39 protein-coding genes and 3 pseudogenes (1 of these 42 cut by a window edge) are annotated in these 50,856 nt (G+C 61.1%); 17 read left to right on the forward strand and 25 right to left on the reverse strand.

Annotation, left to right across the window (positions count from 1 at the left end):
• Together ftsZ and lpxC are read left to right on the forward strand one after the other, a co-directional pair.
• Position 1, forward strand: partial view of a cell division protein FtsZ gene (ftsZ, locus tag K0H47_RS08220; RefSeq protein ID WP_010170471.1) — a 1-nt sliver only. It extends 1,196 nt beyond the left edge of the window; just 1 of its 1,197 coding nucleotides falls inside the window; the start codon falls outside the window, past its left edge; only part of the stop codon is in view: it crosses the left edge, with 1 base visible at position 1.
• Between the two features lie 112 nt (positions 2–113).
• Positions 114–1,025 carry a UDP-3-O-acyl-N-acetylglucosamine deacetylase gene (lpxC, locus tag K0H47_RS08225; protein WP_003171886.1) on the forward strand — a complete coding sequence of 304 codons (912 nt, stop codon included), beginning with the start codon at positions 114–116 and terminating at the stop codon, positions 1,023–1,025.
• Positions 1,026–1,134: 109 nt separating this feature from the next.
• Here lpxC and K0H47_RS08230 read toward each other — a convergent pair whose 3' ends face one another.
• From K0H47_RS08230 to K0H47_RS08240, 3 genes are all read right to left on the reverse strand, one after another.
• Entirely contained in the window at positions 1,135–2,640 is a 1,506-nt protein-coding gene (locus K0H47_RS08230) for a diguanylate cyclase (RefSeq protein WP_219272347.1), read from the reverse strand.
• A gap of 51 nt (positions 2,641–2,691) precedes the next feature.
• Positions 2,692–4,185 (reverse strand): sensor domain-containing diguanylate cyclase, encoded by a 1,494-nt coding sequence (locus K0H47_RS08235; protein WP_219272348.1) that lies wholly within the window; start codon positions 4,183–4,185, stop codon positions 2,692–2,694.
• A gap of 86 nt (positions 4,186–4,271) precedes the next feature.
• Positions 4,272–5,594, reverse strand: a complete 1,323-nt coding sequence (locus K0H47_RS08240; protein ID WP_063027218.1) for an OprD family porin — start codon at positions 5,592–5,594, stop codon at positions 4,272–4,274.
• Positions 5,595–5,944: 350 nt separating this feature from the next.
• Here K0H47_RS08240 and K0H47_RS08245 point away from each other — a divergent pair, with 350 nt between their 5' ends.
• From K0H47_RS08245 to K0H47_RS08260, 5 genes and pseudogenes are all read left to right on the forward strand, one after another.
• Positions 5,945–6,919, forward strand: a complete 975-nt coding sequence (locus tag K0H47_RS08245; RefSeq protein ID WP_177070289.1) for a D-glycerate dehydrogenase — start codon at positions 5,945–5,947, stop codon at positions 6,917–6,919.
• 24 nt (positions 6,920–6,943) lie between these two features.
• Positions 6,944–7,042, forward strand: a pseudogene (locus K0H47_RS31000) (outer membrane lipoprotein carrier protein LolA); the annotation flags it as partial.
• Positions 7,043–7,093: 51 nt separating this feature from the next.
• Positions 7,094–7,996, forward strand: coding sequence for a chemotaxis protein CheV (locus K0H47_RS08250; protein WP_063027220.1), 903 nt, complete (start codon positions 7,094–7,096; stop codon positions 7,994–7,996).
• A gap of 3 nt (positions 7,997–7,999) precedes the next feature.
• A complete protein-coding gene (locus K0H47_RS08255; RefSeq protein WP_177026150.1) occupies positions 8,000–8,482 on the forward strand; it encodes an N-acetyltransferase in 483 nt (160 codons plus the stop codon).
• 108 nt (positions 8,483–8,590) lie between these two features.
• Positions 8,591–9,334, forward strand: a complete 744-nt coding sequence (locus tag K0H47_RS08260) for a YkgJ family cysteine cluster protein (protein WP_093205294.1) — start codon at positions 8,591–8,593, stop codon at positions 9,332–9,334.
• Positions 9,335–9,393: 59 nt separating this feature from the next.
• Here the strand turns inward: K0H47_RS08260 and K0H47_RS31390 are convergent.
• The 4 genes and pseudogenes from K0H47_RS31390 to K0H47_RS08275 form a co-directional block, all read right to left on the reverse strand.
• Positions 9,394–10,386: pseudogene (locus K0H47_RS31390) on the reverse strand (methyl-accepting chemotaxis protein); the annotation flags it as partial.
• 303 nt (positions 10,387–10,689) lie between these two features.
• Positions 10,690–10,971: pseudogene (locus tag K0H47_RS31395) on the reverse strand (PAS domain-containing protein); the annotation flags it as partial.
• Positions 10,972–11,078: 107 nt separating this feature from the next.
• Positions 11,079–11,867 (reverse strand): transporter substrate-binding domain-containing protein, encoded by a 789-nt coding sequence (locus K0H47_RS08270; RefSeq protein ID WP_219272350.1) that lies wholly within the window; start codon positions 11,865–11,867, stop codon positions 11,079–11,081.
• Between the two features lie 168 nt (positions 11,868–12,035).
• Entirely contained in the window at positions 12,036–12,278 is a 243-nt protein-coding gene (locus K0H47_RS08275) for a hypothetical protein (RefSeq protein WP_003216247.1), read from the reverse strand.
• 215 nt (positions 12,279–12,493) lie between these two features.
• Here K0H47_RS08275 and K0H47_RS08280 point away from each other — a divergent pair, with 215 nt between their 5' ends.
• Genes K0H47_RS08280 through K0H47_RS08295 form a run of 4 tightly spaced genes read left to right on the forward strand, consistent with a single transcriptional unit; the run spans position 12,494 to position 18,815 of the window.
• Positions 12,494–13,660 carry an efflux RND transporter periplasmic adaptor subunit gene (locus K0H47_RS08280; protein ID WP_063027230.1) on the forward strand — a complete coding sequence of 389 codons (1,167 nt, stop codon included), beginning with the start codon at positions 12,494–12,496 and terminating at the stop codon, positions 13,658–13,660.
• Positions 13,657–16,752: a multidrug efflux RND transporter permease subunit gene (locus tag K0H47_RS08285; protein ID WP_063027232.1), complete on the forward strand. Its 3,096-nt coding sequence runs from the start codon at positions 13,657–13,659 to the stop codon at positions 16,750–16,752. Before K0H47_RS08280 ends, K0H47_RS08285 begins: the two co-directional genes overlap by 4 nt.
• A gap of 31 nt (positions 16,753–16,783) precedes the next feature.
• A complete protein-coding gene (locus K0H47_RS08290) occupies positions 16,784–17,461 on the forward strand; it encodes a heavy metal response regulator transcription factor (RefSeq protein WP_063027234.1) in 678 nt (225 codons plus the stop codon).
• Positions 17,451–18,815 (forward strand): heavy metal sensor histidine kinase, encoded by a 1,365-nt coding sequence (locus K0H47_RS08295; protein ID WP_177070297.1) that lies wholly within the window; start codon positions 17,451–17,453, stop codon positions 18,813–18,815. The genes K0H47_RS08290 and K0H47_RS08295 overlap by 11 nt, the downstream gene beginning before the upstream one ends.
• Positions 18,816–18,827: 12 nt before the next feature.
• Here K0H47_RS08295 and K0H47_RS08300 read toward each other — a convergent pair whose 3' ends face one another.
• Positions 18,828–19,796: a LysR family transcriptional regulator gene (locus K0H47_RS08300; RefSeq protein WP_003216257.1), complete on the reverse strand. Its 969-nt coding sequence runs from the start codon at positions 19,794–19,796 to the stop codon at positions 18,828–18,830.
• 182 nt (positions 19,797–19,978) lie between these two features.
• Between K0H47_RS08300 and K0H47_RS08305 the strand changes: the two genes are divergently transcribed.
• Genes K0H47_RS08305 through K0H47_RS08320 form a run of 4 tightly spaced genes read left to right on the forward strand, consistent with a single transcriptional unit; the run spans position 19,979 to position 24,745 of the window.
• The gene (locus tag K0H47_RS08305; RefSeq protein WP_219272351.1) at positions 19,979–21,490 is read left to right on the forward strand and encodes an efflux transporter outer membrane subunit; all 1,512 of its coding nucleotides are present in this window, start codon (positions 19,979–19,981) and stop codon (positions 21,488–21,490) included.
• Between the two features lie 10 nt (positions 21,491–21,500).
• On the forward strand, positions 21,501–23,684 hold the full coding sequence (locus tag K0H47_RS08310; RefSeq protein WP_219272352.1) for an FUSC family protein: 2,184 nt from the start codon (positions 21,501–21,503) through the stop codon (positions 23,682–23,684).
• On the forward strand, positions 23,674–23,874 hold the full coding sequence (locus tag K0H47_RS08315) for a DUF1656 domain-containing protein (protein ID WP_063027242.1): 201 nt from the start codon (positions 23,674–23,676) through the stop codon (positions 23,872–23,874). Before K0H47_RS08310 ends, K0H47_RS08315 begins: the two co-directional genes overlap by 11 nt.
• A 10-nt stretch (positions 23,875–23,884) precedes the next feature.
• Positions 23,885–24,745: an HlyD family secretion protein gene (locus K0H47_RS08320; RefSeq protein WP_017477666.1), complete on the forward strand. Its 861-nt coding sequence runs from the start codon at positions 23,885–23,887 to the stop codon at positions 24,743–24,745.
• A gap of 102 nt (positions 24,746–24,847) precedes the next feature.
• Here the strand turns inward: K0H47_RS08320 and K0H47_RS08325 are convergent, their stop codons facing one another.
• Positions 24,848–25,246: a hypothetical protein gene (locus tag K0H47_RS08325; protein ID WP_063027246.1), complete on the reverse strand. Its 399-nt coding sequence runs from the start codon at positions 25,244–25,246 to the stop codon at positions 24,848–24,850.
• Positions 25,243–26,433, reverse strand: a complete 1,191-nt coding sequence (locus tag K0H47_RS08330) for an MFS transporter (RefSeq protein WP_093205327.1) — start codon at positions 26,431–26,433, stop codon at positions 25,243–25,245. Before K0H47_RS08330 ends, K0H47_RS08325 begins: the two co-directional genes overlap by 4 nt.
• Before the next feature lie 111 nt (positions 26,434–26,544).
• Between K0H47_RS08330 and K0H47_RS08335 the strand changes: the two genes are divergently transcribed.
• Positions 26,545–27,408, forward strand: coding sequence for a LysR family transcriptional regulator (locus K0H47_RS08335; RefSeq protein WP_063027250.1), 864 nt, complete (start codon positions 26,545–26,547; stop codon positions 27,406–27,408).
• Positions 27,409–27,438: 30 nt separating this feature from the next.
• Here K0H47_RS08335 and K0H47_RS08340 read toward each other — a convergent pair whose 3' ends face one another.
• Positions 27,439–28,251 (reverse strand): SDR family oxidoreductase, encoded by an 813-nt coding sequence (locus K0H47_RS08340; RefSeq protein ID WP_093205332.1) that lies wholly within the window; start codon positions 28,249–28,251, stop codon positions 27,439–27,441.
• Between the two features lie 20 nt (positions 28,252–28,271).
• Complete coding sequence (locus K0H47_RS08345; protein WP_063033898.1) at positions 28,272–28,736, reverse strand: hypothetical protein; 465 nt, start codon at positions 28,734–28,736, stop codon at positions 28,272–28,274.
• 197 nt (positions 28,737–28,933) lie between these two features.
• Here K0H47_RS08345 and K0H47_RS08350 point away from each other — a divergent pair, with 197 nt between their 5' ends.
• A complete protein-coding gene (locus tag K0H47_RS08350) occupies positions 28,934–32,317 on the forward strand; it encodes a dermonecrotic toxin domain-containing protein (protein ID WP_219272354.1) in 3,384 nt (1,127 codons plus the stop codon).
• A gap of 104 nt (positions 32,318–32,421) precedes the next feature.
• On the opposite strand, the gene K0H47_RS08355 is transcribed toward K0H47_RS08350, so the two are convergent.
• The 13 genes from K0H47_RS08355 to yaaA form a co-directional block, all read right to left on the reverse strand.
• On the reverse strand, positions 32,422–33,873 hold the full coding sequence (locus K0H47_RS08355; protein ID WP_219272355.1) for a mannose-1-phosphate guanylyltransferase/mannose-6-phosphate isomerase: 1,452 nt from the start codon (positions 33,871–33,873) through the stop codon (positions 32,422–32,424).
• Between the two features lie 149 nt (positions 33,874–34,022).
• Complete coding sequence (locus K0H47_RS08360; RefSeq protein ID WP_026077992.1) at positions 34,023–34,679, reverse strand: alginate O-acetyltransferase AlgF; 657 nt, start codon at positions 34,677–34,679, stop codon at positions 34,023–34,025.
• A gap of 16 nt (positions 34,680–34,695) precedes the next feature.
• A complete protein-coding gene (locus tag K0H47_RS08365) occupies positions 34,696–35,883 on the reverse strand; it encodes an alginate O-acetyltransferase (RefSeq protein ID WP_219272357.1) in 1,188 nt (395 codons plus the stop codon).
• 11 nt (positions 35,884–35,894) lie between these two features.
• On the reverse strand, positions 35,895–37,460 hold the full coding sequence (locus K0H47_RS08370; protein WP_063027259.1) for an MBOAT family protein: 1,566 nt from the start codon (positions 37,458–37,460) through the stop codon (positions 35,895–35,897).
• Positions 37,461–37,677: 217 nt separating this feature from the next.
• Positions 37,678–38,787, reverse strand: coding sequence for a mannuronate-specific alginate lyase (locus K0H47_RS08375; RefSeq protein ID WP_219272358.1), 1,110 nt, complete (start codon positions 38,785–38,787; stop codon positions 37,678–37,680).
• Positions 38,788–38,795: 8 nt separating this feature from the next.
• Positions 38,796–40,244, reverse strand: a complete 1,449-nt coding sequence (locus K0H47_RS08380; RefSeq protein ID WP_219272363.1) for an alginate O-acetyltransferase — start codon at positions 40,242–40,244, stop codon at positions 38,796–38,798.
• Between the two features lie 11 nt (positions 40,245–40,255).
• The gene (algG, locus tag K0H47_RS08385; protein WP_063027261.1) at positions 40,256–41,848 is read right to left on the reverse strand and encodes a mannuronan 5-epimerase AlgG; all 1,593 of its coding nucleotides are present in this window, start codon (positions 41,846–41,848) and stop codon (positions 40,256–40,258) included.
• On the reverse strand, positions 41,848–43,335 hold the full coding sequence (locus K0H47_RS08390) for an alginate export family protein (protein WP_003216288.1): 1,488 nt from the start codon (positions 43,333–43,335) through the stop codon (positions 41,848–41,850). Before K0H47_RS08390 ends, algG begins: the two co-directional genes overlap by 1 nt.
• Complete coding sequence (algK, locus tag K0H47_RS08395; RefSeq protein WP_063033900.1) at positions 43,332–44,753, reverse strand: alginate biosynthesis TPR repeat lipoprotein AlgK; 1,422 nt, start codon at positions 44,751–44,753, stop codon at positions 43,332–43,334. Before algK ends, K0H47_RS08390 begins: the two co-directional genes overlap by 4 nt.
• A gap of 95 nt (positions 44,754–44,848) precedes the next feature.
• The gene (locus tag K0H47_RS08400) at positions 44,849–46,018 is read right to left on the reverse strand and encodes an alginate biosynthesis protein Alg44 (RefSeq protein WP_063027263.1); all 1,170 of its coding nucleotides are present in this window, start codon (positions 46,016–46,018) and stop codon (positions 44,849–44,851) included.
• A gap of 36 nt (positions 46,019–46,054) precedes the next feature.
• Complete coding sequence (gene alg8 / locus K0H47_RS08405; protein ID WP_017477650.1) at positions 46,055–47,536, reverse strand: mannuronan synthase; 1,482 nt, start codon at positions 47,534–47,536, stop codon at positions 46,055–46,057.
• An 83-nt stretch (positions 47,537–47,619) separates the two neighbouring features.
• Complete coding sequence (locus K0H47_RS08410; protein ID WP_063027265.1) at positions 47,620–48,936, reverse strand: nucleotide sugar dehydrogenase; 1,317 nt, start codon at positions 48,934–48,936, stop codon at positions 47,620–47,622.
• 868 nt (positions 48,937–49,804) lie between these two features.
• Positions 49,805–50,584 (reverse strand): peroxide stress protein YaaA, encoded by a 780-nt coding sequence (yaaA, locus tag K0H47_RS08415; RefSeq protein WP_017477648.1) that lies wholly within the window; start codon positions 50,582–50,584, stop codon positions 49,805–49,807.
• Positions 50,585–50,856 lie beyond the last annotated feature (272 nt).

Below are 50,856 nucleotides of genomic sequence, written 5' to 3' on the forward strand. Positions count from 1 at the left end.
ATGGAATGTATCAGGGCTATGAAGGTGATTGGTGTTCAGCAAAGGTCTGGTCTGCTATTATCGCCAGCCTTTGTTGATACCAGTTCGCAATTTGCGCTGAAGCGGTCCAAGCCATGATTAAACAACGCACCCTGAAGAATATTATCCGTGCCACAGGTGTAGGTCTGCACTCCGGGGAGAAGGTATACCTGACCCTCAAGCCCGCACCTGTCGACACCGGCATCGTGTTTGTTCGTGCCGACCTGGACCCTGTGGTGCAGATTCCTGCTCGCGCGGAAAATGTTGGCGAAACCACGATGTCGACCACGTTGGTCAACGGTGACGTCAAAGTGGACACGGTGGAGCACTTGCTCTCGGCCATGGCCGGTCTGGGCATCGATAACGCCTACGTCGAGCTCTCCGCGTCCGAAGTCCCAATCATGGATGGCAGCGCCGGACCCTTCGTATTCTTGATTCAATCTGCCGGCCTGGAAGAACAGGACGCAGCCAAGAAGTTCATTCGCATTCTGCGGGAAGTGACAGTAGAAGACGGCGACAAGCGCGCCACCTTCGTCCCGTTCGAAGGCTTTAAAGTGAGCTTTGAGATCGATTTCGATCACCCGGTATTCCGTGACCGCACACAAAGTGCAAGCGTGGATTTTTCCAGCACTTCGTTCGTAAAAGAAGTCAGCCGCGCCCGTACCTTTGGTTTCATGAGTGACATCGAGTACCTGCGCAAGCACAACCTCGCACTCGGCGGCAGCGTTGAAAACGCCATTGTGGTCGACGCGGATGGTGTACTGAACGAAGACGGCCTTCGCTATGAAGACGAATTTGTGAAGCACAAGATCCTCGATGCAATCGGTGACCTCTACCTGCTGGGCAATAGCCTGATAGGCGAGTTCAAAGGCTTCAAGTCGGGCCACGCCCTTAACAACCAGCTGCTGCGCAAGTTGATTGAGCAGACAGATGCTTGGGAAGTCGTGACCTTCGAAGATGCCAGCACCGCACCGATCTCTTACATGCGTCCCGTCGCGGCGGTGTAAGTAACAACTCTCTTTCCTTTTGTTTTTAAAGGCTGCCTTCGGGTGGCCTTTTTTTATGCCTGATCGTTCCCTACGCTCTGCGTGGGAACGCCTCCTGTGACGCTCCGCGTCACGGCTTTAACGCGCAGGCATCAACAACGCGATTACGCCCGGTATGCTTGGCCTCATACAGCGCCTGGTCGGCGTTGAGCAGTAATTCCTCCAGCGTGGTGCGGCTGTTTTTGGTCCAGGTACTGAGGCCAATGCTGACGGTAATCGGCACCGTATCCCCGCCCACCCGCGGCAGGTGTTCGACACTGCTGCGGATATGTTCAGCAATCACCAGCGCCCCCTGGCTGTCGGTATGCGGCAGCACCACCGCAAATTCCTCGCCGCCATATCGGGCCGCGAGATCGGCAGGGCGGCGGATATTGCCCTCGATCACCTGCGCCACCGCACGCAATGCCTCGTCGCCACCTTGATGGCCATGTCGGTCGTTGAACGCCTTGAAGTGGTCCACATCAATCATCAGCACCGTCAACGGTTCGGCTGAACGCTGGGCACGGTCCCATTCCAGGCGCAGGCGCTGGTCCAGGGTGCGGCGGTTGGCCAGGCCGGTGAGCGCATCGGTGGCTGCCAGTTCTGACAGCACCTGCTCGGCGCGGTGGCGCCTGCGCAGTTCCATGCAAAGCATCCCGGTCAGCCACAGCAGGCCAATGCACAAAACCCCGGTGGCCCCGCTGATCAATAGCGCCGCACGCTGCCAGGGTGCGAATATGTCATCCGTGGACAGGCCCACCACGACGATCAGCGGTAAATTCCCCACCGTGGAGAAGGTATAGAGGCGGTTCTCCTCATCCACACTGGACGTGCCACGAAAGTTGCCATCGCGCTCTTTCAGTATGCGCGCGACGTTGGGGCGTTGGCTGAGGTCCTTGTCGATCATGTCCCGTTCCAGCAACGGCTGTTGGGCCAGCAGGATGCCTTGCTGGTTGATCAGGTTGATGGTGCTGTCGTTGCCGATATTCAGGCTGCGGAACAGTTGCTGGAAATACGACAGGCGCATGGAGGCCACGGCCACCCCGAGGAATCGCCCGTCGGGTCCGGAGACCCTGCGGCTGAATGCGATGCGCCATTGGTCGTCACACACGCAGCGCGCCATGAAGGGCCGGCTGATGAACAGGCCCAGGTCGGGATTCTGCCGGTGGGCCTGAAAGTAATCACGGTCGGCGAAGTTGGCAGCCTTGGGCGTCAGCAGCGAGGAGTCGGCAATCACCTCGCCGTTCTTGTCCAGCAGCAGGATGTCACCCTTGTACGGCGCCGCTTCCGATCGATCAAACAGCACCAGGTGGCGGATGCTGGCCGATACTCCGGCCAAATCACTGCGTTCGGTGGCCGCGATCAGGCCTTTGATCGACAAGTCGTACAGCTCGACGTTGCGCAGCACGTCGGCATCGATCAGTTGGGTGATGTTATTGGCCGTGCGCTGGGCCGCCTGCAAGGTGTTGGCGTGCTCGCGGGTCAGCAACACCGCGACTACCAACATGATCAGCAGCACCGTGACGCAACTGCCGATGATCAGCAGCAGCTCCGGACGGTGGGTCGGGCGGGGCGGGCGGGTGGTGCTTGGGCTCATCGGGCGTACTTCTGCTTCGAGGATGCCCTTAGCGTAGTTGCTGATAACGGCTCATGTGGCCTGGCTGTGAACCGTGCGGTTGCGCCCGGAGTGCTTGGCGTCATACAGCGCCCGGTCGGCACTCAGCAGCAGCTCTTCCAGTGAACCACGGCGGCGTTTGTCCCAGGTACTGAGGCCGATGCTGACAGTGATCGACAACGCGTCTCCGTCCGCTGGTGGCAAGTGCTCCACCGCGCTGCGGATATGCTCGGCGATGGTGCTCGCTCCGTCGCGGTCGGTATCCGGCAGGATCACTGCGAACTCTTCGCCGCCGTAACGGGCCGCCAGGTCGGCGGGGCGACGAATATTGCTGCCGATGACCCGGGCGACGTTGCGTAGCGCCTCGTCACCGCCTTGGTGGCCATGGCGGTCGTTGAAGGCCTTGAAGTGGTCGACGTCGATCATCAGCAAGGCCACCGGCTCGCCCGAGCGTTGTGCGCGCTCCCATTCCAGGCGCAGGCGCTGGTCGAGGGTGCGGCGGTTGGCCAAGCCGGTGAGGGCGTCGGTGGCCGCCAGTTCCGACAACACCTTCTCGGCGCGATAGCGGCGGCGCAGTTCCCGGCGCAGCATCCAGGTCAGCCACAGCAGGCCTATACACAGCACACCGGTGGCGCCACTGATCAGCACGGTGGCACGTCTCCAGGCGGCAAACACGTCATCGTTGGACAGCGCCACCACCACAATCAGCGGCAGCGCACCGACGCTGGTGAAGGTGTACAGCCGTTGCTTGCCACTGATGGAGGAGAGACCGCTGAAACTGCCGCTGCCTTCGCGCAGCATTCTTTTGAAGTTTGGCCGCATGCTCAGGTCTTTGTTGATCATGTCGCTTTCGAGCGGAGGCTGCTGGGCCAGCAGAATGCCGTCGTTGTTCAGCAGGTTGATGCTGCTGCCGCTGCCGATGGTCAGGCTATTGAACAGCTGGTCGAAATACGCCAGGCGCATGGTCGCCACCGCCACACCGGCAAACTCGCCATTGGGCCCGGGCACCCGACGGCTGAACGCAATACGCCAGACCTGATCGCACTCGCAACGAATCTTGAAGGGCCGGCTGATGAACAAGCCCGCGTTGGGGTTCTGCTGGTGGATCTGGAAATAGTCGCGATTGGCGAAATTGCGTGGCGTGGGCTTCAGCGTAGAGGAGTCGGCGGTGACCGCGCCGACCTTGTCCAGCAGCAGGACCTCGCCTTTGAAAGGGGCGGCCGTGGACTGGTCGAACTGCACCATATGCAGGATGTCGGCCGAGACCTGGGGTAAGTCGTGGCGGGTGGTCGCGACAATCAGGCCGTTCAGGGCCAGGTCGTAGAGTTCGACGTTGCGTAACACATCGGCGTTGATTAACTGGGTGATATTGGTGGTGGAGCGCTGGGCCGTCAGCAGGGCGCTGGTGTGTTCGCGAGTCAGCAGTACGGCAACGATGATCACGATCAGGATGACGGTAAGGCCGCTACCCAGAATCAGCAAAAGCTCCGGGCGTGCAGGCGGGGTGAAGGTGCGGCGTTGACTCATGGGACTGACTTCGGCACTCGAGATACTGGCAGTTTAGTTCCATGTTGTGAAAAATAAGTCGTCGCCGCTAAAAGAATGCCTGAAGGTTAAAAAACGTCGATCGGGTAGTCGACGATCACCCGGTATTCATCCACGTCCCGGTCCACTGCCGCGTAGCCATTGCCGCCGCGATTGGTTGCCCACTGCAGGCGTACGGCCAGGTCCTTGGCCTTGCCGCCTTGCACCACGTACTTGAGGTCGATGTCCCGTTCCCAGTGCTTGGCGTTCTTGCCGTCGGCGCTGTACCAGGATGAGTAGCCACGGCTGTCCGGGTCGACGGTGGTCAGGTCGGTCTTGCCGCTGATGTACGACACCGCCGAGGTCAGGCCAGGCAGGCCCAGCCCGATGAAGTCATAGGCGTACTTGAGCTTCCACGAGCGTTCGTTGGGGCCGTTGAAGTCCGAGTATTGCTGGGAGTTATCCAGGTAGATGCTGTCACCCTGGCTGATGTAGTCGAACGGTGTGTTGCCGTTGACCCGCTGGTAGGCGGCGGTGACGCTGTGATTGCCTACGCCGACGGTGAAATGCAGGCTGTAGGTGTTGTTGTCGATGTTACCCAGCAGGGCTTTGCCGGTGTCCTGGGTGTGATAGTAGTGCAGACCCGGGTTCAAACTGACCAGTTCGTTCAGTTGCCAGGTGTAGTCCAGGTCGTAGTAGTACTGGTTCCAGATGTCCTTGAGTTCGGACGCGTACAGGTTGCTGGTCAGCCCCGGCAGGCCGCTGAAGGACACACCGGCCCAGTCCAGGTGCTGGCTGTCTTCACCGTTGGGCAAGGCGCCGTAGCTGGTGCCGATGCGCCGGTGGCCACTCTGGTTGTAGAGCTTGGTGAAGCTGGCCTGGCCGCCTTCGAACATCCAGCCGTCCAGGCTGTGGTTGGTCAGGCTCACGCCGCGGAAGGTCTGGGGCAGCATGCGGGTCATGCCGCCGGCAATTACCGGGTTGTTGAGGAACAGGTCGCCGGCTTTCAGCTCGGTGTCGAAGGCGCGCATTTTCAGGGTCGCGCCGGCGGTGGAGAACGAGCTTGGGGCTTTACCGTTGCCGGAGCTCACCGGCAGGATGCTGGAACCGTCGGTGCCGCCACCGCCGTCGAGCTTGAGACCGAGCATGGCGTTGGCGTCCAGGCCAAAGCCGACGGTGCCTGGGGTGTAGCCGGATTCGAAAATGCCGATGATGCCCTGGCCCCATTCCTTGCTGTCATCGGTGTGAATGTCGCGACGGTCGCGGTTCATGTAGTAGTTGCGGGTGTTGATCTTGAAGCTGGAACCTTCGACGAATCCGTCGGTGGTCGGGGTGTCTGCCGCGTGGGCAAGGGGAACGATCGTTGCAGCAATCGCGAGGAATAACGGGGTGAACGTCAGCGAGGTTTTCACCGGTGGAGCTCCTTTGGGTCAATCGAAACCGGCCAGTGTTGTTAGGGTTCCTGGCCTTTTTTCAGCGCAAAAAAAAGCCGCTGAACTCAGCGGCTTTAAGACAGATTCCCAGTGTAGAGCCCTGGAAATAAGTCGAGGGAAATCGGGGGAGAGCGGGTCGGTCTTAACCGCTGCGCTCATCGATGCGACAAATTAGCGCAGGTGAGCGATGCGATACAGAGTGTAACAAGATAATGACTGTTGCCCAAATCGCAACAGTCTGGCTTTGCGGGTGTGGGGCGTCCTGACAACCCCTACCCAAGAATGTTAGCGTGCTTGCCATTCCCACGTAGTCGATGAGCCCGCCTTCCATGAAAAAGACTGTCCTCGCCTTCAGCCGCGTCACCCCGGAAATGATCGAACGCCTGCAACAGGATTTCGATGTCATCGCGCCTAACCCAAAGCTGGGCGACATCAATGCCCAGTTCAACGAGGCTTTGCCGCACGCCCACGGGCTGATCGGCGTAGGCCGCAAATTGGGCCGTGCGCAACTGGAAGGCGCAAGCAAACTGGAAGTGGTTTCCAGCGTGTCGGTGGGCTACGACAACTACGACCTGGCGTACTTCAATGAGCGCGGGATCATGCTTACCAACACTCCGGACGTGCTCACCGAAAGCACCGCCGACCTGGCGTTTGCCCTGCTGATGAGCAGCGCCCGCCGCGTCGCCGAACTGGACGCCTGGACCAAGGCCGGGCAGTGGAAAGCCAGCGTCGGAGCGCCGTTGTTTGGCTGTGATGTACACGGCAAGACCCTGGGCATTGTCGGCATGGGCAACATCGGCGCGGCCATCGCCCGTCGGGGTCGCCTGGGTTTCAATATGCCGATTCTGTACAGCGGCAACAGCCGCAAGACCGAACTGGAACAGGAACTCGGCGCGCAATTTCGCAGCCTCGACCAGTTGCTGGCCGAAGCCGACTTCGTCTGCCTGGTGGTGCCGCTGAGTGAGAAAACCCGCCACCTGATCAGCCATCGCGAGCTGGGGTTGATGAAGTCCAGTGCGATCCTGGTGAACATTTCCCGTGGCCCGGTGGTGGATGAGCCGGCGCTGATCGAGGCCCTGCAAAACCAGGCCATCCGTGGCGCCGGCCTGGATGTGTATGAGCAGGAGCCGCTGTCCGAGTCGCCGCTGTTCCAGCTGAGCAATGCCGTGACCCTGCCGCACATCGGCTCGGCCACCAACGAGACCCGCGAAGCCATGGCCAACCGTGCCCTGGAAAACCTGCGCAGTGCGCTGTTGGGCCAGCGTCCGCAGGATTTGGTGAACCCGCAGGTGTGGAAGGGCTGATGACTGCTTGTTGTAGGAGCGAGCTTGCTCGCGAAAAGCGTCAACGAGAAAGCGGGCAGCCTGGATAAACACAGCGCCCTCAGGTTCTTCGCGAGCAAGCTCGCTCCTACAGTTTTTCGCGTGCAAGTCGATAACGGTCTATAGATCGTCATCCCTGATCCACAGAAGGTTTTTATGTCCACCACCAAAGCCCGCGCAGACTCACTCTCGCTTCTGCTCTTTACCTTGCGCAGCGGCAAGCTGATGGCGATCAACCTGTTGAAAGTCAGTGAAATCATTCCCTGCCCGCCGCTGACCAAGCTGCCGGAGTCGCACCCCCACGTCAAAGGCATCGCCACCTTGCGCGGCGCCGCCTTGTCGGTGATTGACCTGAGCCGGGCGCTGGGGGAAATGCCCCTGCAAGACCCGGACGGCGGCTGCCTGATCGTCACCGATGTGAGCCGTTCCAAGCAGGGCCTGCATGTGCAGGCGGTAAGCAAGATCGTGCACTGCCTGACCACCGACATTCGCCCGCCGCCGTTTGGCTCGGGCGGCACGCGTTCGTTTATCACCGGTGTGACCCAGGTCGAAGGCGCCCTGGTGCAGGTGCTGGACATCGAAAAAGTCATCCACGGCATCGCCCCGGCGCAGATCGAAGCGGCGCCCACCGACCTGACCATGGAAGAAGCCGAAGTGCTGGGCAATGCCCGAATCCTCGTGGTGGACGACAGCCAGGTGGCCCTGCAGCAATCGGTGCACACCCTGCGCAACCTCGGCCTCACCTGTCACACCGCCCGCAGTGCCAAGGAAGCGATTGATCGCTTGCTGGAGCTGCAAGGCACCGTCGAGCAAATCAACGTGGTGGTCTCGGACATCGAAATGTCCGAAATGGACGGCTACGCCTTCACCCGCACCCTGCGGGAAACCCCGGACTTCCAGGACCTCTATGTGCTGCTGCACACCTCCCTGGACAGTGCGATGAACAGCGAAAAAGCCCGCCTGGCCGGTGCCAATGCGGTGCTCACCAAGTTCTCCTCCCCCGAACTGACCAAGTGCCTGGTGGTCGCCGCCCAGACCGTTGCACAGCAGGGCCTCTGACCGGTGGGAGAGTATTTCCAGCTGCTGCGTCGCGACCTCACCGGTAGCCTGCCCGCGCCACAATGGCCGGCGGACATCCAGCTGGATCATTACCACGAAGCCATGGCTCCGGCGATTCACGCGGTATTGAGCCTGGCCCAGGAACAAGGCGGCGGACGTGTCGGTTCCCTTGAACATTGGCGTCAGCAGTTCGTTACCGATGCCGAGTTCGATCCAAAACTGTGCCTGGTGGCGAGTAACGCCAGCGGCATCCTGGGTGTGTCCCAATGCTGGACCAGCGCCTACATCAAGAACCTGGCCATTCACCCCTGTGCCCAGGGCATGGGGTTGGGCCGGGCGTTATTGCTGCACACCTTCCAGGTGTTCAAGCAACGCGGCGAGGCGTTTGTCGACCTCAAGGTGCTGGAATCCAACCTGCGGGCCCGCCGCCTGTATGAAAATGCCGGCATGGTGTTTGTGCTTCGGGACCTTGCCCCCGAAGACTGAGGACGCTGGCGCATAACTTGCTTTGCACGGAGACAGAACGGTGAACAGAGGCAAAAACCCGCCACCGTTCACGAGTGCCTTCTGACCTTGCCTGGTGACAGATCCTCCATGAATACCCACTTTTCCTGCGTCGGTTGCGGCAAATGCTGCACTGACCACCATGTGCCCCTGACCCTCGAAGAAGCCCGCAGTTGGGCGGCTGACGGCGGCAATGTCATCGTGCTGGTGGAGGGTTTCCTGGGCACGGGCCTTGGCCTGCCCGAGTTGCAGCGTGAGCACGCACAACGCCGTTCCGCCATCGTGCCCAGCGGCAATACCGAAGCGTATGTGGCAATCACCTTTGCCGCCTATAACGCCGGGCGCTGCCGGAATCTTGACGAGGACAACCGTTGCCGCATTTACGAGCGGCGGCCGTTGGTGTGCCGCATCTACCCGATGGAGATCAACCCGCACATCCCGCTGAACCCGGGCGCCAAGGACTGCCCGCCGGAATCCTGGGAGCAGGGGCCGGCGCTGATCGTGGGGGGCGAGTTGATGGACAAGGAACTGGCCGAGCTGATCAGCCGGTCACGCCAGGCTGATCGCGACGATATCCAGGCCAAGGAAGCGGTGTGTGGGTTGCTGGGCATCCATACCACGGCGCTCAAGGGCGATGGATTTACCGCGTACCTGCCGGACATGGGCCTGTTTGCCCAGGCGATCGAATTGGCGACCCAAGAGGCGGTGCCGGCCAATGAGTGGGTGTTTCATGTGTCCGGGATGGACATTGCCGAGCAGTTGCTGGATGCCGGCGCCCGGATTGCCACCGAGGTGCCGGCCAACTATGCGTTCATTTCGTTACGGGCGGCTTGAGTGAATGTAAACCTGTGGCGAGGGGGACAAGCCCCCTCGCCCCAAAACAGCTCATGCCGCTACTGCCGCCGCTTACTCCAGAACTCCTCCGCCAGCCGCCGCAAGTCATCCGCCAGCCCCGCCACATCCCCTGAGCTGAGCTGGCTCTGCTGACCCGCGTTGACCGTCACTTCCCCGGCATTGCGAATGCCGATGATGTTGCGGTTGATGTCCTCGCTGACCGCGCTTTGCTCTTCCACCGCCGCCGCAATCTGCTGGCTCATGGCGGTAATCTGGGTCACCCGCTGGCTGATCCCGTCCAACGCGGCGGCAGCGCGTTGGGCCTGGTCGACGCTGGCCTCGACATGCTGGCTGCTTTGCGCCATGGCCTGCACCGCATCCCGGGCGCCGCCTTGCAGGGTGCTGATCATGCGCTGGATTTCATTGGTCGACTGCTGCGTACGCTGGGCCAGCCCGCGCACTTCATCAGCTACCACAGCAAACCCGCGTCCCTGTTCTCCGGCGCGTGCGGCTTCAATGGCGGCATTGAGCGCCAGGAGGTTGGTCTGCTCGGCAATCGCCCGAATCACTTCCAGCACCCCGGAAATATCGCCGCTGTGGCTTTCAAGTTGATGGATCACGTCGGTGGCGCGCGCCAGCTCCTGGGACAACCGCAGCACCGCGTCGCGGCTTTCATCCACCCGTTGATGACCTTCCCGGGTCTCGCTGCCGGCCTGGTCAGCGGCCTTGGAGGCTTGCAGCGCATGCTCGGCAACTTGCGCCACGCTGGCGGCCATTTGATTGATCGCGGCGGCGACCTGATCTGTCTGGGACTGTTGGCCGAGACTGCTGGTGTGGCTGCTGTCCAGTTGTTGCACCAGCGCGGCGGCGTGCCCGGACAGGCGTTGCGAGGCATCGCCAATCCGGCCCACCACCGCGCCCACTTGGGCTTCCAGCATCTGCATGGCGAACTCGATGCGCCCGAACTCATCCCCGCGTCCGGTGTAGATCGCCTGGCTCAGCGGGTTGTCGGCAATCAACCGGGCTCGCTGGTTCAACTGTGCGAGGGGCCGCAACAAACCATGCACGCCCATCACCCCTATGGCACAGGTCGCGGTGACCGCCAGCAGTTGCCAGGTCAGCGGATAAGTGGCCAGTCCAAGGCCCAAGGCCCAAGTTGCGGCGCAGGCCCCCAAGACCCAGGCCGACAGCTTGAGGGTCATGCCCACCACGGGCCGTGCTCGCCGAGTACCGGCACGCAGCCGGGCATAGGCCCGCTCGGCCAGTTGCACCCGCCGCGCATCGGGCTTGGTGCGCACCGACTGATACTCCACCGTCACACCGTCCCGGGTGACCGGCGTGGCGTAGGCACTGACCCAGTAGTGATCGCCGTTCTTGCAGCGGTTTTTCACCATGCCCATCCACGAGCGGCCGCTCTTCAACACCTGCCACATGTGCGCAAAGGCAGCGGGTGGCATGTCCGGGTGGCGCAGCAGGTTGTGCGGCGTACCTAACAACTCCTCGCGGGTGTAGCCGCTGATATCGATGAAGTCCTGGTTGGCGTAGGTAATTGTGCTAGTCAGGTCGGTGGTCGAGAGGATATTGGCGTCGGGGGCAAAGTCCACATTTCGACCGGTGACCGGCAAATTGATCTTCATGGAAACGCGCGCTCGTGATTGTTGGAGGAGTCGGCAGGGCGTCGACTCTAAGCGCACGGGTTGGCCAAATACTGATCCAGCTCATGTTCGGTGCAATTAATTGGCCATTACGGCCTGGCGGGCGGTGCATCAAGCCGGTAGGGCTCGATGATGCGCTGGTACTCGCCGCTTTGCTTCAGTTGCTCAAGGGCGCAATTGAGGGTGCTGCGCAATGCCGTATCGGGCTTGCGCAACGCAATCCCTACGCCGTTACCCAACAGTTCGGCAGAGAGGGCGGGGCCGAGGAAGTCGAAATTCTGGCCCTCGGGGGTGTCGAGCAGCGCCTCACGGATTTCCACCATGCCTTGCAAGGTGGCATCGATGTCCCCCGCCAACAGGCTGCGGATCAGTTCGTCGTTGCGCCAGAAACCCTTGATGATGACGCCTTTTGGCGCCCACTTCGACAGGGCAAAGGCTTCGCGGTTGCTGCCCACCAGCACCCCTACGCGCTTGCCCTTCAACGACTGTGGCGTTGGCTTCAAACCTGACTTCCTGCGGGCCACCAGACGCGTGGTGATCGGATAAAGGTCATCGGTGAAACTTACCCGCTGGTGCCGCCTCGACGTCGGGGCCATGCCCATGATTGCGTCGAATTGCCTGGCTTCAAGGGCAGGGTAATTTTCCACCAGGATCTGGTCGACCCAGGTACATCGCACATTGAGCTGTATGCACAGGGCGTTGCCCAATTCGATGTTCAGCCCCACCAGTTGGCCTTGTTGATTGCGGCTTTGGAAAGGAGGGAATTGTGCAGCGACGGCGAAACGAATTTCGCGCCGTGGTTGATCACTGGCCGCAGTCGAGGAGAAAACGCTGACCATCAGCGACAACAGCACGACACAGGTGCGTATAGGAACCACGGGGACGTCCTTTTCCGGAAAACCAGCTTTACCACGCCTGGCCCCGAGCGAAAGCGTCGGGGCAGGTGGGTGTCGTGCAAGCTTTCAAGAATTGGCCGCAGGCCTACAAGGCGAAACGTCAGTAACTGTTGTAGGCATAAATCGTCATTGCGAAGGATTTATTACCGGTCAGCGCTTGCCCATCGAGCGACGGGTGCCGGGTGGTGCCATGCCCGGACTCTTGGTATGGCCGTTCTTCGCGCCATTTTTGTACCACGGCTGGCTGGCGTTTTTCGCACCGGCCAGTTCGCCCGGCTTGAACGGAAACTTGAATGCCGGGATCTCGGCCTTGGTTTCGCCTTCGACGCTGTCAGGATTGGCCTGTTGGTCGATGTCGACCGCTTCAACAGCGGGTTGTGTCGGGGAATTCATGGAAGCTCCGGGGGAGTACTGAAAATGACGCGGGCCCGACTTGCAGGCCACACCGTCGCGCAGTATACCTGCGCGCCTCGGATCTTTAACCACTGCTCGTACGAATGGTCGGACTTTACTGACGGCGCTGTCAGTTAGCAGTCACTTTGCTGACCGGGTTGGCGGGCTATAAAGAACCTTCATTCTTCCGATCCTTTGCCCTGGCGCCTCACCCCATGCACATTCAACGAAAACCTGCCTTGATCGTGGGCGTCCTTGTGGTACTGGCTGTGGTTGCCTGGGTGGTGACCCGCCCGGCCAAGACCAAACTGACTGCGTCGGCAGCGATTCCGGTGCGTGTGATCAGCGTCAAACAGCAGGACATCCCGGGTTTTGTCAGCGGCATCGGTTCGGTGCTGTCGTTGCACAGCGTGGTGATTCGCCCGCAGATCGACGGCATCCTCACCAAATTGCTGGTCAAGGAAGGTCAACTGGTGAAGGCCGGTGACCTGCTGGCGACCATTGATGACCGTTCGATCCGCGCCACCCTGGACCAGGCCAAGGCGCAACTCGGGGAAAGCCAGGCGCAACTGCAAGTCGCGCTGGTCAACCTCAAGCGCTACAAGGAACTGAGCATCGACGACGGCGTGTCCAAGCAGACCTATGACCAGCAACAAGCCCTGGTCAACCAGCTCAAGGCCACGGCCCAAGGCAACCAGGCCGCCATTGATTCGGCCCAGGTGCAGCTTTCCTACACCCAGATTCGCTCTCCGGTCACCGGGCGCGTCGGGATTCGTACGGTGGATGAAGGCAACTTCCTGCGCATGAGCGACACCCAGGGCTTGTTCTCCGTGACCCAGATCGACCCGATTGCCGTCGAGTTCTCCCTGCCGCAACAAATGCTGCCGACCCTGCAACGCCTGATCGCCGCGCAACTGCCCGCTGACGTCAACGCCTACATGGGCGCCGACACCGACGGCCAGACCGGCGACCTGCTGGGCGAAGGTCGCCTGAGCCTGATCGACAACCAGATCAGCGGCACCACCGGCACCATCCGCGCCAAGGCCGAGTTCAGCAACGGCGCGCAAAAACTCTGGCCGGGGCAACTGGTGACAATCCGCATCCAGACCGCCCTGCACAAGAACGCCCTGGTTGTGCCACCCACTGTGGTACAGCGCGGCCTGGATTCGCACTTCGTGTACCGGGTCAACGGTGACAAGGTCGACATCGTGCCGGTGCAGGTGCTGTACCAGAACAGCGACATGAACATCCTCCAGGGTGTGCAGGCCGGCGACGTGCTGGTCAGCGACGGCCAGTCACGGCTCAAGGCAGGCGCTCAGGTCGACGTACTCAAGGAGCCGCCGCAGGTGATCCAGACCGTTGATGCCAAGGTGCAGCCATGAGCGGCAGTCGTTCGCCGTCGGCCTGGTGTGTTGACCATCCGGTCGCCACCTTGCTGCTGACCTTCGCCCTGGTACTGCTCGGGATGATTGCCTTCCCACGGCTGGCCATCGCCCCACTGCCGGAAGCCGAGTTTCCGACGATTCAGGTCAGCGCCACGCTGCCCGGCGCCAGCCCGGACACCATGGCGTCCTCCGTGGCCACACCGCTGGAGGTGCAATTCAGCGCCATCCCCGGCATGACCCAGATGACCTCCAGCAGTGCCTTGGGCTCCAGCCTCCTGACCCTGCAGTTCACCCTCACCAAGAGCATCGATACCGCCGCGCAAGAAGTGCAGGCGGCGATCAACACCGCGTCCGGCAAACTGCCCAGCGACATGCCGAGCCTGCCGACCTGGAAAAAGGTCAACCCGGCGGACAGCCCGGTGCTGATCCTCAGCGTCAGCTCCGACAGCATGCCCAGCACCGAGCTGAGCGACTACGTGGAAACCCTGCTGGCCCGTCAGATCAGTCAGATCGACGGCGTCGGCCAGATCAACATCACCGGCCAGCAACGCCCGGCCATCCGGGTGCAGGCGTCGGCCGATAAACTCGCGGCCATCGGCCTGACCCTGGCAGACGTGCGCCTGGCGATCCAGCAATCCAGCCTGAACCTGGCCAAGGGCGCGATCTACGGCGAGAACAGCGTGTCGACCCTGTCGACCAACGACCAGTTGTTCCACCCCGAGGATTACGCCCAACTGATCGTGTCCTACAAGGATGGTGCACCGGTACAACTGCGGGATATCGCCAAAGTCGTCAACGGTTCGGAAAACGCCTACGTGCAGGCCTGGTCGGGCGACACGCCCGGGGTCAACCTGGTGATCTCCCGCCAGCCCGGTGCGAACATCGTCGAGACCGTGGACCGCATTCAAGCCGAGCTGCCACGCCTGCAAGCCATGTTGCCGGCCTCGGTGCAGGTCAGCGTATTGACCGACCGTACCAAGACCATCCGCGCGTCCCTGCATGAAGTGGAAGTGACCCTGCTGATCGCGATCCTGTTGGTGGTGGCAGTGATGGCGCTGTTCCTGCGCCAGTTGTCCGCCACCTTGATCGTGTCCAGCGTGCTCGGGGTGTCGCTGGTCGCCAGTTTTGCGCTGATGTACCTGATGGGCTTCAGCCTGAACAACCTGACCCTGGTGGCGATCGTGATCGCCGTGGGGTTTGTGGTGGACGATGCCATCGTGGTGGTGGAGAACATTCACCGCCACTTGGAAGCCGGCCTCGACAAGCGCGAGGCCGCGATCAAGGGCGCGGGTGAAATCGGCTTTACCGTGGTGTCCATCAGCTTCTCGCTGGTGGCAGCGTTTATTCCGCTGCTGTTCATGGGCGGTGTGGTCGGGCGGTTGTTCAAAGAGTTTGCGCTGACAGCCACCTCGACCATCCTGATTTCGGTGGTGGTTTCACTGACACTGGCGCCCACCCTGGCTGCGCTGTTCATGCGCGCCCCGACCCATCACGCCCACGACAAACCCGGCTTCAGCGAACGCCTCCTCGCCGGCTATGCGCGCAATCTGCGCCGCGCCCTGGCCCACCAACGCACCATGGCCGCGATCTTTATCGTGACCCTGGCCCTGGCGGTGGTCGGCTATGTGTTTATCCCCAAGGGTTTCTTCCCGGTACAAGACACCGGCTTCGTCCTCGGCACCAGCGAAGCGGCGGCCGACGTATCCTTCCCGGACATGGTCGCCAAGCACAAGGCGATCGCCGAGATCGTCAAGGATGACCCGGCGGTGGAAGCGTTTTCCCATTCGGTGGGCGTGACCGGCAGCAACCAGACCATCGCCAACGGACGGTTCTGGATCGCCTTGAAAGATCGCGGGGACCGTGACGTGTCGGCCAGCCAGTTTATCGACCGGATCCGGCCGAAACTGGCGAAAGTGCCGGGCATCGTCCTGTACCTGCGTGCCGGCCAGGACATCAACTTAAGCTCCGGCCCCAGCCGCGCCCAGTACCAGTACGTGCTCAAGAGCAATGACGGCCCGACCCTGAATACCTGGACCCAGCGCCTCACCGAAAAACTGCGGGCCAACCCGGCGTTCCGCGACCTGTCCAACGACCTGCAGTTGGGTGGCAGCATTACCCATATCAGCATCGACCGTCAGGCCGCCGCGCGTTTTGGCCTCACCGCCACCGATGTGGACCAGGCGCTGTACGACGCCTTCGGCCAGCGCCAGATCAACGAGTTCCAGACCGAGATCAACCAGTACCAAGTGGTGCTGGAGCTGGACACCCAGCAACGTGGCAAGGCCGAAAGCCTGAACTACTTCTACCTGCGCTCGCCGCTGACCAACGAGATGGTGCCGCTGTCGGCGGTGGCCAAGGTCGACCCGCCTACCATAGGGCCCTTGTCCATCAGCCATGATGGCATGTTCCCGGCGGCCAACCTGTCGTTCAACCTGGCGCCGGGCGTCGCGTTGGGGGATGCGGTGATCATGCTCAACCAGGCCAAGAACGAAATCGGCATGCCGACTACCATCATCGGCAACTTCCAAGGCGCGGCCCAGGCGTTCCAGAGTTCGTTGGCCAGCCAGCCCTGGCTGATCCTCGCGGCACTGGTGGCGGTCTACATTATCCTGGGTGTGCTGTACGAGAGCTTCGTGCACCCGCTGACGATCATCTCCACCTTGCCGTCGGCGGGGTTGGGGGCGCTGATCATGCTGTCACTGATGGGCCAGGACTTTTCGATCATGGCCCTGATCGGGCTGGTGCTGCTGATCGGTATTGTGAAGAAGAACGGTATCCTGATGATCGACTTCGCTCTGGACGCCCAACGCGTACGCGGCTTGCCGCCTGAAGAAGCGATTTATGAAGCCTGTGTCACGCGGTTCCGGCCGATCATCATGACCACCCTGGCCGCGCTGCTGGGTGCGGTGCCGCTGATGCTCGGCTCCGGCCCCGGCGCGGAAATGCGCCAGCCGCTGGGTATCGCGGTGGTGGGCGGGTTGCTGGTGAGCCAGGCGCTGACGCTGTTCACCACACCGGTCATATACTTGTACCTCGAGAAGTTTTTTCACAGACCCAAACCGGCTCCCCAGCTGGCAACCACACACTGAGGCTGAGGCCCCGTCCTGGAACAAAAGGCTCATGCGTGTACTGATTGTTGAAGACGAAGAAAAAACCGCCGACTACCTGCACCGCGGCCTGACGGAGCAAGGCTATACCGTCGACGTCGCCCGTGAAGGTGTCGAAGGTCTGCACCTGGCCCTGGAGAACGATTACGCGGTGATCGTGCTCGACGTGATGCTGCCCGGCCTGGATGGCTTTGGCGTGTTGCGCGCGCTGCGGGCGCGCAAGCAGACGCCGGTGATCATGCTCACCGCTCGCGAGCGCGTGGAAGACCGCATTCGCGGCCTGCGTGAAGGGGCGGACGATTACCTCGGCAAGCCATTCTCGTTCCTCGAGTTGGTGGCGCGCCTGCAAGCCCTGACCCGTCGCAGCGGCGGGCATGAGCCGGTGCAGGTGACCATCGCCGACCTGTGGATCGACCTGATCAGCCGCAAGGCCAGTCGCAACGGCGTTCGCCTGGACCTGACCGCCAAGGAGTTCTCGCTGCTCAGCGTATTGGCGCGGCGCCAGGGTGAAATCCTGTCCAAGACCTCGATTGCGGAAATGGTCTGGGACATCAATTTCGACAGCGACGCCAACGTGGTGGAAGTGGCGATCAAGCGCCTGCGGGCCAAGCTCGACGGGCCGTTCGAACAGAAACTGCTGCACACCATCCGCGGCATGGGTTATGTGCTGGAGAGCCGCAGTGTCGGCTAACTCCATCGCCCTGCGCCTGAGTGGCATGTTCACGTTGGTGGCGCTGCTGATCTTTCTGTTGATCGGCGGCGCGCTGTATCAGCAGGTGGACAAAGGCCTGGGTTTGTTGCCCGGGGCCGAGCTGGATGCGCGTTACAGCGTGCTGGAGTCTTCGGTGAACCGCTTTGGTACGCCGGATCACTGGGCGAAGATCACCGCCAAGCTCAAGCTGTTGGGGGAGGAAGACAAGCGCATCCGCTTCTGGGTGGTGAGCAGCGATCCGACCTACGAATACGGCAACCCGGACGCGCAGATTCGCGCCTTCGCCGAAGGCCCGACCGGCAAGCGCGATTTGCACCTGCCGGGCCATCATCATCCGTTCAAAGTGCTGGTCAGCCAGTTCCCGGCCAAGGACCAGCGTCCGCCGTTGCGCTTCATGATTGCTGTCGACACCGAGAACTTCCGCGCCACCCAGCATCAACTGCTGATGGCGCTGATCGGCCTGGCGTTTGTTGGCGTGGTGTTGGCGTCGCTGCTGGGGTTCTGGGTCGCACGTATCGGCCTCAAGCCGCTGATCAAACTGTCGGATGAGGCGCAGAAACTCGCGCCGCCGAAACTCTCCGGGCGCCTGCAATTGTCGCCGTTGCCGCCGGAGCTGAAGCAGTTCGTCAATTCCTTCAACTCGACCCTCGACCGGGTGGAGCAAGCCTATTCGCGCCTGGAGTCATTCAACGCCGACGTGGCCCATGAACTGCGCTCACCGCTGACCAACCTGATTGGCCAGACCCAGGTGGCGCTGACCCGTGGGCGTTCGGCCGAGCATTATTTCGAGGTGCTCCAATCGAACCTCGAAGAGCTGGAACGGCTGCGCTCGATCATCAATGACATGCTGTTCCTGGCCAGCGCAGACCAGGGCAGCAAGGCCACCAAGCTGATCAGCAGTTCGCTGGCGGATGAAGTGGCGACCACCCTGGACTACCTGGACTTCATCCTCGAAGACGCCCAGGTGCAGGTACGCGTGAGCGGCGATGCCCAGGTGCAGATCGAGAAGGCGCACTTGCGCCGGGCGTTGATCAATCTGTTGAGCAATGCGGTTCAGCATACGGCGCCTGGCCAGGTGATCGAGGTAAAGATCGAAGTATTGGAAGATCACGTGGCGATCGGGGTGACCAACCCCGGCGATGAGATTGCCAGCGAGCATTTGCCCCGGTTGTTCGAACGGTTCTATCGGGTGGACGCGTCCCGCAGCAATAGCGGGGCGAATCACGGCTTGGGGTTGGCGATCGTCAAGGCGATCGCGCTGATGCACGGCGGGGATGTGTTTGTGCGCAGCGAGGGCGGCGGCAACACCTTTGGCATTACGCTGCCGGTGTAGCGGCTGACCCCCTCAGTTACTCAGTCGTACGCCGCCCAAACTGCCACTGAGCTCATAGGCCGCCAGTTCCGCCTGATGGGCGGCCATGATTTCCGGCAGGGAGCTGCGCAGGTATTCCACCCACGTCTTGATCTTCGCATCCAGGTATTGGCGCGACGGGTAGATGGCGTACAGATTGAGTTCCTGGGAACGGTAGTTGGGCATTACCCGCACCAGGGTGCCGTTGCGCAGGCCTTCAATCGCCGCATACACCGGCAACAGGCCAACGCCCATGCCGCTAGTGATGGCGGTCTTCATCGCATCCGCGGAGTTCACCAGGAACGGTGAGCTGTTGATCGCCACGCTCTCCTGGCCCTCGGGCCCGTTGAACGACCATTTATCCAGCTGAATCACCGGGCTGACCAGGCGCAGGCACGCGTGGTTGAGCAGGTCACTCGGCCGTTGCGCGCAGCCATTGGCCTTGACGTAAGCCGGCGAGGCACAGGCGATGCTGTAAGTTATCCCCAGGCGCTGCGAGACAAACCCCGAATCCGGCAGTTCGCTGGCGAGCACGATGGACACGTCGTAGCCCTCGTCCAGCAGGTCGGGCACGCGGTTGGCCATGGTCAGGTCAAAGGTCACGTCCGGGTGGGTGCGGCGGTAGCGGGCAATCGCATCGATCACGAAGTGCTGGCCGATGCCGGTCATGGTGTGCACTTTCAACTGCCCGGCGGGGCGTGCGTGAGCGTCGCTGGCTTCGGCCTCGGCTTCCTCGACGTACGCCAGGATCTGCTCGCAACGCAGCAAATAGCGCTTGCCGGCCTCGGTCAAGGCGATGCGGCGGGTGGTGCGGTTGAGCAAACGGGTTTGCAGATGGGCCTCAAGGTTGGAGACCGCGCGCGAGACGTTGGCCGTGGTGGTATCCAGTTGCACGGCGGCGGCGGTGAAGCTGCCGGCTTCGGCCACACAACTGAAGGCGCGCATGTTTTGCAAGGTGTCCATTAAGGTGCTCTCAGGGGAGATGGCAAATTGTGACACGAAGTTGCAGGATCCAGTGATCCCTACGAACGGATTATCGCCTGAACGGTAACAAAGATTCACAAGAATCCCACCTTATCGCCATCCGGCCCGCCCCTTAGAATTGCGCCACCTTCCCCGCAACACCCTCTCAGGAATTCGCAGCAGTGCCGCGTCGCATCAGCAGAGAGCTGAAGACTCTCAGTGTTTGGGCCTTATCGTTAGCAATCAGCGGCTGCATCGGAACCGGAGGAATTGCCCCTCAAGGCCAGTCACTCGTCGCCAATACATTGGCCACCGACGAAGCGATCAAAACCGCCGCCCAGGACGCCCACTGGCCCACCGCGCAATGGTGGCAAGCCTACGGCGACCCGCAACTCAACCACTGGATCGACCTCGCCGTGCAAGGCAGCCCGAGCATGGCCATGGCCGCTGCTCGTGTGCGTGAAGCCCTGGCCATGGCCGGGATCGCCGAGTCGGCCGAGTCGTTGCAGGTCAATGGCGACGCCACGCTCAAGCGCCACAATTGGCCGAGCGACCAGTTCTACGGCCCGGGCGCGCTGGACAATTCCACCACCTGGGACAACAACGCGTCCTTGGGCTTGAGCTATGCCCTCGACCTCTGGGGCCGCGAAAGCAATGCCACCGAGCGTGCCGTGGACATGGCCCACATGAGCGCCGCCGAAGCGCGCCAGGCCCAGCTCGAATTGCAGAACAACGTGGTGCGCGCCTATATCCAACTGTCGTTGCATTTCGCCCAGCGCGATATCGTGGCCGCCACCCTGGCCCAGCAACAACAGATCCTCGACCTGGCGCAAAAGCGCTTGAATGGCGGGATCGGCACCCACTTCGAAGTCAGCCAGGCCGAGACGCCGCTGCCGGAAACCCACCGGCAACTGGACGCTTTGGATGAAGCCATCGCCCTGAGCCGCAACCAGCTGGCTGCGCTGGCGGGCAAAGGGCCGGGGGAGGGCGCGCAGTTGCAGCGGCCCACCTTGTCCCTCGGTGCACCGTTGAAGCTACCGTCGACCTTGCCCGCCGAACTGCTCGGCCAGCGCCCGGACGTGGTCGCCAGTCGCTGGCAAGTGGCGGCCCAGGCCCGTGGCATTGACGTGGCCCACGCCGGTTTCTACCCCAACGTCGACTTGGTGGGCAGCCTCGGCTACGTCGCCACCGGCGGCGGGATGCTCAGTTTCCTCACGGGTAAAAAGCTCAACTACACCGCGGGCCCTGCCATCAGCCTGCCGATCTTCGATGGCGGCCGCCTGCGCTCGCAGTTGGGTGAAGCCAGCGCCGGCTATGACATCGCCGTCGCGCATTACAACCAGACCCTGGTCAATGCGCTCAAGGGCATCAGCGACCAGTTGATCCGCCGCGAGTCGATGGACAAGCAGCAAGCCTTCGCCGTCGAATCCGTGGCCTCGGCGCAGAAAACCTATGACATCGCGATGATCGCCTACCAGCGCGGCCTCACCGACTACCTCAATGTGCTGAATGCCCAAAGCCTGTTGTTCCGCCAGCAGCAGGTGCAGCAGCAGGTTCAGGCCGCACGCCTGAGTGCCCACGCCGAACTGGTGACCGCATTGGGCGGTGGCCTCGGCGCCGGCAGCGACGTGCCGCAAGACAGCAAGACGCTTCCGAGCAAGACCCCGGCGACCCTCGCCGTGTTTGATCACTGAGTAGGATGCAATGACTCCCTTGCCTGCACCGCTGCGCTGGTTGCACTCACTTGAATGGCGCCGTGGTTTCTTCGATTGGGCACGCAGTGACGGCGTGACCTGGGTCTATATCTTCAAGGTGCTGATCGCGGCGTTCCTGACGCTGTGGTTGGCAATGCGCCTGGAACTGCCGCAGCCGCGCACCGCAATGATCACGGTATTTATCGTGATGCAGCCGCAAAGCGGCCAAGTGTTCGCCAAGAGTTTCTACCGCTTCCTTGGCACCCTGGCGGGCTCGGCGGTGATGGTGTTCCTGGTCGCGTTGTTTGCGCAGAACACTGAACTGTTCCTCGGTTCGCTGGCGATCTGGGTCGGCATCTGCACTGCTGGCGCGACCCGCAATCGCAACTTTCGCGCCTACGGTTTTGTGCTGGCAGGCTACACCGCGGCGATGGTTGGCTTGCCGGCCCTGGCCCATCCCGATGGCGCCTTCATGGCGGCCGTGTGGCGGGTCCTGGAGATCTCGTTGGGGATTGTCTGCTCCACGTTGGTCAGCGCCGCGATCCTGCCGCAAACCGCCAGCGCCGCGATGCGCAACGCTCTGTACCAACGTTTCGGTGTGTTTGCGCTGTTCGTCACCGACGGTCTGCGCGGTCGCAGCGAGCGTGAAGGGTTTGAACGCAGCAACGTACGCTTTATCGCCGAAGCCGTGGGCCTGGAAGGGCTGCGCAGCATCACGGTGTTCGAAGACCCGCACATGCGTCGGCGCAATGGTCGGCTGACGCGCTTGAACAGCGAGTTCATGAGCATCACTACTCGCTTCAATGCCTTGCACCAATTGCTCGAACGCCTGCGCAGCCAAGAGGCCGATCACGTGGTGGCCGCCATCAAACCCGGCCTGCAAGACCTCGCGGAATTGCTCGACGGTTTTTCCGGCCGTGCCCTCACCAGCCCCGACGCGGCGCGCCTGGCCAATCAGTTGAATACCTATAAGGAAGGCCTGCCCGCCAAGGTACGCAGCCTGCGCACGAGCTTCCAGGAAAGTCAGCCCAGCGACGCCGAGCAGCTGGATTTTCACACCGCCTACGAACTGCTGTACCGCTTCGTCGACGACTTGCACAACTACGCCCAGACTCACGCTTCCCTGGCCGACCACAGCCACGAACGCGAACACTGGGACGAGCCCTACACCCCGAAAACCAACTGGCTGGCCTGCGCTGCTTCCGGGATTCGCGCCTCGTTTATCCTGATCGTCCTCGGCAGTTACTGGGTGGCCACGGCCTGGCCCAGCGGCGCCACCATGACCCTGATCGCCGCCGCGACGGTGGGCCTGTCCGCCGCCACGCCCAACCCCAAGCGCATGGCGTTTCAAATGGCCTGCGGCACCTTGATCGGGGCGCTGGTGGGCTTTGTTGAAATGTTCTTCGTGTTCCCCTGGATCGATGGTTTCCCGCTGCTGTGCGTAATGCTCGCCCCGGTGATCATCTTCGGTTCGTTCCTGGCTTCGCGCCCGCAGTACGCCGGCGTTGGCGTGGGGTTGCTGATTTTCTTCAGCACCGGCTCGGTGCCGGACAACCTCACGATCTATAACCCGTACACCTTCATCAACGACTACATCGCCATGGTCATCGGCATGCTGGTGTGTGCGGCGGCGGGCGCGATCATCCTGCCGCCCAACAGTCGCTGGTTGTGGCGCCGGCTGGAGCAGGACCTGCGCGAGCAAGTGGTGTTCGCCATCAGCGGCAAGCTCAAGGGCCTGGCCTCGGGTTTCGAAAGCCGCACCCGTGACCTGCTGCACCAGGCCTATGGTTTCGCCGCCGGGCAACCCCAGGTGCAACGCAACCTGCTGCGCTGGATGTTCGTGGTGCTGGAAGTCGGCCACGCGATTATCGAGTTGCGCAAGGAACAGGCGATCTTGCCGGTGCACCCGGCGTATGCCGAATCCCAGCCGTGGCGCCAGGCGATCCGGGTGATGGGCCGCTCGTTGGTGCGGCTGTTCCTGCAACCCAGCGCCAGCAACCTGGAGCGCAGCCTGATCGCCGTGGACCATGCCATCAGCCGGGTGCAGGCCACCGACGAACCCTTCGCCCCGCACTTCGACACCTCGGCCCTACGCCGAGTGAAAAGCTACCTGCACTTTATCCGCACCTCATTGCTGGACCCGCAATCACCCCTGGCTGCCCTCAAGTCCGAAGGACCCGCCCATGCCTCGTGAAATCGCCTTCCACGGCGTCTACATGCCCACCATGACCCTGATGTTTTTGATCGCGGCGGGCCTGGCCTGGGCCCTCGACCGATTCCTGGCCGGCTTTGACCTGTACCGTTTTTTCTGGCACCCGGCGCTGCTGCGCCTGAGCCTGTTCGCTTGCTTGTTCAGCGCCCTGGCGCTGACCGTCTACCGTTGAGAATGCCCCGATGAAAAAGTTTTTCAGCCTGTTCGCGACCTTGCTGGTACTGGCCCTGGCGATCTGGATGGGTCGTACGCTTTGGGTGCAGTACATGGAAACCCCCTGGACCCGCGATGGGCGCGTGCGCGCCGACATCATCAACGTTGCCGCCGATGTCACCGGCGAGGTAGTCAATGTCCCGGTGCGTGACAACCAACTGGTGAAAAAGGGCGACCTGCTGATGCAGATCGACCCCGAGCACTACCAGATCGCCGTCAAGCAGGCGCAATCCCTGGTGGCTTCACGCAAGGCCACCTGGGAGATGCGCAAGGTCAACGCCCACCGCCGCGCCGACCTCGATGCCCTGGTGATCTCCAAGGAGAACCGCGACGACGCCAGCAACATCGCCGACTCGGCCCTGGCGGATTACCAGCACGCATTGGCGCAACTGGAAGCGGCCGAGCTGAACCTCAAGCGCACCCAGGTTGTGGCGGCGGTGGATGGCTACGTCACCAACCTCAACGTGCACCGTGGCGACTACGCGCGTATTGGCGAGGCGAAGATGGCGGTGGTGGATATGAACTCGTTCTGGGTGTACGGCTTCTTCGAAGAAACCAAGCTGCCCCACGTCAAAGTCGGGGATAAAGCCGACATGCAGTTGATGAGCGGCGAAACCCTCAAGGGCCACGTGGAAAGCATCTCGCGCGGGATCTATGACCGGGACAATCCGGAGAGCCGCGAGCTGATCGCCGATGTGAACCCGACCTTCAACTGGGTGCGCCTGGCCCAGCGGGTGCCGGTGCGGATTCACATCGATGAAGTGCCGGAGGGTGTGCTGTTGGCGGCGGGGATCACCTGCACCGTGATCGTCAACCAAACACAGAACTGAATGTGGGAGCGGGCTTGCTCGCGAAAGCGGTGGATCAGGCACTCTATTCAGTGGCTGACACTCCGTATTCGCGAGCAAGCCCGCTCCCACATTTTGACTGTGTCAGGCCTGTAGAAAAGTCTCATGCAAGTGGCGCCACAGCAGGGCGCCGCTGGCCTGCTTTTCAAACACCACGGTCGATCGCCGATCGGTTTGGGCGCCGCTGTCATCCACCTGCTGCTCGCGATAACTCACCGTCGCGCCACGGGCATGTCGATCAATCCCGGCAAACTCGCTGAGGCTGATCTTGAACCCGGGGCGCTTGCCGCCGGCCTGGCTGAACAGCTGGTTGAGCAGCGCAAAATCCAGTTGTTTGCCAGCCGGAGTGATCATGGAAAAGTCCGGCGAGAAACGGCCGAGCAAAATCTGCAGCGTTCCCTCCGGTGCTGTCCCGGCAAACCATTGCTCGATCTCGACATGGGCCTGGATCACTTCATCAAAAAAATCGCGGTAATCAATCATCGTGTGGGCTCGTTGGCAGGGTGAAGCAGTGTCCGTACCTTGGACGCATCCAGGCACAGTACGGCAAATAATGGAAACAGGGTCAACGCTGCGGCAATCGCGAAGGTCGCGGTGAAGGAGCCCAGCGCAGCCAGCACCGCACTGAGCACTGCGGCGCCGAGGCAAAAACTCAGTTGCCGATTGATGTTCCATAAGGCGCTGGCATGCCCCATGCGCTCGGCCGGAATGTCGAGAAAGGCCAGGGTTTGCGCAGTGCTGCTGCACAGGCTGCCGCCCAGGCCCATCAGGAGGTAGGCGAGCACGATGACTGTCGGGTGTGGCTCGATCAGCAACAGGATGCCGATGGATTGCAGCAGCATGCCCGCCAACAGCAACGGCCGAGGCCCGCAGCGATTGAACAGTTTTTTGCTCAAGACAATCGCCAACCCTGAGGCCAGCGCCCACGGCAGCATAAACGCGCCGATGTGGCTGGCAGTAAACCCGAGGCCGTGCAGATAAAGAATCGCCACCAGGCTGGTGCCGATAAACACGCCCGGAATGAACAGGTAGACCAGCATCGCGACCCGCAGCATCGGGCGCCGAACCTGACGCACTATTTTGCCGAGTTCCAGCGCCGGGCGCGACGACGCGAGCGTGTCCGCCTCCAGCCAGCACAAGGTCAACGCCAGGGTGATCAGCGCCAGGGGCAGGTTGGCGAAAAAGATCCAGCGCCACGACACACTGTCCACCACCAAGCCACCCAACGCCGGCGACAGCGCCGGTATCAGCAGCGCCACCAGCATGACTTTGGCCGTCAGTTGGCTGCGTTCTGCCGGCGCAAAATGCCGATAGGCCAAGGCTTGGCCCACCGGGATCAACAAACCACCGCCCAGGCCTTGCAGCAGCCGCCAGCCGATCAGCGCTTCAATCGATGCGGCCTGGCCCACCAACACCGAGGCCACGCCGAATAGCAACAGGCTGAGGGCAATCAACCGACGTTCGCCCAACAGCGCCGCAAGCCACACGCTCAGGGGAATCACCACGGTCAGGCCGAGCATATAGGCGTTGCCGATCCACGCCAGTTGCGTGACCGAAGCGTGCAACTCCCGGGCTATATCCGGGTAGGCGATGGTGGCGACAAACATGTTCACCAGGTCGAGGGCGAAGCCCAGTAGAAAGATCCAGGTGACTTTCGAGCGGTAGGTCATTGCGCGCTTCCTGCAGTGGATGGCGGCAGGGTAGGCGGGTGCGGGCACTTGGGAAACAGCGGTTTGACTGTTAGTTTGTCAAAAATATTTTGACAAAGGAGTGCGCGCTTAATGGTCAGCCTGGATCGATTCGACACCTTCAAAGCCGTGGTCGAGGCCGGTTCGTTGACCGCGGCCGCTGATTTTCTCGGGCAGACGCGAGCAGTGGTGAGCTTCAACCTCAAGCGCCTGGAGGCCGAACTGGGTGTCACCCTGCTGACCCGCAGTACTCGGCAACTGGCACTGACCGATGCGGGTGAGCGCTTTTACCTGCGCTGCACGCGGATGCTGGAGGAGGCGCGCCTGGCGGTTGAGGAAGCCCGTTCGGAACACAGCCAGCTCAAAGGCACGTTGCGCATCACCACCACCGTCGAATACGGATTAGCTGTGGTGGTGCCGGCGCTGGAAACTTTTCGCGGCCTGCACCCGGAATTGAACATCCAGTTATCCACATCCTCCAGCCACGCTGACCTGATCTCGGAACGGTTTGATGTGGCTATTCGATTGGGGCGGATGCTCGACTCCAATCATCGGGCGGTGCAGCTGTCGAGCTACGAGATTTTTGCCGTGGCCGCGCCGGCGTTTGCCGGGGTCGCCACGCTGGATGAGCTGGAGCAATTGCCCAAGCTGGGTCACGGGCGGCTGACGGAGTTGGCGGTGGTTGATCCGGCTGGCGTCGAGCACCTGTATCGCCCGGGGCCCGGCAAGGCTTCATTGGTTGCGGACAGCGCCGCCATTCTCCAGGCCTTTGCCGTGCGCGGGCATGGCGTGGCGATCCTGCCCCAGTGGCTGGTGCAGGAAGATCTGGATGCCGGGCGTTTGGTGCGTCTGCTGCCGGGTCATCGATTTGCGCCACAGGGGGTGTATGCGCTGTACCCGGATACTCGGCATTTGCCGCTGAAAGTGCGGGCCTTCATTGATTTCATGAAAGGCTGATCAGTCGAGAAACCGTGTGGCGGGGGGCTCTTACAGCTGGCCGCTCAGGCCAAATCGTTTTTTCAAGACAGTCTCCAGCAAACCCTTGGGCAACAGCGCCGCCATCCACGGCAGCGCCCTGCAACCATTGCCTGAACGCAACAGACGCGGCGGTGTTGTCTGTTGCACGGCCTTCAATACATCCGCGGCAAAAACGCGAGCGGGCGTAGGCCGATCCTGGGAGGCCTTGGCCCGGGCGCGGATGTTTTCGCGCAGTGGCCACCAGGGCGACTTTTCATTGATCAACAGCTCGGCCTGGGTGCCGGCGTTTTTTGCAAAACTTGTATCGATGGCCCCCGGCTGCACTTCCATCACCCGCACGCCGAAGGGCGCGAGCTCCATGCGCAACGCATCACTCAAAGCATGCACCGCCGCTTTCGAGGCGCAGTACGCACCGGCAAACGGTGTAACCAACACGCCGGACACGCTGCCGATATTCACCACCAACCCTTTACGGCGACGCAGGGCAGGGAACAGCGCCTGGGTCACCCCAACCACGGAAAATACGTTGGTCTCGAATTGCTGCTGCATCGCCTGGGTGCCGCCGTCGAGCAACGGGCCCATGGCGCCGTAGCCAGCGTTGTTGATCAGTACGTCCAGCTCGCCGATCTGCCCCGCCAGTTGCGCCAGCGCGGCGCTGTCGTTGACGTCGAGTTGCACCGCGTTAAAGCCGGCGCTGCCGAGTGCCGCCACATCCTCGCTGCGCCGGGCGCTGGCCCACACTTCAAAACCGGCTTGCTTGAAGGCGTCCGCCAGGGCACGGCCGATACCACTGGAACAGCCGGTGATGAGCACATTGGGCATGGATCAGTCCTTTGTCGTTATTAGTCAGAGAAGCTGCCTTGCAAATGCTCGGCACGAAATTCCAGGGTTTGCGGGCGGTAGCCGGGGCGCAGCGGCGGCACTGGCAGGCAGTCTTCCCAAGTAGCGCCAGCCTGCAACTCACCGGGGCCGCGATAGCGCGGGGCAGCGTACACGTTGTCCGCCAGGTTGACCGTATCGCCCGGCGCATAAGCGGCGATGCGCCAACGCAGTTCGGTCAGCGGTACGTTGTTGCCGTTGTTCAAGGTGAGCTTGAGCGGGCGGTCCGCCGGGCATTCTTTCGGGGCGTAGACGGTACGCAGTTCCAGACGCGCCAATTGCTGGGCCTCGCGGTTGTCCAGCCACACCACCCATACCGCCACCAGGCCCAGGCCGACGGCGGCCGCGAGGGAAACCGGCAACGCCTTGGCGGGGTAGCGCAGCAGGAGGACCAGCCAAGTAATGATCAGCAGAACACCGATGAACACGATAAAGCCCTCGCTTGCCATGAGCTTTCATCGTAGCTGAGCCCGGAGGCTAAGCCTATTCACTTGCCGAAATGCACTGCTATTTTCCCATCGGAACCCGCTGAGCCTCTTACACCACTGACTGATTTATCACTGGAGTGATATCTCTTTTACAAGGGTAACAATGGACTGGCCCCCTTAATCACAGGGTCCATTTAATGATTGTTAAACCTCATACCCACTATCAGCCTGATCTTCCCCCTTCCTCAGACTCAACCCGCCCTCAACCTTCAGAAAGGCCAGCGCCTCCACTCGGGGATCAGGCACCACTTTCTGGCCACGCCGTCACCGGTACCCCCGTTCTACCGGTCGTTCGGGGTATTCGTCCGGCCGTTGTCGCCGAGTATGTTTTTGGCAGACCCGCTTCTGCCCAACAAGGGTTTCTCACTCAGCACGATGCACTCAACATTAAAATCAACCGGTTGATCAGCCAGCAGCCCACCTACGAACAGTTTGTGCAGGAATATCAGGAGTACGTTGCCACGACGCCTGGCGCCGTGGGGGAAGTCGGGGATCTGTTTGCCAACGCTGTCACTCGGTTCTGGACGTCTGCCCGCCCCACCGAAACAGACCCGAGCCCGCCTCAAGACCAACTGATCAACCTGCACCGGCAAATGCTCTCCACCCAGGCGGCGCTACGGGTGGAGGACGGCACCCTGAGCCTGGCGAGCAAAGCCCTGATCGACAAGGCGTTCCGCTATCCGACCCTGGCGGCCCGGGAAAACGCCTTCCCCAACGGTGCGCGGCCCGGTGTGTATCCGATCACGGTGGATGACAATACGCCGAACGGCGCGTGCTTGGCCGGGGCCTTCATGATCACCACCACCGATGGCTCCGGGCAAACGCAACCGCACTGGCCCAACGGCAACAAAAACTTGCCTGCCAGCCAGGACGATGGACCTGTGGTGCTCTACACCCCAGGTGAGGGCTTTGAAGAATTCGCGACCCCTGCACAATTGCAGGCGGCACTGATGCAACGAATTGACAAAGGAGGCGTTCCCGCAGAACTGCTGTCGCAGAGCTTGCCCTTGTCGGCGGAAAACCTGCGCAAACCGTTACGCGGGGAGGACCTGACGCTGAGTTTCGTCCCGACTTCAGGGGACGTGATTGCTGAAGCGATTCCTCGGCTTCTGGAGCGACAAAAAGCCGAACTGAATGCCCTGACGCACTCAGACACCAGCGACATGAACGGCCCACAAATCTCCCAGGCCCTGAACAACGCCGCCAATTGGTCTTCTCAACTGGACGGCAGCAATGCAATGCTCGCCCGGGGAGAAAGGCTTGAAGAAAAACAACAGCCACCGTGGCTGAAAAACCTGTCGCGCATGAGCGAGGGGCAATACAAAGACCTGGATGCACGCGAGCAGCAATCCCTCCAGACGCTGGTGCCGTTGCTGGAAGAGACCCCTTCACTGCAGGACTTTGCCAGTCAGCAATTAAAGGCTGCACTCAGGAAAAAATACCCAACGGTGAATTTCGACCCGGACAAGATCGTGGTGACCACCACCACGCAATCCAGAATTCATACCGGTCGGTCAGGTGCTTACGTCCCGCGCGATGTCGGCAGGCAGCACAGCTCATTGATTGACCTGGCCCTGAGAAACCCTACGGCATGGCCCGCAGCAGAAAGCCACCAGGATACTGAGGTGAAGTTCGCCGCGAAGCTGACCGATACTTCAGGCAAACCGGTAATCGGGGCAGATGGAAAACCCCTGGTGTTGGGAACCGAGGACCTCAAGGCGCTGGTGAATGAGCTCGATGTGGGCGGCAACTACATCGCGCTACTCAAGGAACGGATGGCACCGGACGCCCAGACGGGAAAGCCGGGAAAACTGCGCGCGGCGTGGAAAGCCAACCTGTCGGATGTCATGCAGAAACAGGCGTTTCTGGGGCAGTTGAACCCGCAGGCTTATCCACAAGGCTCCTCGGGACCTGAATGGGTCCGGGCCGTGCTCGATTTTCCGGACGCCTCCACGCGGCCCCAAGTGGGTGGAAAGACCGTTGTCGCCAACACCGTCAGCCACTACGGTCAGGCGCTTCAGGGTGTGATCGCTATCGGCAACGGGCAGGACGGGCCGCTTGTGCTGTATAGCCCTGATGCGCCTGACGGGATCTCCTTTCGGGAAGTCGCCAATCAGGCGGCCCTCAGTGCGCTTTTCAAAGAACCGGGATGGCGAACCTACGCAATTAGCAAAACGTCGCCGCTCGATCCGGACGGTGTAGGGGCAATCATCGAGGGGAGCATGGTTGAAAACGTAGAGCGGCTGGGACGGATAAATGAGTTGGGCAGCAACGCCTACCTCACACCTATCCAGGGCAATTTCCAGGACACGCTGTACAAACAACTGACGGAAATATTGATCGATAAGGCGGACGTCGGATCTGTCAGCTCAGATGAAGTAGCCAAAGAATCGAGATACAACAAGAGCCTGTTCGGCATCGAGGTCGCCACGATGTTCATGGACTTGCTGCCCATTGTCGGAAAGGGCGTTTCGACCGCGGCCCGGCTGACCAAGGCGGGGCTGCGTGTCATCCGGGCACCGGGACAATCCATCGTCAACCTGCTCAACAAACCCAACCGCCTTGCCATGATCTACGCCCGGTATGGCGACGGCAGCGGCATGGCGGCAGGTAGCAAGGCCAGCCCAATTATGCGCCCGGTCCTGCAGCCACCGCCGATCAGTAGAGTCGTCGCGCCGTTGTTGAATCCAATGGCGGTACGCCAGGCATCGGCGGAGGAGGCCTCAGCCCGCGCATTGCCAGACATCAGTGCCCATTCCGTGGCTGACAGCCTGCTCAGTGGCCGCACGATGAGGGGCGACGGCACCTATCAAGTCGGCGAGCAGTTCTATGTGCGTTACACCGATGGTACCGGCGTCAGTAAACCCTATGAAATCAGCCCGGTGTACAAGGTCGAGGGGGGACCTGTGCGGGTCATTGACGCGCAAACCAAAAAAACCGTGGCATTCCTGCAGCCGGCGGGCGAGGGCGAATGGCGATTGAATCGTATGCCGGGCGGGATCAAGTCAGGAACCCCAGGCTCAAAGAAGGCTAGCCAGCCCCAGGCACAAAAGGCGCTTGGTCGGCCAGGCAGCTCTGCCCCACTCGCTGCAACGAACAAGCCATTGGTCAATCATCCGGATTGGCGGTCGATAGTGGATTCGGGCCTGCACAACGGGCAACCCGTTTATATCCACTACACCAGCAAGGAAGGCGCCGAAGCGATCGCTCGGGGGCACAGCATTAATGATCTGATGCGTGGGGAAACGCGGGCGGGTTCAAAGGGCGGTGTGTACGTTAATCCCCCCGGCCAGCAACTTAATGGCGAAAACGTGGAAAACCTGTTGTTTCTAGGTAACGAACGTTATGTGGGCAGGGGCGATTATATGGTGGTATTCAGCAGCGACCAGGTTCCGCAGGACCTAGGTTCCATCATGTCGGGTAGCCAGTTCGTTGAGTTGAAGATGAACAAGGAAATCAAGCTGACTGAATCGAACTTTCTGTATTTGGGGCCGAATCAGTTTCCCGACTATTTCAGTTGAGCGCGTTTGAAAGCGCTGGGGCAATGATCTAAAAAAGCCCCCGACCCACCGGCTGCGGATAGGGGACGCAGTCGGTGTGACGGGGGCTTCTTGTGCCGCTTTGTTTACTGCGCGATGGTTTTCACCGACACGCCACGCTCGATTGGCGTAGACCGACCGTAGATATCTTCAAAACGCTCGATATCGTCTTCACCCAGGTAGCTGCCGGACTGCACCTCAATGATCTCCAATGGGATCTTGCCCGGGTTGCGCAAGCGGTGCACCGAGGCAATCGGGATGTAGGTGGACTGGTTTTCGGTGAGCAGGAACACGTTCTCGTCACAGGTGACTTCGGCGGTGCCGCTGACCACGATCCAGTGTTCGGCGCGGTGGTGGTGCATCTGCAACGACAGGCAGGCGCCCGGCTTGACCGAGATGTGCTTGACCTGGAAGCGGCCGCCCATGTCCACCGAGTCGTACGAACCCCACGGACGGTACACCTCGCAGTGGTTCTGGGTTTCGCTGCGGCCCTGCTCATTGAGGGTGTTGACCATCTGCTTGACGCCCTGGACCTTGTCCTTGTGGGCAATCATCATCGCGTCCTTGGTTTCCACCACCACAATGTTTTCCAGGCCGATCACCGACACCAGCTTGCCGTTGCCGTGGATCATGCAGTTCTTGCTGTCCTGGATCACCACATCGCCCTTGCTGACGTTGCCGTTGGCGTCTTTTTCATTCACGTCCCACAGCGATGCCCAGCAACCCACGTCGCTCCAGCCGGCGGTCAATGGCACCACGCAGGCCAACTGGGTTTTTTCCATCACGGCGTAGTCGATGGAATTGTCCGGGCAGCAGGCGAAGGTGGATTCGTCGATGTCGATAGTGTCGGCGGTGTGGTTGCTGCGCTCCAGGGTCAGCACGCAGGTGTCGTAGATGTCCGGGTCGTGCTTTTTCAGCTCTTCGAGGAAGCGGCTGGCGCGGAACAGGAACATGCCGCTGTTCCAGAAATAACCACCGCTTTTGACGAATTCGGTGGCGCGTTTTTCATCAGGTTTTTCAACGAACTGTTGCACGCGGCTGACGCCTTCGGGCAGCAGCGAATCGTTGGTCGACTTGATGTAGCCGTAGCCGGTTTCCGGACGGGTGGCCGGCACGCCGAACAGCACCATTTCGCCACGCTCGGCTGCCACAGTGGCCAGGGCCAGGGCGCGTTGCAGGGCTTTCTGGTCGTTCAGCACGTGGTCGGCCGGCAGCACCAGCATCAACTCGTCACGGCCTTCGTTGACCAGCATCATCGCCGTCAGGGCCACAGCCGGCGCGGTGTTGCGGCCGAACGGTTCCATCAAAATGCGCTGGGTTTCCAGTTTGCGGGCAGCCAGTTGCTCGTTGACGATAAAGCGATGGTCCTTGTTGCAGACCACGATGGGTGCGTCCATGCCGTCGAACACCAGGCGCTCCAGGGTTTGCTGGAACAGGGTGTGCTCGCCGGTCAGGGCCAGGAACTGCTTGGGAAACTGTTTACGCGAAAGCGGCCAAAGACGTGAGCCGCTACCACCGGAAAGGATTACTGGGATCATGGTGTTTCTCCTTGAATCAAATTTGGTTAGAGCCTGTGGGAGCCGGGCTTGCCCGCGATGGCATCACCTCGGTGTACCTGATACACCGAGTTGTCCGCATCGCAGGCAAGCCAGCTCCCACAGGGGGCAGCGTCAATCTGAAAATCTAATCAGCGGGTCGACACAGGGCGCTTGACCCACACTGGCGACAGGTTGGCGCCGGTGCCGGTGACGTACAGCACTGCGGCTTCACCACGTTCCAGGGCGACCGGCTTCACGTCGCCGACTTTCTTGTCGCCCTCATACAGCGCCAGGCTGACCTTCACCGGGTTGATCTCGCGCTCGCCACGGCCCTTGGCGGCCACGGCCTGGACCACGTCGGTCTTGCCGTCGGCGGTTTTCAGGGTCAGCGACTTGTCACTGAGGTTCTGCACGCGCACCAGGGATTTCTGCTTGTTCTTGAACGGCGGTTCTTCGATCAGTTGTGGCTGGCCGCTGCCGCTGCTGACCAGGGTGTAGTAGTGGTCGGCGGCGAGCTTGACCGGCAGGGTCTGGCTGCCGACCTTGGCGCTGTAGTCACCGCCCGGCATGAAGCTGAAGTCACTGCTGGCCAACGGGGCAACCTCGTTGAGGTTGGTGCTGCCGACGGTGGCGCTGACCTCCTGGTTGCTGGCGTTGTACACCCGCACAAAGCTCGAGCCTTTTGGCGCGACGGGGCCGTAGAGGGCGGCGTCGCCACCGGCGAAGGCGGACATCGAAATCACGCTCATGCCTGCAACGAGGGCAAAGGTTTTTGCGAGACGACGCGGAGTAGTAGTGAAAGTCATGTGAGTTACCTCTCTTTCAGTTTTGCGCCCGGTTGGGCGTCTCGGAGTTCATGTTTTTAACGGTGGGGGTGTTGATAGCCATGTTCTGTTGGCGCATACCGGCTTGTTTGAGCTGCGCAACCCACTGCGGGTCGGCATCGCCGATTTCGTTGTTCACAGGCAGATAACGTTCGGGAAACTCCCAGATCAGCACCTGTGGCGGGCTGTTCTTGAAGTCATCGCTTTTCAGGTAGCTGAGCATCGGCAGGATCGGACCGTGGCCGTCTTCGGAGTAGTTGATGACGTCGCTGCCCAGGGCTTGCTTCAGCGCGCCGACAAAGTTCCAGTTCGGGTTGGCGCTGTAGCTGGTGCCCACCAGGGCCACCGGGGTTTCGCTGTCGGCGAACAGGGCGTCGTCGCCTTTGGTTTCAGCCAGGTGAGTCACGCGTTTTTGCAGCGGCTCCTTGGGTGGCATCAGGTTTTCGAACAGCGGGTCCAGGGGCAGGAACAGGCGCAGGTCGCCCTTGTGTGGCTCGGTCTTCTCGGCTTCGGTGACAAAGCGTTGAGGCTCGCCGCTCAGGGGCGTTTTGTTGGCAATTGTCTTGGCCAATTCTTTGGCCGCCACTTCAGCGCCGTCCGGGGTCCAATGGGTGTCGGTGCGCAGGAACACTTGCTGGCCGTGCAGCTTGGCTTGTTGCAGCGGGCCCATCAGGTCGGGGGCGATGATCTTGTCGGCGGCCATGCGGGCATGGAAGTCCTGGTACAGACCGGCGTGGATACTCGCCGGCTGCACTTCACCCAGGTGTTCCGGGTACAGGCGCACCTTGGCCGGCACGATCGCCATTACCAGTTGGATGCCTTGGGCCTTGAGCTTCTGGCGCACGCCTTCCACCAGGGCGTAGTTGCCTTGCAGGTTCTGGTCTTCGTTGACGATGGGGTTGAATTCCTCGTCGCTGTAGAGCCAGTGATCGCGGCCGATCACCACGCCAGGGCGGCCTTCATTGAACAGCTTGTAGTCCAGGGCGGCCCAGAGGTTGGTGCCCAGGCGCTTGATCGGGAACTGGTCGTCGTAATGGGTCTCGACGGCCTTGGTCCAGCGACCGTTGAGCACGGTGGCGTCGGCGTTGGTGCTGAAGCCGAAGAAACTGCGCATCGACCAGGCGCCCAACGCCAGCAGCACGGCGAGGAACAAGGCGATGTAGAGGACGCGTAATGAACGGGTCATGGTCGGCTCCCTCAGAACTGGAAGTAAAGGAACGGCGAGAAGCTCTGCGCCGAAAGTTTGAGAATCGACGCCACGAACAGCAGCAGCACGGCGGCGCGCATGGCGTAGCGTGGCCAGGTGGCGCTCCAGTAGGCCGGTTGCACGGTGGCCTCGGTGCCCACGGTGTAGCCGGGCTCGTGGATGCTGCCTGGGTTATCGCCCGGCACGGCCTTGATCAAGCCGGGTTGGGCAGTGGCCGGGCCATCGGCTTGGGTGTTGACCACAGGCTTGGTTTTTTCCGGTGGGCGGTTGGTGTAGAAGTCCCGCAGGCCGAAAAACGCCAGGGTTGCGTATGCCACCACCAGGGTTGCCACTTGCAGGCCGGTGAGGCTGGCGCGGTTGAGTTCCGAGAGTGACCATTCGCCGAAGCTGAACATCGCGCCGTACATGCGGCCGGCGACGTGCAGGTTTTCCGAGCGGAAGATCACCCAGCCCATCACCACCAGCAGGAAGGTGAAGGCCCAGCGCACGACGTTGAAACTGCGCGGTGCGGTGTTGAGGCCGATGGCTTTTTCAATCGCCAGCCACATGCCGTGCCAGGCACCCCACACGATGTAGGTGATGTTCGCACCGTGCCATAGGCCACCGAGCAGCATGGTCAGGAACAGGTTGCGGTAGGTGGTCAGCGTGCCTTTACGGTTGCCGCCCAGGGTGATGTAGAGGTAGTCACGCAGCCAGGTGGACAGGCTGATGTGCCAGCGCCGCCAGAACTCGGTGATCGACTGGCTGATGTACGGCTGCTTGAAGTTTTCCATGAAGCGGAAACCCATCATCAAGCCCAGGCCGATGGCCATGTCGCTGTAGCCGGAGAAGTCGAAGTACAGCTGCGCGGTGTACGCCAGCGCGCCGAGCCAGGCGTCACCCGTCGTAGGGTTTTGCAGGGCGAAGCAATGGTCGGCGACCACCGCCAGGGTGTCGGCGATGAACACCTTCTTGATGAAACCCTGCATGAACCGCGTGCAGCCCTCGGAGAATTTATCGAGGGTGTGGGTGCGGTTGTTGAACTGGTCGGCCAGGTCGCGAAAGCGCAACACGGGGCCGGCAATCAGGTGCGGGAAGATCGCCACGAACGCCGCAAAGTCGATCAGGTTGCGAGTGGCCGGGGTATCGCCGCGGTACACGTCGATGATGTAGCTGATGGACTCGAAGATGTAGAACGAGATACCGATCGGCAACAGCACGTGGGTCAGGATGAAGGGTTCCAGGCCGGCCGACTTCATCATCAGGTTGATGCTGTCGACGCCGAAGTTGGCGTACTTGAAGTAGCCGAGGATGCACAGGTCGACCGCCACGCCCAGCAGCAGCCAGCGCTGGGCCGGCTTGGTGCGCACGCCTGCCGCACCGACCTTGAGGCCGATCCAGTAGTTCCACAGCGTCACGGCGGCGAACAGCGCCAGGAAGTCCACTCGCCACCAGGCGTAGAACACATAACTGGCAACCAGCAGCAGCAGATTGCGATAGCGTTGCCCGCTCAAATAGTACAAGCCGAGGAAGATCGGCAAGAACAGAAACAGGAACACATTGGACGAGAAAACCATCCCGATCTCTCCATGTTTAACCAACAGTCAAGGGCCAACGGCCCCCCCAAACCCCCCACCGAAAACGGAGAGGGGCGGTATTACATTCCCACTGACGAAACCGGCTCAAAATGTGGGAGCGGGCTTGCTCGCGAATGCGGTGTGTCATTCAACACAGAGGGCGACTGATACACCGCCTTCGCGAGCAAGCCCGCTCCCACATTTGAAGTGCGTTTCGTCAGCTGCCTTTGTTGCCTTTCTCATGCGCCGGGTCGTAGACCTTGGTCAGGTCACCTCCGAGGCGGAATGTCTTGAACGGCTGCATCCCGTGCTTGCGCTCGATCACATCCGGCGCGCAGGTGTAGAGGGTGCAGAAGGGCTCAAGCCAGGCAAATTTCATGTCTTCCTTGAGGTCCTTCATGTCTTGTTCCTTGCCGTTCTTCTTCTCGAAGATCTCCGGGTCTTTCACCCCGGCCAGCACGTTGTCGCCCAGGCGTTTCAAGGCGCCGTTGTTTTCCTGGCGCAGGTCCACACCGTTGACCAGGGCAAAACTGGCAATCATCGCCAGCGGCGGCAGGGCGTAGTTGTGGTACGACAAAGCCCGTTGCTGACGCTTCAATTCGTTGGGCAGGAAGCCTTGGGCATCCACCTGATTGGCGCCGACCTTGTATTCCTTCACGGCCCAGTCAAACAGGTCGCGACGGTTGGTGGCGATGGAGGTCGCCATCACCGACCAGGCAGCCCAGTAGGAGTGGTTGTTGGTTTTATCCAGCGGCAGGTTGTCCCAGTCGCTCACCACCTGATCGGCCATTTTGCTGAACCAGGCTTCGATCAACTGCGACTCCTGCTGGTGGTTGGCCAGCGGGTGGGAGTCGGAGAACTTCAGGCGCACATAGGCCGACGCCATGCTGCCCAGTGCCCATTTGCGCATGGACTTGCCGGTGTGGTTGAAGTCCTTGGACATCAATGCATCGGCCTTGGCCCAGCTGGTTAGCCAGTTGAGTGTGCATTCCAGCTGCTCCGGACGACCGTCACGCATGAATTGCATCACGCGTTTACTGGTGTCTTTTTCCAGCTTGGTGATGTCGGCGGTGCTGTCGCGAAAGGCTTTTTCGGACTGCACATTCAGGGTCGAGCGAGCCTTGTCCGAACCTTCGTACTTGCTGCGAAATTGCAGCGAGCCGGTGTACGGCGCCGGCATGGCGTCGCAGTCATTCTTGAAGTCGCCGGTCTTGAACGCCTCGATCGGCGCAAAATAGCCTTGCGGCGGACGCAATGGCGCGGCGGCATTGACGGCCCCGGCGAAGATCGCCAGCCCCAACAACGATGGAATCAATAACTTCTGCATAGGTAACCTCATTGCCCGGCCGAAGCGGTCTGTTGACCACTGGCGGGGAATACGTTGCGTGTGCAAATTTTCGCTTCGACTTTCTGCGCGGCCTGGCCCGCTTCAGGGCCCTGCACTTCCACTGCCAGCAGGTTTTGCGTGGCCCAGTCTTCATCGGTGCGCAGTTCAAAGGCGAAACGCCCGTCTGTATCGGATGTTTCGGGTTTTTCGATCTTGATGTCCTCGTGGCGCCCGTTCATGTACCAGAGGGTGGCTTGCAGGGTTTTCACCGACGGGTCGGCGAAGCGGATGTCGACCTGATGGCTGGCATTGCGCAGGTCTTTGTTCGAACTGTTAACCAGCAATTCGTTCTTGCCGGGTTTCAGCGTGGTGCTGGCGCTCATCTGTGCGGTCTTGCCTTCGCAGCCGTTGTCCAGCAACGCCATCATCTGGCGGTAGATGGTCTCCTGGTCCAGGCGATACAGCGGCGAGAATTCCCAGATCAGAATCTTCGGCGGGGTCTTCTGGAATTCTTCGCTGCCGAGGTACTGGATCATCGAGCCTTCCAGGCCACCACCGGGGAAGGCGACGTTGAGGATGTCGGCACCGATTTCCTGTTCCAGGAAGCCGGCGAAGTTGTAGTTCTTGCCGCTGTGGCTGGTACCCACGAGGGTGATCTGCGGGTTGCCGGAATCACCGAACAGGTCGCCGTCCGCCGCTTCGCCCTTGGGCTCGGTGGTGAACTGGTCCATGTACTGGATCGCGTAGCTGGTACCGCACAGTTGCCCGGCCATGTTGTGCAGGGTGCCGGTCTTGCCCATGCGCCCGGAACGTTTGGTCTCGAATTCACGTTGCGGGATGCCGGCAAACTCAGGCATCGCGCGCACTTTGGCGCCGACGATTTTGGCGGTGCGCTGGGCGCCGTATGGCGTCCAGTGTTGGTCACCGCGGAAGTAGAAATCGTGGGCCGGCAACTCGTCCGGCAGCTGCTCATTGGTCAACGGCGACAGGTCCGGCACGACGTAGCCCATCTTGGCGAAACGGCCGAGCATGGTCTTGTAGTTGCCCAGGGCCTTGTCGAAATCGAACTTGGCTTTCTCTTCAGGGTTGAGCTTGTTGCGGTTCACCAGGCCACGGGTTGGCTGGTAGACCACCACCAGTTCCACGCCCTTGCTCTTGAACGCATCGTGCAGCTGCTGCATGCGTTTGTAGCCGGCGGGGCTGGTGTCGAATTCGGTGCGCAGGTCTTCCTGAGTACGGAACAACCAATCGCCCTGGGCTTGCACCAGGGTGGTGAAGTTCTGCTGGTAGCGCGTGGTGTAGTTCTTCGCGTCGTGGGCGGCCGGGCACAGGCTGCAGCACGGTTCGGCGGTGAAGGTTGGCGCCTTGATTTCGTCGGCGCGCACGCCCTGGCTGGCCGCGAGCAGGCCGAGGGTCAAACCCGAAAGGCTGAGCAGTTTGATCATGTGTGGGTGCATAAAGGTCATCCTCAGTCCTGCATTTCGGTCTGGCGTTCGACAGGGTCGATCAGCACGGCTTTCTTCTGGCGTACCAGCAAGTCGAGAATCTCTTCCTGGCGATCGCCGAGAACGCCCGAGAAGCTGATGCCACTGGATTTGGTCGGCGCAAGCATCGACACGCGGTACAGCTCGACGCTCAACGGCGAGTCGATGGACAGCGGCCCGCTGCCGTTGGCGGCCAGTTCACCGCCGACCACAATCAGCGAGACCTTGGTGTCGAACGGGTCGAGGGCGATGTCGCGGTCGGTATCGGTCAGATCCTTGATGTGGCCGTACACGCCGGTCAGCCCGTTGGCCATGGCCACGTTCTCGTACAGGCGAATGTTCACGCTGTTACGGATGCGGATGCCGTGGCGACGGTTGCTGATCACCTTGTTGCCCCACAGCAGGTTGTCGCCGCTCTCATAGAGGGTGATGCCGTCGGTGTGGTTGCGGTAGATCTCGTTGTCGGCGATCAGGTTGTTGACGCTGTTACGGTCGATCACCAGGCCCGAGAGCTTGTTGTCGAAGCTGCGGTTGTTGAAGATGAAGCTGTCGTTCACTTCCCGGGAAATGATGATCCCGTGCTTCTTCTTCGTGCCGTAGACGGTGTTGTCGGTGATGATCAAACCGTGTGAACGGTCGTGGGGGTCAATGCCGTACACGATGTTGTCTTTGTAGGTATTGCCCTTGAGCACAAAGCCGGTGGTTTCGTAGCAGTAGAAGCCGTACCACATGTCCGAGAACTCGGAGTCGACGATCCAGCCCGTCGGCTCAGGGCGCTTGAGCACCTTGGCCATGTTCGGCGTGTACTGGGAAATACTTACGCCATACGACTTACTGTTGGCGTAGCCGAAGCTGGCCATCTTGCTGTTGGCGATGTAGGTCTCAGTGCCGCCCCAGGCCAGCAGGAACGGACGGAATTCCTTGGGCGACTGGAAGGTCGCCGGGCCGTTGGTCTTTTCCTTCCAACCGGTGATTTTGGTGTCACGCACAAACAGTTGGCCATCGTTGATCAGGAACGAACCGGCTTCCTGGGAGAGGCGCAGCTCCTGGGTCTGCTTGTCGATTTCGAGGATACCCTTACGGCCTACCACGATCGGCAACTTGGCCAGGAACACCCCCGGCGAGGTTTCGCTGAAGTACTGCTTGGGCACTTTGTTCAGCAGGTCCTTGAGGTTCATGTAGCCGTCGTCGACGAAGATCGCCTGGGGAATGCCGTGCTGGCGCACCACCCATTCGGCCATCTTGTTGTCACCGCCGATGAAGTCCTTCAGGGCGTCTTCCTGCATCATCCGGCGGATGCTGATTTTGCCGGGTTTGCTGCGCACGATTTTCTTCGCGATATTCGCCGCGGTGTAGCCGGACACGTCCGGCAGCGCAGGCTTGGCCAACTCCAGCGGCTCGGTCGGCGGGCTGGAGATGGTGTAGGTCTTGGCCTGTTGCAGCTCTTTGGCGATGGTCGGCGCCTTGACCTGCTGCGCGACATCGGCGAAGGCCGAAGTGCTGGCCAGCAGCATGGCTGCGACCAGCAGGCTGACCGAGCCTTTGAGGGCTTGAGGGTTCATTGCGCAGGCTCCCATCAGAACTTCCAGATCACGTCGACAAAGGCGCGATGCATGTACGAGTCGACTTGGCTGCCGTAGGCGTCGCCCGGTTTGAACACACCTGCACGGAAGCGCACCAAGGCCGACGGTTCGTCGATCGACTGGCTGAGCCCGGCCGGCAGCAGGCCTTTCTTGAAGTACTTGGTGACCACCAGGTCCATCTCCTGGCCCAGGTCTTTCTTGCCGTCTTCAAGCGGCAGGGACGTGCTGGACAGGATCGCGCCGGTCACGTCATCGGTGTTGTTCTGCACGGCATCGATGCCGTTGCTGCCCACCGGCTTGTTGCCGTCGACGCGCCAGAACTTGTGGTACACCAGGCTGGCGTCATAGTCCTCACGCAACTGCCACGAACCGAACAGGCTCATGGACTGCATGTTGTTCATCTCGCCACGAAACGCTTCGCCGAAACGGTGGACGCGGGACTGGGTACCGGTCCAGTTCGAACGGTTGCTTTGCAGGCCGTTCTGCTCGTATTCGGCACTGGCGCGGGAGTAGGCGGCGCCTACTTGCCACTGCGGGTCGAGGCGCAGGCGCACACCCAAATCGGTGGCCCAGCCATTCACGTCATCGCTGCGCTTGGCATTGGCCGGGCGGGTGCCGTCGGCGTTCAAGGCGTTGACCGTGTCGCGGTCGCCCTGCATGCCGGTGACGCTCGCCCAATAGTTGACGGTGTTGGTGTTGCGCCAGTTGTAGGCGTCGCTGTTGGCTTCGATGCCGAGCCAGGTCAGGTCGCCGTTCTCGCGCTTGTCCAGTGAGTCGGTGGCCACGCCCGGTTCCGGGTAGTCCAGCTTGCCGTCGTCATGGGTGTGGTGAGCGCGCAGCCCGATCCACTGGCCTGGCGTCCATTGATAGGCGGCGTCGGCGTACAGGTGCTGACGGTCCTTGTCCTTGGGCGACAGTTCCTTGAGGTCGGTGCGGTATTCGCTGAAACGCTCGGCGACGCCGACATTGGCCTTGAGCAAGGTGGTGTCGAAGGTCCAGTTCAGCGCTTCGATATTGGTGTCGCGCCATTGGCCGTCGTCATTGCGCAGGCGTTGGCGACCGAGCTTGAGGATCTCGCCGGGGTAGGGCGTGAAGCCGCCGTAGGCGACCCAGAACTCGCGCATCGCCAGGTAGTTCTTCTTGCTCTTGCGGTCGTCATTGCTGGTCTGTTGGGTGGCGTCATCCGAGGACTGTTGCAGGGTGTCGGTCTCGATGATGTCGCTGGAGGTCACGGCCTGGCCCATGGCGTAGGCGCTCCAGTTGCCGCTTTCACCGTAGATCCATGGGCGCAGGTCAAGGCCGATGCCGTTGACGTCGCCGCCTTTCTGAGTGCCCAGGTCGCGGTCATCTTCGGACTGGCCGGTGACTTTGACTTCCAGGCCGAAGTTCTTGGCTTCAGTCAGCGCCGCCAGGGTCGGGCACGACCACAGCAGGGCGAAGGTCAGGCCGATGCCGGCCTTGACGAATGGGTTGAGCTTCATAGGGATTCCTCGCCGTCTTCTTCTTGCAGGGCGTGCAATTGCAGCGTGCTTTGGGCCAGGGTGCCGCGCACGGCCAGCTCCTGTTGCACCAGGCGTTGGCCTTCGGCGCGTTGTTCCGGGGGCAGCGCAGCTTCGAGCTGGGTCGCCAGGTCGTTGGCTTCCGGCGTGTCCTGGGCCTTGGCCAACTGGCTGAAGACATAGGCGTTAAGCGGGTCGGGCTTGGTGCCCTTGCCTTGGGAAAACAGTTGGGCGATCGCGAAGTCGGCGCTGTTCTGGCCGTTGCGCGCAGCCGTCAGCAAGTGGTCCAGGGCCTTTTGCGAATAGACCTTGCCCAGGTAGCCACGGCGGTAGATCTGGCCGAGGTAGTAGTCGGCAGCCACTTCGCGGCCGACGGCTTTCTGGAAGTGCTCTTCGGCGGCCTTGGCATCTGCCGGGACCCACTTGCCTTCGTAGTAGAGCTTGCCCAGCAGCAGTTCGGCGCGGGGCTGGTCGGCGGCGCGGCCGTTGTCGAGGTACTTCATCATTTGGTCGACGTCGCCCAGCTCCGGGAAGTCGTAGAGCAGTTGCGCCAGGCTGACCCAGGAGGCCGGGTAGCCCGGGGCGATTTTTTCCAGCAGCGCCTGGGCGGTTTTTTCGTCGGTCTTGCCCAGGCTTGCATCACCCAGTACGCGAGCGACGCTGTCGACCCGCTGGGCGGTGACGGTGCCACGGCTGTAGCCGGCTTCCATTTGCTTGAGCAGTTCGGCCTGTTTTTCCGGCTCGGCTTTTTTCTGGTAGACCGTGGCCAACTCGACGTAGCAGATATCGGTGGTGTTCAGCGCGGCCTTGCAGATGCTTTCCACTTCATCCAGATGTTGGTCGTAGGTGTCCTGGGTGCGATACAGCAGCACCTGGGCCAGGCCGGCTTCCGGGTAGCCCGAGGCGCGCCATTTGCTGATCTGCTGCTGGGCGTTGATGTTCGGGAAACTGTGCGGGTATTGCAGGTACAACATCGCCAGCGGGATCAGGGTGTTGCCTTCGCCGTTGGCAAAGGCTTTTTTCAACAGGCCTTCGGCTTCATGGTGCTCGGCTTCAGTAGCGCCCGGCTTGGCCACCAGCAGGCGACCCAGGCGTGCCTGGGCACGGGGCGAGGTATCGGCGGCCGCGCGATAGGTCGCTTCGGCCTGCTTGATTTGCTCGGGGTCGCGGGTGCCGACCTGGATATCCGCCAGGCCCACCTGGGCCTCGCTGTAGCCCAGGTCTGCCAGTTGCTGGTAGTTCTGCTGCGCGGTGACCGTGTCGCCACGCTTGAGGGCTTCATTGGCCAGGCGTTGGTCGGGCAGGCCGGCGCAGCCGGCGAGGCTCACGGCCAAGGCCAGGGCACAATACGCCAAGGCAGAGTGGGACCTGCTTTGGGTGGGAGCTGGCTTGCCTGCGATGCCGATGTTGGATTCACCACCGTCATCGCGGGCAAGCCCGGCTCCCACATTGGCCAGCGCTGTTTTTAGAATAGGGTTCACAGGCATGTCCTCGCTTACAGACCGTGAGCCATGGCTTTGTCGATCAGCCAGTTCAGGGATGGGCCGCGGTCGCTGGTGACTTCAACCGGGCGGCCGGCGTAGGTGCTGTCCAGCGGGGCATCGGGTTTGATCTGCACGCGGATGTCGGAAGACATTTCGGTGCTGTTGAGGCTGGTGCTGCTGACGATGGTGCCGGTACGCACCTGCTCTTCATCCGCCACCTGGAAGTTCACGCGGGTACCCGGGCGAACGTCGGCGAACTGACGATAGGAGAAGCGTGCATCAACGTTGGCCTGGCTGCCACGCGGCACCAGTTGGAAGATCACATCGCCCTTGCTGGCGTACTGACCGTCGGCGACCAGTTGCTGGGCCACGACGCAGTCGCACGGGGAGGTGAGGGTGCCGGTCATTTGTTTGCCGAACAGCTCTTCCACCTTGGCCGGTTGCAGTTGGTCTTCGTCCAGATGGCCCTTGAGCACATCGAGCATGCTGGTGCTGAAGGTTGCCAATGGCGCGCCTTTGGCGGCGACCGCATCGCCTTTGATCAGGCTCTGCACGGTGCCGTCGCGAGGCATGGTCACGTTCATGCCCGGGACGCTCACCAGGCCGGAAGTGGCGTGGCTGACGAAGTACATGCCGTATACCGATTTGACGACAAACCCGAAGGCAACCAACCCCACCACAAAGATCCCGAGGCTGAAGGTCACCGCACGCAGGCGGCCCGCCGCAGTCATGTTGCTGCCGCCGTCCTTGACCTTGCGCGCCTTGGTGAAGTTGTCCCGTTGCAGGGTCGCCAGCACGTCGCCCATGGTCACGATGTCGCCGGCCAGGTGCGAGGTGATCAGGTGGCGCAGGGTGGAGATGTCCTGTGCGTCGAGGTTCTGGAACTGGCAACCGGTGCGGCCGGTCTGGCGGTCGTAGGAGCGAATCTGCAGCTCGACGTCCATCGCCAGGCCCAGGTTATCGATCACGAACTGCAAGCGCCCCTTGTGCACATCGCCGACTTTCAGTGGCTGCTGCGGGGCGTTGAATGCCAGGCCGCCGGCGGACAGGTCGATGACCCGCACTTCCATCGGTGTTTGGTCGGCGCCGAAGAAGCGCAGCTTGGCCGGGATTTTGACCCGGGCGTGTTGGCGCTGGGCTTCGGATTCGTGGACAACGTTGGCGTTTACTTGGCTATTCATGGTGTTTAGTTCCTAGTTAATTCAGGCTTGGCAGGGTCAAACCATCATCAGCAACACGGCGACGAAAATGCTGCCGGCGGAGAAGGTCATGGTCCGAGACGACCAGGTGTTGAACCAACGTTGAAAGCTGGCCAAATCGCGGGTCAGTTTGGTGTCCTGGCGGGTCCAGGACTGTTGATCAAGGCGGAAGAACACGTAGATCTTCACCAGCGCGCCCATGATCTGGTTGTAATAGAGAATCACCGGGTAAGCCGGGCCGATCTTGTGGCCGGAGCACGACAGCAGCAGGGTCAGAATCAGGCGGGTGATGCCGATCCACAGCAGATAGGCGAGGATGAACGCGCCGCCGTATTTGAAGGTGGCGATGATTGCCACGGTCAACCCCAGCAGGGAGGTCCACATCGACACGCGCTGGTCGAACAGCACAATGCTGGTGAACAGGCCGAGGCGACGCATCCCCAGGCCCAAGGCACGTGAGTTCTGGCGCAGGTTGTTGCCGTACCAGCGGAACATCAGTTTGCGGCTGGCCTTGATAAAGCTCTTTTCCGGCGGGTGTTCCACGGTGTGGATCGCGGCATCCGGCACGTAGAAGGTGTCGTAGCCCAGGCGCATCAGGCTGAACCAGCTGGACTTGTCGTCACCGGTCAAAAACTTGAAGCGGCCCAGGCGCCAGTGTTGCAGCGAGTCGCTTTCCACGTCGGCGATAAAGCCGGGGTCGGTGACCACGTTGGCGCGGAACACCGACATGCGACCGGTCATGGTCAGCACGCGTTTGGACAGGGCCATGGAGCACATGTTGATGTGGCGCTGGGCGAAGCGCAGCTTGTGCCACTCGCTCATGATGTAGCCGCCGCGCACTTCGCAGAACTCGTTGGTGGTCAGGCCGCCGACATTGCCGAACAGCTGGAACCACGGCACGGTCTTGCGCACGACGCCCTCGGCGAGCACGGTATCGCCATCGATCACGGCCACTACGGCGCGGTCGTCCGGCAGGTGGCGGGAGATGGCGCGAAAACCGAAGGCCAGGCCGTCACGCTTGCCGGTACCGGCGATACGCACGAAGTCCAGCTTGACGTGGTCGGGCGGGTTCATTCTGGCCCACAGGCTCTTGACCAGCAGCTCATCAGACATTTCCACCAGGGAGCAGACCACGGTGGTGGGGAAGCCACATTCGATGGCCTCGCGGATCACCGAGCTGTAGACCTGGGCAGTGGTCAGCGCGTCGATCCTGAAGCTGGTGACCATCAGGAATACGTGGGACGGGTCTGCCGCTTTGCCCAGCTTGCGCACTTTGCGCCGCAGGTGCGGGTAGACCACGTACAGGAACAGCATGCCGCGAAAGAAATGCGTAGCACCCATCGAGTAGCGCCAGATACCGACGGCACCAATCAGGAAAATAAAATTCTTCGACTCGGAGTCGAACGTACTCGCCGGCAACAGCAGGGCGAGACCCATCAGCAGGCTCAGGAAAAACAGCCAGCCGGCGGATTGGAGAAGTACGTGTTTTAACTTGGACATAGGCGTCATCCGCAAGTGAAGGAGGCTTCAAGCGACAAGCGCCGGGGATCAGGACGCTTGTCGCTTGAAACTTGCCGTTGCTGTTACCAGCAAATGCCTTCGGTACGACCGCTCACGCTGGTGGCCTTGGACATGAAGCCCACCAGGTCGACCACTTGCTTACCGTGGGGTGCGTTATGCGCCAGGGCGCGGAACTTCTCATCGCGGTTGCCCAGGATGATCACGTCGGAGTTGTTGATCACTTCGTCGAAGTCCGAGTTGAGCAAGGACGACACGTGAGGGATCTTGCCTTCGATGTAGTCCTTGTTGGCGCCGTGCACGCGAGCGTATTCGACGTTGCTGTCGTAGATGCTCAGGTCGAAACCCTTGCCGATCAGCATCTCTGCCAGCTCCACCAGCGGACTTTCGCGCAGGTCATCGGTGCCGGCCTTGAAGCTCAGGCCCAGCAGGGCGACTTTGCGTTTGTCGTGGCTGGAAACGATGTCGAAAGCGTTCTGCACCTGGGACTCGTTGCTGCGCATCAGCGAGTTGAGCAGCGGCGCATCCACGTCGAGGGAGCCGGCGCGGTACGTCAGGGCGCGCACGTCCTTGGGCAGGCAGGAACCGCCGAAGGCAAAGCCCGGGCGCATGTAGTACTGGGACAGGTTGAGGGTCTTGTCCTGGCAGACCACTTCCATCACTTCGCGACCGTCGACACCTACCGCCTTGGCGATGTTGCCGATCTCGTTGGCGAAGGTCACTTTGGTCGCATGCCAGACGTTGCAGGTGTACTTGATCATCTCGGCGACGGCGATGTCCTTGCGGATGATCGGGGCGTCGAGTTCTTCGTAGAGCGACTGCAGGACATCGCCGGAAGCGGTGTCGAATTCGCCGATGACAGTCATCGGCGGCAGATCGTAGTCGGCGATGGCGGTGCTTTCACGCAGGAACTCAGGGTTGACCGCGACGCCGAAGTCGACGCCGGCTTTCTTGCCCGAGCAGTCTTCGAGAATCGGGATCACCACATTGGCCACGGTGCCTGGCAGCACGGTGCTGCGGACCACGATGGTGTGGCGGGTGGTTTTGTCACGCAGGACAAAACCGATCTCGCGGCACACCGATTCGATGTAGTTGAGTTCCAGGTCGCCGTTTTTCTTGCTCGGCGTGCCGACGCAAATCATCGACAGGTCGGTATCGCGGATTGCCTCGGCGAAATCGGTGGTGCCGCGCAGTCGGCCGGTTTGAATGCCTTGGCTCAACAGTTCGCCCAGACCCGGTTCAACGATGGGGGATTTACCCGCGTTGATCAGGTCGATCTTTTCCTTGGAGATGTCTACGCCAACGACCTCATGGCCCCGTGCAGACAGGCAACCGGCACATACCGCGCCGACGTAACCCAAACCAAATATGCTGATGCGCATCGCATTTACCTCATTGTTAATCGTGCCACTAGATGGCCGGAGTTCATGTTTTAAAGCGTCACTCAGGCGCTGGAAAGTGCGACGAATAAACGTCGGTATATCCAGTGCAGGCATACTAAAAGTCGAGTGACTAACTAATGCACTCAAGTTGTGCGCAACTTGGCCTTATTGTTGGGGCTTGCCCTGAAATGCAGCCAGCCTTCCTGGGGAAGGGGCTGGCGCCAGTGCCGCAAGGCGTTGACAGGGACTTTGAGCCCTTATATATCAACGGCTTGGGTTGTCTCACTGACCCATACAGGTGAGCTCAGCCTTGGCCATGTCGGAGAAAGTAGTGAAACTTTTTCGTCCGCCTTCAACTAATCAGTTGATGATTTGACCATTGAGTCAAAGCTGTATGACAACTTTGCTACTTCCGTTGGTCGCCGCGTAAGTCATCTCTTACATCTGCAGAGATAATCGTTACCGGTGGTATGAGCGGTGCTTTAGGACATAGTTCCTGTCCACTCATCCTGTTTTCGGAAATTTCTTGAAATATTAGGAAAGATGGCACTAGTACTATTGTGATAGCACTTGCTATTTGGGCCAGTAGTTGCGGGGAGTTACGAGGGTTAAATAGTTTTGTGCCACTACTCTTTGAAAAGAGTCGTGCCACTACGAAAAAAATTGACGAATGTCGAGTGAAATAAATGTTAGGGAATCTGAAGAATTATTTTTGACGCCAAATAAATGACGAATCCGAGGTTGGAATGCGAACAAAATGTGGGAGCGGGCTTGCTCGCGAAAGCGGCGTGTCAGGCAACAAAGGCATCGACTGAACCACCGCTTTCGCGAGCAAGCCCGCTCCCACATTTGAGTCTTCGTTGTCAGGTTATTCCGGTGCGTGATCCCGCAGGAACACCAGGTTATCCGGCTTCGACTGCTCCGCATTGAAGCGATAACCCTGCACGTCAAACTCCTTGAGCCTGGCCGGGTCGTTGATGCGTTCTTCAATCACAAAGCGGCTCATCATGCCCCGGGCCTTTTTGGCGTAGAAGCTGATGATCTTGTACTGGCCGTTTTTCAGGTCCTTGAACTCGGTGTTGATGATCCGCGCGTTCAGTGCCGGGCGTTTGACTGCCGAAAAATACTCGTTGGAGGCCAGGTTGAGCAGCACGTCATCGCCTTGTTCGGCCAGGGCTTCGTTGAGCCACTCGCTGATGCGGGTGCCCCAGAAAGCGTACAGGTCCTTGCCACGGGCGTTGGGCAGCTTGGTGCCCATTTCGAGGCGGTACGGCATCATCAGGTCCAGGGGGCGCAGCAAGCCGTACAGGCCGGAGAGCATGCGCAGGTGATCCTGGGCGTAGGTGAAGTCGGCGTCCTTGAAGGTTTCGGCGTTGAGGCCGGTGTAGACGTCGCCCTTGAAGGCCAGCAGGGCTTGCTTGGCGTTGGCGGGGGTGAAGGCTGGGGTCCAGCTGCCGAAGCGTGCGGCGTTGAGGCCGCCGATTTTGTCGGAGACGTGCATCAACTCGCTGATTTGCGCCGGGCTCAGTTCGCGCAGTTGTTCGATCAGCTCCTGGGAGTGGTCGAGGTATTGCGGTTGGGTGAAGCGCGGGGTGACCGGCTTTGATTCGAAATCGAGGGTTTTGGCGGGGGAAATCACCGTCAGCATGAAGTCGTCTCCTTTAATCGTGGGGGGATTCTAGGGGGTAGGGCGGTTTGACTCCACCTATGAAGGTGATAGATGCCTGGGGGTTTGTGTGTATATCCGTTATTTAGGTAACGGCCACCTATGGTTCCGCTCTTACAGCGGCTTACTTTGGAAAAGCCCCAAAGTAAGCAAAGGGCTCTGCCCCGCCTGTCGGCACCTCGCTTAGGCTCGGTGTTCCCTCACTCCGGCATTGCTCCGCGGGCCGCCGCGACGGGCCATCCATGGCCCGGCGC

Origin of the sequence: Pseudomonas sp. Xaverov 83, from assembly GCF_019352905.1 — a bacterium.
Lineage (GTDB): Bacteria > Pseudomonadota > Gammaproteobacteria > Pseudomonadales > Pseudomonadaceae > Aquipseudomonas > Aquipseudomonas yamanorum.

Bases quoted from the DNA above. Each gene is read 5' to 3' on its own strand.
- K0H47_RS08390 (WP_003216288.1), bottom strand. From the start codon at position 43,335: ATGAAGCTCAACCCATTCGTCAAGGCCGGCATCGGCCTGACCTTCGCC.
- K0H47_RS08340 (WP_093205332.1), bottom strand. From the start codon at position 28,251: ATGCCCAATGTGCTCATCACCGGCTGTTCCAGTGGTATCGGCCGTGCC.
- lpxC (WP_003171886.1), top strand. From the start codon at position 114: ATGATTAAACAACGCACCCTGAAGAATATTATCCGTGCCACAGGTGTA.
- K0H47_RS08375 (WP_219272358.1), bottom strand. From the start codon at position 38,787: ATGCAGAAGTTATTGATTCCATCGTTGTTGGGGCTGGCGATCTTCGCC.
- K0H47_RS08315 (WP_063027242.1), top strand. From the start codon at position 23,674: ATGCCTCGTGAAATCGCCTTCCACGGCGTCTACATGCCCACCATGACC.
- algG (WP_063027261.1), bottom strand. From the start codon at position 41,848: ATGGGAGCCTGCGCAATGAACCCTCAAGCCCTCAAAGGCTCGGTCAGC.
- K0H47_RS08245 (WP_177070289.1), top strand. From the start codon at position 5,945: ATGAAAAAGACTGTCCTCGCCTTCAGCCGCGTCACCCCGGAAATGATC.
- K0H47_RS08235 (WP_219272348.1), bottom strand. From the start codon at position 4,185: ATGAGTCAACGCCGCACCTTCACCCCGCCTGCACGCCCGGAGCTTTTG.
- K0H47_RS08230 (WP_219272347.1), bottom strand. From the start codon at position 2,640: ATGAGCCCAAGCACCACCCGCCCGCCCCGCCCGACCCACCGTCCGGAG.
- K0H47_RS08280 (WP_063027230.1), top strand. From the start codon at position 12,494: ATGCACATTCAACGAAAACCTGCCTTGATCGTGGGCGTCCTTGTGGTA.
- K0H47_RS08310 (WP_219272352.1), top strand. From the start codon at position 21,501: ATGACTCCCTTGCCTGCACCGCTGCGCTGGTTGCACTCACTTGAATGG.
- K0H47_RS08300 (WP_003216257.1), bottom strand. From the start codon at position 19,796: ATGGACACCTTGCAAAACATGCGCGCCTTCAGTTGTGTGGCCGAAGCC.
- K0H47_RS08250 (WP_063027220.1), top strand. From the start codon at position 7,094: ATGTCCACCACCAAAGCCCGCGCAGACTCACTCTCGCTTCTGCTCTTT.
- K0H47_RS08335 (WP_063027250.1), top strand. From the start codon at position 26,545: ATGGTCAGCCTGGATCGATTCGACACCTTCAAAGCCGTGGTCGAGGCC.
- K0H47_RS08370 (WP_063027259.1), bottom strand. From the start codon at position 37,460: ATGGTTTTCTCGTCCAATGTGTTCCTGTTTCTGTTCTTGCCGATCTTC.
- K0H47_RS08290 (WP_063027234.1), top strand. From the start codon at position 16,784: ATGCGTGTACTGATTGTTGAAGACGAAGAAAAAACCGCCGACTACCTG.
- K0H47_RS08400 (WP_063027263.1), bottom strand. From the start codon at position 46,018: ATGAATAGCCAAGTAAACGCCAACGTTGTCCACGAATCCGAAGCCCAG.
- K0H47_RS08365 (WP_219272357.1), bottom strand. From the start codon at position 35,883: ATGACCCGTTCATTACGCGTCCTCTACATCGCCTTGTTCCTCGCCGTG.
- K0H47_RS08410 (WP_063027265.1), bottom strand. From the start codon at position 48,936: ATGCGCATCAGCATATTTGGTTTGGGTTACGTCGGCGCGGTATGTGCC.
- K0H47_RS08360 (WP_026077992.1), bottom strand. From the start codon at position 34,679: ATGACTTTCACTACTACTCCGCGTCGTCTCGCAAAAACCTTTGCCCTC.
- K0H47_RS08325 (WP_063027246.1), bottom strand. From the start codon at position 25,246: ATGATTGATTACCGCGATTTTTTTGATGAAGTGATCCAGGCCCATGTC.
- K0H47_RS08260 (WP_093205294.1), top strand. From the start codon at position 8,591: ATGAATACCCACTTTTCCTGCGTCGGTTGCGGCAAATGCTGCACTGAC.
- K0H47_RS08320 (WP_017477666.1), top strand. From the start codon at position 23,885: ATGAAAAAGTTTTTCAGCCTGTTCGCGACCTTGCTGGTACTGGCCCTG.
- yaaA (WP_017477648.1), bottom strand. From the start codon at position 50,584: ATGCTGACGGTGATTTCCCCCGCCAAAACCCTCGATTTCGAATCAAAG.
- K0H47_RS08380 (WP_219272363.1), bottom strand. From the start codon at position 40,244: ATGCACCCACACATGATCAAACTGCTCAGCCTTTCGGGTTTGACCCTC.
- K0H47_RS08275 (WP_003216247.1), bottom strand. From the start codon at position 12,278: ATGAATTCCCCGACACAACCCGCTGTTGAAGCGGTCGACATCGACCAA.
- K0H47_RS08350 (WP_219272354.1), top strand. From the start codon at position 28,934: ATGATTGTTAAACCTCATACCCACTATCAGCCTGATCTTCCCCCTTCC.
- K0H47_RS08330 (WP_093205327.1), bottom strand. From the start codon at position 26,433: ATGACCTACCGCTCGAAAGTCACCTGGATCTTTCTACTGGGCTTCGCC.
- K0H47_RS08285 (WP_063027232.1), top strand. From the start codon at position 13,657: ATGAGCGGCAGTCGTTCGCCGTCGGCCTGGTGTGTTGACCATCCGGTC.
- alg8 (WP_017477650.1), bottom strand. From the start codon at position 47,536: ATGTCCAAGTTAAAACACGTACTTCTCCAATCCGCCGGCTGGCTGTTT.
- K0H47_RS08355 (WP_219272355.1), bottom strand. From the start codon at position 33,873: ATGATCCCAGTAATCCTTTCCGGTGGTAGCGGCTCACGTCTTTGGCCG.